Source organism: Anabaena sp. UHCC 0399 (assembly GCF_034931465.1).
Lineage (GTDB): Bacteria > Cyanobacteriota > Cyanobacteriia > Cyanobacteriales > Nostocaceae > Trichormus > Trichormus minutissimus.
This window is the reverse complement of sequence record NZ_JAYGGZ010000013.1, coordinates 76,412-122,113: the sequence shown is the minus strand read 5'-3', so window position 1 is coordinate 122,113 and position 45,702 is coordinate 76,412. Positions and strand designations below refer to the sequence as shown.

Sequence of the window (45,702 nt, the reverse complement as noted above, 5' to 3'; positions counted from 1 at the left end):
ATTAAATTTGATTGAAATTTTGTGGCGGTTTATTAAGTATCAATGGATTGAAATTGATTAATAAATAGTTATGTTTCGCAAACTCATTGGATAGGAGATCGTAGTGAACTACACTAAAGCTATCTTTGAGGAGAATTAATGAAAGCGATCGTATGTGCAGAGTATGGATCTCCTGATGTTATGCAGTTCAAGGAGGTAGAGAAACCTACTCCCAAAGAGAACGAGGTGCTAATTAAAATATATGCGACCACAGTAACGTCAGCAGATATACGTATCCGAAAGGCTGACCCATTCCCGATAAGATTTTTCTACGGTTTCACAAGACCTAAAAACAACACAATACTAGGGTCGGAGCTAGCCGGAGAAATTGAAGCAGTTGGCAAAAACGTAAAACAATTCAAAGTAGGCGACTCAGTATTTGCCGGTGCAGGAATCAGTCTTGGTGCCAATGCCGAGTACATTTGTCTTTCTGAAGAAGGGGCGGTTGCGATAAAGCCTACCAATATGAGCTATGAGGAAGCTGCTGCTATTCCTTTTGGGGCAACAACCTCACTGTTTTTCCTGAGAGACAAGGGAAAGATTCAGAGCGGACAGAAAGTTTTGATCTATGGGGCTTCTGGAGCATTAGGTATGGCTGCCGTACAGCTTGCCAAGTTCTTTGGGGCACAAGTGACTGGGGTATGTAGCACCGCGAAGTTGGAATTGGTCAAGTCTCTGGGAGCTGACAACGTTATTGACTACACCAAAGAGGATTTTACTCAAAGCGGTAAGACCTACGATATTATTTTTGACACAACTGGCAAAAGTCTATTTTCAGGTTGTCTAAGCTCACTGAAGAATAATGGATTCTATCTCAGAGCGGTTCATATAAATCCATCTCCGATACTCCGAGGGCTGTGGACTACAATTACAAGCAGCAAGAAAGTAAGAGGTGGGGTAGCAATTGAGCGTAAAGAGGATCTGATTTTTCTCAAAGAGTTAATTGAGATGGGGAGAATGAAGTCGGTCATAGATAGGTGTTATCCACTAGAACAGACTGCCGAGGCTCACAGGTACGTCGAACAAGGACACAAGAAAGGAAATGTAGTCATTACTGTGGAGCAAAGCAACACAACCTAACAACGCCTATGCACACCGCCGCCGAAAGTTAATCGGTTATGTTGCAGAGATTATCTGCGGCGGGTGATGGGCAACGTTAAACATCTTTGAGAAAAGCGATCGCTACCACCGAATACAACCTTGATAAATAAAAGTGTGTGTGATGAAAGGCGATCGCTTATGATTAGGACATGGAATTTGAGTGGGATGAGTCAAAAGCAGCTACTAACCTCAAGAAGTACAGTGTCAGCTTTGAAGAAGCCAAGACTGTCTTCGATAATGTGCTAGCAGTGATTTTTGATGATGAAGCTCACTCAGGGCAAACGCATCTAAATTACTCTTGATCACAACGAAGGTTAAAAACCAATGAAAAAATGAGGATTTCGCGTTTGATTATTTTTTAAGCCCCAAGTAATCGCCAAATATTTTCGCAATAAGCAAGGACTAATGACATTGTTTTTAAGTATATTCTCAATAGATGTTGCTTGTTGACATGATGCGGCCGCCCTGGAAGCTCACTCAGTGGGTGAGAAGCGAGAGATTATTATTGGGCATTCTCAAAACAATCGCTTGCTAATAATTTCTTTCACAGAACACCTTAACGCCATTCGTATTATCAGTGCCCGTTTCGCCACTCGAAGAGAGCGTGAAGATTATGAGCAAAACGCCTTTTGAAGAGTCACAAAATGCAAATGATGAGCTTCTAGGTGAGTACCACTTTGATTATAAAAAGGCAAAGCCAAATCGTTTTGCAACTCGTGATGGAAAGCAACTATTAAAAGTTGTGGTTTTAGATGAAGATGTTGCTCAAGTTTTTACAACGCCAGAATCTGTTAATAAGGTACTCAGGGCATTAATTAAGTCGATGCCAAAATCTGCAAATGGTGACGACACAGCCTGACGAACCATAACATACATCCCTCTCCCCATCCAAATATCCTCATCTAAAACTAAATCCGATCGCCTCCCTCAGTCGTCATATTATATAGACGGCTTTTTTTAGCAAACATATCTCTATGTACGTTGTGGAGCGAGGTGATGACAGAAAAAGTATGCAAAACTAGCGACTGTATTAGTTTAGATATGGGTTAAAAATCGCATGGAGCCTAAACAATCCCAGTCGAATTTAACAGGGCTTACCGATGTGACGGATGAAGCTTTATTTGTGGCTCTCAAAAATGGCGATTCGGCAGCATTAAGTATTTTGTTCAATCGTCATGGTCGCTTAGGATCATGGATTAAATAACCTGTAACTCTGGTTGAGCGGTGTAATTCCATTGCGGCAAGAATTCATCAAAAACAATCTTCATATTTGATTTGAAGTCAAGAGCCACTTTTCGGCCCGTTTGATAGGTTTTATCGAGAATCGTCGTAAACACTTTGAGTCCTGTACGAGTGGTTGCCGTTGCCATGAGGTCTTTTACAGTCTGGACACTCTCAAAAATCACCCCGTGACACACGCGAGAAATATGAGGAAACAAACGATGCTCAATCGGATTGTACTTGGAGGTATAGGGCGGATAATGAGCAATGCGAATTTCGATACCCAGTTCATTAACTAACGCCTGTAAGTCCTGTTTGAAGATGTAATAGCGAGAGCTATTGCTACCGCCCCCATCACATAAAATTACGAACAGCGATTTGAATTTGATCCAGTTAGTGGTACTGCGAAAAACTTTTGATGACGCTTTCAGGTATATCACCTTTTTCTTGAACAACTCACGGATCACTCCTTCTGCTATAAAAAATAAGATACTCTACTGCTTGTATCTTCTTATTTGCTGTACCTACCTTTTCTAGGGGGTCTTACCCCCTATTCGCCAGATGTATCCTAGAAACAGTCGGGTATCTTATTTTTAAATCCGCGAGTAACGTCCATTTAACCTTAGTAGTCTCAGCCAGCGTAACCACATCTGTGCAGGTTTTTCAAAAAAGGTAAAGATATCGCCAAAACCTAGATTTGTTTTTTGGTGATGTAACCAGTGTTTTTCAGGCGTGGTGATAAACAAAATTTGGCACAAAAAATTGATGGGTTTTGGAGTTTGCCAGCCTAAGACACTAATATGTCTCCACCACACATGAAATTGACCAAATAATAAGCCCAAAACAACGCCAATGGGAGAGAAAGACCATAAAATTACAGCTACTAATATATATGGTAAAGCTCCCAAAATTCCATCTAAAAGCACCTGAAGATTCAATGTCAAAATTGCATAGTGACGAAAGTCTTTCTTCCATGAATGGTGTGTTTTCAGATGGAGGCTACCAAAAACGTGTTCAGGTACATGGTAAACAAATGTCGATAAAAAATCACCAAGAAACAATAACAACCAGGTAATAGCGATAGCCTCAAGCATTTTTATTCCTCAATTTCAGTAAAAAAACACCACAAAAAAAGACCTTGCTCAATGCAGATACTGAGCTTCACAAATGATTCAGAATTGCCATAGCTTAATTTGGCTCAATGTAAAAGTAACGGAGAAGGTTGCAGTTTTATGAATCTACAATCCTCAATGCAGAGAATAGTAACTTTTGTGAGCCTGTGATTTTACTTTTAGCTTTGCTCTGATGAAATTTGTACATCTAAAGAGTGATAGATTTGCCGTAATATATTGTTGTTACTCCCCAATCTTCTGACGAAGCGATACACTATAAGCAAAGAATGAGTTAAAAATAGTACAAATTTAGGTTAAGATTTTCTATGATATTCTTGAAGCTAGTATCAGTAAGATTTTTCTGTTGATTAACTAGATTTGCAACTATAACATCTACAATATTCAGATTTATGATTGAATTTAATCAATACAAAGCCATAACTTTCGATTGCTATGGCACACTCATTGATTGGGAAATGGGAATATTAACGGCACTTAAACCACTTTTAACTAATCATAATCTCAATTTAAATGAGAATCTAATTCTAGAATATTTTGCTGCATTTGAATCAGAATTAGAGCAGGGAGAATATATTAACTATCGAGAAGTTTTGAAGCAAGTAGTCCAAAAATTTGGTAAAAAATTTGCTTTTATGCCCACAGATACTGAAATAGATTCACTGGCTGATTCCATTCAGTATTGGCAGCCTTTTGCTGATACAATCGCAGCGTTAAAATTGCTCAAACAGAGGTTTAAGTTAGTAATTATCTCAAATATAGATGATGATTTGTTTGCTTTCTCTGCCAAGAAATTAGAAGTTGAATTTGATCAAATTATCACAGCACAGCAGATAAAAACCTATAAACCGTCTTTGCATAACTTCAGACAGGCAATTGAGAGAATCAACTTACCAAAAGAGCAAATATTACACGTTGCGGCTAGTGTGTATCATGATATTATTCCAGCCAAATCTTTAGGGTTATCAACAGTCTGGGTGAATCGTAGAGCAGGTAAACAAGGTTCTGGTGCTACTATTGCATCTATAGGTGAACCTGATTTAGAAGTCCCAGATTTGCAGACTTTGGTTAATTGTTTGTCAAACTTTGAGTTTTGAATTGTTAACGTGGTTTCTGCAAAAAATAAAAAACTCCATCCTCTTGTGGGTGGAGTTTCCCGCCGCTTTCAATAAACAGATGATGGGTTGCACTACTATTTACCAACTTTCAGCAGAACCCTTTTTGTAAGGCTCACCCGTAAAAGGTTGTACGCCAGTATTAGGATAAGCATCATCGGTAGGGCCAAATATTCGCATTGCAGCTTCAGAAATATACTGAGTAATGCTAGCAATTATTCTGGAAATAGCCATAATATTTAGACTCCTTTTCGAGTCAATTTATCTTGGTTTTTCTACTCTAATGCTGATTATCTTATTTAGCTTGTGTTCTCAATATATTGATAAGATATGCAACACTTTGTCAGGTAGCTTTGCAATACTTCATCAGATCCAGAAGTTATTACTTTCTATGTCTATTCTAATCGGAAATTTCCAGTAAATACAAATGCTGTGATGGAAGTTAGTCCTCCGGATTGTTTGAGAAGTCAGGAATATTTGCTTTCACTTTATGTTTATATTTATTTACCTGAATATCAAGTTTTGATGAATTTAACCATTAAGAAAAGTTAATTAATAGTTTAAAATAGCATTGTAAGCCATGTAAACACGGCATTATCGTCATTAAAAACTTCTTACTTTTTATGCTTGACATTATTTATGGTAAATTCTACCATAATAAAAAGCACCATTCTTGTAAGGAAGCTCTGGTATGACACCTTTCCCTGTCTGGGATAGCCACCAGAAACCAAAATTAGATATCTCTGCGGCAGATTACAGCCTGCTGACTGACCTTTACCAGTTGACAATGACAGCTTGTTACACGGGTGAAGGTGTGGAACAACGGCGGGCTAGCTTTGAGTTATTCGTCAGGCGATCGCCAGAAGGTTTTGGCTATTTAATTGCGATGGGTTTGGCGCAAGCATTGGAATACTTAGAAAATCTGCGCTTTAGCTCTGAACAGATAGCGGCATTACAGGCAACAGGGATTTTTGCCCAAGCGAATCAACAATTTTGGTCATTACTGGCTGAGGGGCGATTTACTGGGGATGTGTGGGCAGTACCAGAAGGGACGGCTGTATTTGCCAACGAGCCATTTTTACGTGTAGAAGCCCCCCTATGGCAAGCGCAATTAGTCGAAACTTATCTATTAAATACACTCAATTACCAAACCCTGGTAGCTACTAAGGCGGCACGTCTGCGGGATGTCGCAGGTGAACAAGCTCGACTTTTGGAATTTGGCACAAGACGGGCATTTAGTCCCCAAGCCTCATTATGGGCAGCAAGGGCAGCTTTAGCAGGGGGTTTAGATGCTACCTCCAATGTGTTAGCCGCACTGCAACTGGGTGAACGGCCTAGTGGGACGATGGCTCACGCCTTGGTTATGGCATTGTCAGCAATGGAAGGCAGTGAAGAAGAAGCCTTTACAGCATTTCATCGTTATTTTCCCGGTGCGCCATTGTTGATTGATACTTACGATACCGTCGCGGCGGCACAAAACTTAGCAGAAAAAGTCAATGCCGGCAAGATGGAATTAACAGGGGTAAGGTTAGACTCTGGAGACTTGGTGACATTATCAAAACAAGTGCGATCGCTCCTACCAGGGGTGACAATTTTCGCTAGCGGTGACTTAGACGAGTGGGAAATTGCCAGACTTAAAGCCGCCGGCGCAGAAATTGATGGCTATGGACTAGGTACAAAATTAGTTACAGGTTCACCGGTAAACGGAGTTTATAAACTCGTAGAAATTGACGGTATCCCTGTGATGAAAAAGTCCAGTGGTAAAACTACCTATCCAGGACGCAAGCAAATTTTTCGGTCATTTACGGGAGATCAAGTCAAAGCCGACAGATTGGGATTAATGACAGACACTCCCCTGTCTACAGAAAAACCCTTATTGGAATTAGTAGTCAAAGAAGGTCAAAGACTGCAACTACCAGAAACCTTAGCCGCAATTCGCCAACGTACAGCCGCTTCGGTAGCAAGTCTACCAGAAAAAACTAGAGAACTAGAGCATCCTATTGCCTTACCCGTGGAAATTTCCCCCACGTTGGCAGAGTTGACGGAAAAAACAATTGAGGGTGTAAGGGTTTGACTGAGTGACTGTTGACTGATGACTCAATGACTAATAACTAAAACCATGCAAAAAATTGCTTTATTTGGTACTAGTGCCGATCCGCCAACAGCAGGACATCAAAAGATTCTGCGGTGGTTGTCTGAGCGTTATGATTGGGTAGCGGTGTGGGCTGCGGATAATCCTTTTAAATCTCATCAAACACAGTTAGCACATCGGGCGGCGATGTTGCGGTTGTTGATTACAGATATAGAAGCACCCAGGCAGAATATTGCTTTAGAACAGGAGTTAAGTAGCTTTAGAACCTTAGAAACATTAGATAAAGCGAAATCCCGTTGGGGTGAGGACACTGAATACACTTTAGTAATTGGTTCAGATTTATTGCATCAGCTACCGCGCTGGTATCGAGTTGAAGATTTATTACAGCAAGTGCAACTGTTGATTGTGCCACGACCGGGATATGAGATAGATGAGTCTAGCTTAGAAGCCGTGGAAGCAGTGGAAGGAAAAATTGCGATCGCCAGTTTAACTGGTTTAGATGTATCCTCTTCTGCGTATCGTGAACACGGAAACACCGAAGCCCTTATTCCCCCTATTGCTGCTTATATTAATCAACAGCATTTGTACAAATGCCCGGACGCAACAACAAAAAAATTTCAACTTCGTTAAATCAACAACCTTTGGCCGATTTCAAAGTTGGTGTTGATAATGTAATTTTTTCTGTAGATACTGTGCAGAATCGCCTCTTAGTTCTGTTGGTAATGCGACAGCAAGAGCCATTTTTAAATCATTGGAGTCTTCCCGGTACTTTGGTACGTCAAGGAGAATCTCTAGAAGATGCAGCTTATCGCATTATGGCAGAGAAAATCAGAGTCAATAATCTTTATTTAGAACAGTTGTATACCTTTGGCGGGCCAGAACGTGACCCCAGGGAAGCAACTGGTAGTTATGGCGTGCGTTATTTATCAGTTAGTTATTTTGCTCTTGTCAGATTTGAAGAAGCAGAATTAATTGCTGATGGTGTAACTGGTATTGCTTGGTATCCAGTTAAGCAAGTGCCAAAATTAGCTTTTGACCATAATGAAATTTTGGCCTATGGTCATAGAAGGTTACGCAATAAATTAGAGTATAGTCCGGTAGCGTTTGAAGTATTACCGGAAATGTTCACTTTGAATGATTTATATCAGTTATACACCACAGTTTTAGGGGATAATTTCGCTGATTATTCAAATTTTCGAGCGCGTTTACTCAAGCTAGGATTCTTATCTGATACACGCATCAAAGTATCACGCGGCGCAGGTCGTCCAGCCAGTTTATATAAATTTGATGCCGAAGCCTTTGCACCCTTCAAAGACAAACCTTTAGTGTTTATCTAATTCGTAATTATGAATTACTGCAACTAATAACTAAACTATGAAAATTGCGATCGCTCAACTTAATCCTATAATTGGTGACTTGTCTGGTAATGCCCAAAAAATTCTGGATATGGCACAGCAAGCTGTTAAACAAGGGACACGGCTGTTGTTAACCCCAGAACTGTCTTTATGTGGCTATCCACCGAGGGATTTATTATTAAATCCTAGTTTTGTGGAAGCAATGAGTATTAATTTACAGCAATTAGCTAGAGATTTACCTGCTAATTTAGCTGTATTAGTCGGGACTGTAGAACAAAATTATCAAGCCCATATCACAGGCGGTAAAACTTTATATAACAGCATCGCTTTATTAGAGAATGGCAAAGTCAAGCAATTTTTTCATAAGCGACTATTGCCAACTTATGACGTATTTGATGAAAATCGTTACTTTGAAGCAGGACTGCAAGCTAATTATTTCACCCTAGATAATATTGATATCGGCGTAACAATTTGCGAAGATTTATGGAACGATGAGGAATTTTGGGGGAAACGCAATTATGCAGCTAATCCCATTGCTGACTTATCAATTTTAGGTGTAGATTTAATTGTAAATTTGTCGGCTTCACCCTACACAGTGGGTAAGCAACGCAGTCGAGAGGAAATGCTCAAGCATAGTGCAGTGCGTTTCCAGCAACCGATAATTTATACTAACCAAGTTGGCGGTAATGACGACTTAATTTTTGATGGTTGTAGCTTTGCGTTGAATCGTCAAGGTGAAGTCATGTGTCGCGCCAGTGGTTTTACTAGCGATTTATTAACAGTAGAATTTGATACAGCCCAACGGGATTTAAAATTAGGTTCTATTGTCCCAGCATACACCTCAGAAGACGAAGAAATTTGGCAAGCTTTAGTTTTGGGAGTGCGAGATTATGCCCAAAAGTGCCGTTTTTCTAAAATCCTCTTGGGTTTAAGCGGCGGGATAGATTCCTCAATAGTCGCAGCGATCGCCACCGCAGCCCTAGGTAAAGAAAATGTCCTCGGTGTACTGATGCCCTCTCCCTACAGTTCCGCACACTCCATCAGCGATGCTTTAGCATTGGCTAAGAATTTGGGGATACAAACCCAAACTATACCCATAGGCGAATTGATGCACAGTTTTGACAACAGCTTGGCTGATTTGTTCGCAGGGACAGAGTTTGGTATCGCTGAGGAAAATATCCAATCCCGGATTCGGGGTAACTTATTAATGGCGATCGCTAATAAATTTGGCTATCTCTTATTATCTACCGGCAATAAGTCAGAAATGGCAGTGGGTTACTGCACCCTCTACGGTGATATGAATGGCGGGTTAGCAGTAATTGCAGACGTTCCTAAAACCCGCGTCTACTCACTGTGTAATTGGCTAAACTACAACGGTGAAATCATTCCCCAAAACGTTATTACCAAAGCACCAAGCGCAGAACTTAAACCTGGACAAGTTGACCAAGACTCCCTACCACCCTACGAAATTTTAGACGATATTCTACAACGTCTAATTAATGAACACCAATCAGTAGCGCAAATCGTCGCCGCCGGTCATGATTCTACAGTCGTAGACAGAATCATCCAAATGCTAGCAAGGGCAGAATTTAAACGCCGACAAGCACCCCCAGGACTCAAAATCACCGACCGCGCCTTTGGTACAGGCTGGCGAATGCCTATTGCTAGTGACTGGAGTGCGATTAAAAACAATTATCCAGCTAAAACAGTGTCTACTTCTACCGTTTAAACGCAAAGTATCGCGGAGGTTCACGCAGAGTAACACAGAGTTTTTTCTGCTCTTCTCTGCGCCTCTGCGTGAGCTTTAAAAATATTCTTCAACACTACCCAAATCTTTAAATATTTTTATCTTCTAACTCTGGCTGTTCCTCCTTTTTCTCCTGGACAACCTGAGTAGAATAAATCTCAACATCGCGCTGAATAATATCTTCTATCTGACCCGCAAAGACATTAAAAGCCTCATCATGATTGGTATAGTTCCGATAAACCCCTGTTAATTGCGAAAACTGCCAAGCTTGAGTTTTGAGAGATTCAGATGTCCGCCGATAGTGCCGCCAACGTTCTCCATAGTGAAAAAACTCTTCAATAGCGGCACTCATTGCTACTACTTGACTAATGCCGAAAGTTGACCAAAATATAACCTCTTTAACTTTGACATTACCACTATTGAAACTAATTAAAGCTGGAAGAATCACCCCGCCAATAATAGTTGTGAGCCTTAAAAAATAGTAGCGATCGCGTGAATGATTTGCCTTCCCTTCCATCCACAGTAATTGATCTAACCAGCGCGATCGCAAAAAATGTTTCTGTACTTCTCCTAGTTTTAGACTATCAAATAATTGATTAAAATCTTGCTTTAAAAATTCTTGATAATTATCCTTTTTCTTAGCCATTTTTCATTTTGAGGTAGAAAGCACACTCTTAATTATTTCGGCTAAACTCTCAAATCCTGCTTCTGAGTCAAATAAATTAATGTAGTGTAATATACCAGATTTAGCTAATTCTATAGCCCTTATATCTGTATCCTCTCCATGCAATGCACCTGCTAGTATATCTGCGGTTCTACCACTACCAGCCATCACAATCACTAACCTTTTAGCATTCACATTCTGTAAAGCATCCTCAAAAGTAATCTCACCACCATTTATAAGTATGGTTACGGAAGGTGAGCCATTAGCCAACATAGTTGCTAATTGAGCTAACCAAGGAGATTCATCACCCCAATTGCTACCCGGAACAAAAATAAAATGACTATGGTTCGGTTCTAGAGAAGTGGAATCAGCAGGCGGTTCTAAAGAATTAGGTAAAGCAACTTTACTTAGAGGTGCTACACCAATCAAAGCAAATTTAGCACCGATTTTAGTTCGCGCCTCACCCATCAAGCGCATCACTCCCGCATCAGTACCCCCATCCACAACATAAGCATCTAAATTTTCTGCTAGGGGAGCTAAAACTTCTATAAATAACCGTTGAATTTGCAGAAACTCTGCTTCAGACATCTTACTTGCTCCCCCCACAACTACTAAAGTAGGTCGTGCAACGTTTAACCCCATTTCCTTTAAAGCTTGGGGTAATTCCGTTAGTTGCTGCACCTGAGTAGCAGATGCTATTTGCCCATTATTAAAGCTAAGTTGCAGAAGTTTCTCCATCACTGTATTTTTGAGGGTTTGTAGTAAGGACTTTAGTCCTGATGTTTTTAAGCACTAAAGTGCTTACTACAAACTTTAATTGCTAACGAATCATTATTTTGGATGAGGTCGAGTTTTTATCTAAACTAAGACGCATTGGGATTGTGGATGCTGCTAAACTCATCTCTAGCTGCGTTCAGTTCACGGTGAAGGTTTAGCATTGAAGCAATTAGATATCAGCGCAGCCGGAGAAGATGGTGCGCGGCGTGGAAGTCTTGACTTTTCCCTTCTTTGGCAGAAATAAACAGTTATCTGAATCAACAGACAAGATAAAACGGGAATGATGGTGTGTTTTTCTAATTTAGAAGATATTTTTGTCAAAGTTACGGGACAACAATTAGATTAAATTTCATCCTCCTAACTGCTGCAACATCGCTTCTACTCTGGCTACCCCATCAGAGTCATTCCGCCGGCGATACAAGTCACGTGCTTTTTGCAATAAGTTGCTCGCTTGTTTGGTTTGGCGGCGTTGTTTATACATTGCAGCCATAAATTCATAGGTTTGAGCATTGTTCCTATCCAGCTTCATTGCTTCCTCAAATGCCCAGTTAGCTGCTGTGTAGTCTCCCATCCGTGATTGGGTGATACCTAATCCTATATAAGCGTTAATATTAGCTCTGTTGAGCTGTATGGCGCGGCGATACGCTTCTTTCGCGCCACGAGTATCGCCCATATTGCCTTTGATATAACCCACAGCATAGAGAAAATCACTATTGTTGGGGTCAATGGCGATCGCTCGACGGTATGATGCTAGTGCTGCCTGTAAATTTCCTTGTTGAGCATAGAGGTAGCCAATCCCAGAATGGATTTTAGCATTGCGATTGTCTAGTCCTGCAGCTCGTTGATAAATTGCGATCGCCCCATTATAATCACCAGCGTCTACTAGCCGCTTCCCTTCCTCCAACATTTGCTTTAATTCTGCTCTATTCGCTTGGGCTACCAAGGTCTGAGCCTGAGCCACAGAGGGAATACTCACAGCACCAGATCCCAATAACAAAATCCCAACTATAAGTGATATGCGTTTGTACACAGTAAATTCCCCTAAATTATAGTGAACTTTTTTCTTGTTCATTAAAACAAAAATTTTACTTTTTGAAAACTGTATTTGTCTACCTTCATAAAATATTAATAATCAGTATATTCCCTAGCCGTGCATAATGCCAAAAATCTGGGGTTTATACTGAGTCAAGCTATCATTGAAAAGCGACTAAATATACCATACTAATTAATTAGGCTGTTGGAATTTAGTTGTTTTTTAGAACCATTGTTTTATCTATTAAAAATTAAATTTTAAAAAGCTGTAAGTCTTGCTGAAACAGTCTTAAGCCTCAATCACCTGATATCATAACACTTGCTCATTCCCTCATGATGTATCGAATCTCTCTATTTATTACTTCCAAATTTCTCATGCTTTATGAGATATTTTTTAGATAAAATTCAGCCAAATAGTGGAAAGTGATTAAGGACACAGTATGCTACTCTAAAAACACTGTTAGTAAGAATACATAAGGATGAGCCAATCAGCCATCTATGAGGATAAGTTATGATTTTGACTACAACTGATGTAATTCAAGGCGGGGTAATTGACGCATATTTAGGTATTGTGACGGCGGAAGTTGTCTATGGTAGTAATTTCTTGCGGGATTTCTTAGCTGGCATTCGGGATGTAATTGGTGGACGTACAGGTAGCTACGAACGTCTATTTGAACAAGGACAAAAGAAAGCCATAGAAGAATTAGAACAACGCGCATTGCGTTTAGGTGCTAATGCTGTCATCGGTATCGAAATTGATACTGGTACTATTAATGTTGATCAGTCAGGGGTTTTGTTACTGATCACTGCCACAGGTACGGCGGTGAAATTACGTTAGTTAGCAGATGTAGAGACGTAGCATTACTACTGTCTCTACTGGCAATTTTCACAAATTGAAGAGAATTCCTCTATCTCTTTGGTTATAGTTTGGGAATAATTTATGAGCAGAAGGTTTTAGTTTGTATGATTAATTACTGGTATTTTAACCTTTATATTTTTGATTAAAAAGGCATAATGGCAAATTCTTGAAAAGCTGGATAATCTTAGAGAAAATAAATTTATAACATTCAACAAAAATATTTTAAAATAAAGATGAAAAGCAAAATTCAAGAATAAGTCACAAAATCAAAGTTTCTAAATATACATATTCCATATGACTCACGATAGAGAGAATAACTCTTTCTGCTGATAGATATTAAAATCTAAGATTCGCCATTTAATTTTAACGTAAGCATAAATATAACTAACCTAAGAGAACTTTGCTGAATAAATATAGCAAGGGAGAAAGTAGATTATGTCATACATAAATCGAGTAGGTGACGATGTTGTTCAGCCTGAACCTGCGGTGGTGGCTGGTAGACTAGGTGAGTATCATGACCGTGTGCGCTGGGGGCCAATAATTTCTGGTGTGTTAGTTGCTTTAGCTACACAGTTAATTTTGAGTTCCTTCTTTGCCGCTATTGGAGCAGGCACAATTGCCGGCTCAGGTGCGCCTAGAAGTATTACACCTGATGTTGCAGGTAATGTAGGGATTTGGTCAACTATTGCTTTGTTAATTTCCCTATTTGTTGGAGGTTGGGTGACAAGTCGCGCTTGTGGCCCCATGAACCGTAATACGGCTCTCCTCAACGGCGCAATTCTCTGGGCAACCACTTTAGCACTGAGTTCTTGGCTATTAGCAAGCGGTGTCTCCGGTGCTTTTGGCGTTGCTGCTTACAATGCTGGGGCGGTTATCAACCAAGTACAACAACCAGGAGGCGTTGTTATACCGCAGAACATACCTCAGTTAACTCCTGAACAAGCTCGTGATGTTGCTGCTGCTACTTCTAGGGCTTTATGGTGGTTTGTACTTGGTTCTTTGTTAGGTTTAGCTGCTGCTTTGATAGGTGCAACTGTTGGAGTTCGTAGCCCTCGAACCAGCGGCTACCATAATACTTAACAACTACAAACATCCAAAAAAATAAAAATATCATACTCGTTACTGGTTTGAACCTGGTAGCGAGTTTTTCTTAGATCAAAACTAGTACATGGTACTGCCAAATTTAAAATCATTTACCACTTCAAATAAGCAGTTTCTATTCCTTCCTCTCTGCGAATTTTACCGTCTTTTTCAAACCAATCGATTAATTGTTGTGTTGTTAAATCTTCCATAGCAACACTATACTCTTGAGCGATATGTTTTAAAAGTTTCAGTGAGGAAATTGTTAATCTTGCCAGAAATTTTTCGGGTGAAGATAAAAGGGCTGCATCTACTTTTGCTGATTCTTCTAACGTGAGGAATTGAGTTGATGATTGCTGTGGTGGGAAATCCATAACTTAAAATTAAATGTATATCAAAAGTTAGTTTTGGGTAATATTAGCCTCTAATTTGGTAAAACCCTTTACCAATTGGCTATAATTCATGACCTAAACTGAATATGATAAGCAATTTACCTGATTTTTATTTGCGGGCTTGGACTAGATAGCCGCAACGATGTTCGCCGTTGATTAGCCAATGGGTACGCTCAACTGTACAGTCTGGGAGAACAGCCGCAAACATTTCTAGTTCATGTCCGCAAACGCTAGGGAATGACTCAGCGACGTTAGAGATTGCACAATTATGTTCTATGAAGATAAACCGTTCCTCCTCTGTTGAATCAGGGGAATCTACAGGGTGATATTCCGCCATGAAACCTTCAGCTTTTCGTAGTGCGACTAAATTCGCTACCCGTTCTTGGAGTGAACCGTTACCGACGCGATCGCAATATTCTTGGGCTTTACGTTCCCACTGTTTTTGTAAAATTGACTTGAATTGCTCGTGTCCCATCGTTTCGGCTAAGGTGTCGAGGAGGGAAACGGCAAAATCACCGTGGCGATCGCTGGCTGATTTGTGTAGGCGATCGCGTCCTTGACGACTTAATTGATAAATGTGCTGTGGTCGCCCCATCCCAGCTTGTACAGTGGTTGAGTAGACAATTAACTCTTCCGCCTCCAAATCTTTGAGATGACGACGAATCGCTTGGGGGCTGACATCTAACATTTCTGCGAGATCAAAGGCCGTCGCCTGGGAGTTTTTTAGGAGATACTCTAGGATCTCTTGCTTAGTTGAGGACTGCTGAGTAGTCGCCATCTTAGTCCAAAAAATTTTTTGAGAAAATTTGACTTTGACAACATTGTTGTTGTTAATCTAGCGTACAATGTAAATACGTTAAACAACAACCATGTTGTTTTAGTCTATATTCTTATTGTAACAACCGTCTAACCACACGGTTAGACAAGATGGGAAGCGAGCCAACCCTAAGCCGTCTCCCATCCTTAAAGAGAACAAATTCCTGAACATAAGAGACCACTAGCGATGAGTGCTACTGTCAAAACCTTAGTCAACCAACCTTACAAGTACGGCTTTGTCACTGATATAGAAGCCGACACAATTCCGCGTGGACTAAACGAGGATGTTGTCCGCATAATCTCCGCCAAGAAGAATGAACCGGAGTTCATGCTGGAGTTTCGTCTCAGAGCTTACCGCCAGTGGCTAAAAATGACCGAGCCAACTTGGCCGAGCGTCACCTATCCACCTATCGACTATCAGAATATTATCTATTATTCTGCGCCAAAAAAGCAGAAAGCAAAACTCAACAGCTTAGATGAGGTAGATCCTACCCTCTTAGAAACCTTCGAGAAGTTAGGCATTTCTCTATCTGAGCAGAAACGTCTTGCCAACGTTGCGGTAGACGCGATTTTCGATAGCGTTTCCGTCGCCACCACCTTCAAGGAAAAACTCGCCGAAGATGGCGTAATCTTCTGCTCAATTTCCGAAGCACTGCAAGAACACCCAGAACTAATCAAAAAATATCTGGGTAGTGTTGTCCCCATTGCTGATAATTACTTCGCTGCCCTCAATGCGGCAGTTTTTAGTGATGGTTCTTTTGTCTATATTCCTAAAGGCGTAAAATGCCCAATGGAATTATCTACCTACTTCCGCATCAACTCCGGTGACACGGGACAATTTGAACGGACTTTGATTGTGGCTGAAGAAGGTAGCTACGTTTCCTACTTGGAAGGTTGCACCGCACCGATGTACGACAGCAACCAACTGCACGCGGCTGTAGTGGAACTCGTCGCCCTCGACAACGCCGAGATTAAATACTCCACCGTTCAAAACTGGTACGCCGGTGATGTTAACGGGAAAGGCGGGATTTACAACTTTGTCACCAAGCGCGGTTTGTGTCAAGGTGTGAATTCTAAAATTTCTTGGACACAAGTGGAAACTGGTTCAGCCATAACTTGGAAATATCCCAGCTGCGTATTAGTGGGTGATAACTCCGTTGGTGAATTCTACTCGGTGGCGTTGACAAACAATATGCAGCAAGCCGACACCGGTACGAAAATGATTCACATCGGGAAGAACACCCGCAGCACAATTATCTCTAAAGGAATCTCCGCAGGTAATTCTAGTAATAGTTACCGGGGTTTGGTGAAAGTTAATCCTAAAGCTGACGGGGCGCGTAACTATTCTCAGTGTGATTCGATGCTAATTGGGGATAATGCTCATGCTAATACTTTCCCTTATATTCAGGTACAGAATAACACTGGGAAGGTAGAACATGAAGCTTCTACTTCCAAAATTGGGGAAGATCAGCTATTTTACTTCGCTCAACGGGGCATTTCACCCGAAGATGCGATTTCTATGATGATTAGCGGCTTCTGTAAGGATGTCTTTAATCAGCTACCTATGGAATTTGCGGTGGAAGCCGATAAATTATTGAGCATGAAATTAGAAGGTAGTGTGGGTTAGTACCTTTGAATTTAAACGCAAAGGTACGCCAAGGTAAACGCAAAGGTACGCGGAGAGAGAAGAGAGAGAACATGATTGTTGAAAATAGTGCAGTTATTTTGTCGGTGAAGGATTTGACGGCTGAGGTTGATGGTACGCCAATTCTCAAGGGTGTGAATTTGGAAGTTCGGGCTGGTGAGGTTCACGCCATTATGGGGCCGAATGGTTCTGGGAAGAGTACCTTTTCTAAGGTGTTGTCGGGACATCCGGCTTATGCTGTGACTGGCGGGGAGATAATTTTTCAAGGGCAAAATTTGCTGGAACTAGAACCGGAGGAACGGGCTAGGGCTGGGGTATTTCTGGCGTTTCAATATCCTTTGGAAATTCCCGGTGTGAGTAATTTGGATTTCTTGCGGGTGGCTTATAATTCTCGTCGCAAGGCTCAAGGTTTGGAAGAGTTAGATGCTTTCGATTTTGATGACTTGATTGAGGAAAAGTTAGATGTGGTGAAGATGAATCCCTCTTTCCTGAATCGCAGTCTGAATGAAGGGTTTTCTGGCGGGGAGAAAAAGCGCAACGAAATTTTGCAGATGGCTCTACTAGAACCGAAGTTGGCAATTTTGGATGAGACGGATTCTGGCTTAGATATTGATGCACTCAAAATTGTGGCTAATGGGGTAAATCAACTGGCTAACCCAGAAAATGCCACGATTCTGATTACTCACTATCAACGGTTACTGGACTATATTATCCCCGACTTCGTACACGTCATGGCACGGGGACAAATTATCACTAGTGGTGGTAAAGAATTAGCACTGGAATTAGAATCTCGCGGTTATGACTGGCTGTTGGAAGAAACTGCGGTTGAGGTAGCTGTGTAATGTCTAGTAAAGTTTCTCCTAGTTCTATCCCTAACTCGGAAGTGGTGAGTTTGACATCTACTCTGTTAGATAGAGACGCTAATTTAGTGGCGTTGTTAAATCAGGTGACAGCACCAGCTACCACAGGGTGGTTACAGGAATTGCGCGATCGCGCGGCTAATTGGGTACGTCATGCAACTATTCCTACTACTCGTGAGGAAGAATGGCGGTTTACTGATTTGTCAGCGTTGCGTCAGGTGACGTTCAATCATGTAGAGCAAGCAACCTCTCCCGACATCACCGCGTTAACGTTACCGGAAGCAGGTAATAGTCGGTTGGTATTTGTCAATGGTGTTTACGCGCCGGAGTTATCAGCAGTTGCAGAGTTACCGACTGGTGTAGTTATAGGGAATTTATCTGCGTTACCTGTAACTGAGCAGGAGCGTGTACAACAACATTTAGCCCAAGCTGAGGGAGCATTAGAAGTATTTACAGCCCTCAACACGGCGGGAATATCTGATGTAGCAGTCGTATTGGTGGCAAAAAACGTAGTCGTTGATACACCCATTCATCTGTTATTTATTTCGGTTGCAGGTGAAACTGCGACTATTTCCCAACCCCGATGTTTGGTGGTGGCGGAAAGTGGTTCACAGGTAAATGTAATTGAAGAGTTTGTCGCGAACCCCCAAGGGGAAGAGCAAGTTTATCTCACCAATGCAGTTACGGAAATTGCGATCGCAGATAATGCCCATGTGAGTCACACTAGAATTGAGCAAGAAAGTAAACAGGCTTTTCATATTGGGAAAACTGCTATTACTCAAGCTCGTTATAGTCGCTATACTTGTCACGCCATCTCATTGGGTGGGAAAATATCACGGCATAACTTAGAGATTTTGCAAACTGGCGAACAAACCGAAACCACCCTCAACGGTTTGACAATGATTGCAGGCAACCAATTAGGAGATACTCACAGTGCGATCGCACTCAATCATCCCTATGGTACAAGCAAGCAACTACATAAATGTATTGTAGGCGATCGCGCTCACGCAGTCTTCAACGGTAAGGTTTTTGTACCCAAACCAGCCCAACTAACCGATGCAGCCCAGTTAAACCGCAACTTGCTGCTATCATCGAAAGCCAGAGTTGATACCAAACCCCAACTAGAAATCACCGCCGACAACGTAAAATGCGCTCACGGTGCAACAGTCAGCCAGTTAGAAGATGATGAAATATTCTATCTGCAAAGTCGGGGTATTGATGCCAACGACGCGCGGAAGTTATTAGTTAACGCCTTCGCCACCGAAATCATCAACCAAATCCCCGTCTCCTCATTGCGAGACAGATTGTTAAACACAGTCACTAGTTTTAAGTCATTAGCCAATGACTGAATAACTTGTAATTCGTAATTGATAAGTAGTAAAAAAATTACGAATTACAAATTACAACTTAGGAATTACGAATTACCAATGACTTATACTTCTACCAAAACCCTGGCTGATAAAGTTCGTGCTGATTTCCCACTATTGCATCAAGAAATCAACGATAAACCTTTGGTTTATTTAGATAATGCGGCGACATCACAAAAACCGTTGTTCGTCTTAAATGCACTCAGGGATTACTACGAACAATATAACGCCAACGTGCATCGTGGAGCGCATACCCTCAGTGCTAAAGCCACCGATGCTTATGAAGGCGCACGGGATAAAATTGCTAAATTTATTCATGCAGCCTCCCGCCAAGAAATCGTCTATACACGCAACGCCAGCGAAGCTATTAACCTCGTAGCTTATAGCTGGGGAATGAACAATTTAAAAGCTGGGGACGAAATTATTCTGTCGGTGATGGAACACCACAGTAATATTGTTCCTTGGCAATTTGTTGCTCAGAAAACAGGTGCAGTTCTCAGGTTTGTGGAATTAACACCAGAAGAAACCTTAGATTTGGAACAGTTTAAACAACTGATTTCCGAGAAAACTAAATTAGTTTCTATAGTTCATGTTTCTAATACACTGGGTTGTATTAATCCAGTGACAGAGATTGCAAAAATTGCTCACAGATACGGCGCGAAATTCTTAGTTGATGCTTGTCAAAGTGTTCCTCATATGCCTGTTGATGTCCAACAAATCGACTGTGATTGGTTGGTAGCATCTGGGCATAAAATGTGCGCGATGACTGGTATAGGTTTTTTGTATGGTAAGTTGGAATTACTAGAAGCAATGCCACCATTTTTTGGCGGTGGTGAGATGATTGCTGAAGTGTATTTAGACCATTCCACCTATGCAGAATTACCCCATAAATTTGAAGCGGGGACACCTGCAATTGGGGAAGCGATCGCCCTGGGTGCAGCCATAGATTATCTTACTAATATAGGTATGGATAAAATCCACGCCTACGAAGCAGAATTAACAGCTTATTTGTTCCAAGAATTAGCACAAATTCCTCAAATTAGAATCTACGGGCCAAAACCCGACGCAAACGGAGAAGGTAGAGCCGCCTTAGCAGCATTCACCGTTGAAGGTGTCCACGCTAACGACTTATCTACATTATTAGATCAAGAAGGTGTAGCCATCCGTTCTGGACACCACTGCACTCAACCTTTACACCGTCACATGGGTTTACCCGCCACCGCAAGAGTCAGTTTATCTTTCTACAACACCCGCGAGGAAATTGATGTATTCATCAAAGCACTCAAGGAAACCATTGACTTTTTTGCTGGTATTTTTGCTTAAAAATACCCTAATTGTAAATCACAGATACCCGACTTCTTGAAGCAGTCGGGTATTTTATTTCTCGCAACTAATTTACAGGAGTTGCTAAAATGTCATACAGTGACTTTACTTTAGACAAAGTTAGGAAAACTTTTGGTTTAACCATTGCCGATAAAGTAGATATCTTTGCATCTGTACCAGAAATAGATTGTCCCGAATTACTGGCAGAAGTATTAAAAGAAAATATACCATTAGCTCTTGCTAGTAATACAGAAAAATCTCGCTCTGAGATGATTATTGCACCAATTTTAATTGCGATTAGAAAATATTTAAATAATCAAATTAGCTTATTTTCTGGCATTGATTTTACTGTAGAATCAGCACAAGGGTTAAATGGAAATTGTGACTTTATTATTAGTCTTTCACCAGAATTATTAATTTTAAATGCACCAGTTGTCACGATTGTAGAAGCAAAAAAAGAAAATATCAATGCTGGCTTAGGTCAATGTGTAGCCGAGATGATAGCAGCAAAATTATTTAATGAACGTGAAGGTAATAATATTCAGACTATTTACGGTACTGTAACTACAGGTACTAACTGGAAATTTCTTAAACTTTATGAACAAGTGGTCGAAATTGACTTAAGTGAATATTATATTAATAATATAGGTAAAATCTTAGGAATTTTATCGCATATTTTGACAGAATAAGTATTTTCATATGCTCATACAGTCAACCCCTGCCGAACAAAGAACAGTCTTACATAACGTTAGCTGGGAAACCTTTGAAGCTTTGCTGAGAGACACAGGGGAGGATAGAGGCTCTAGGTTTGCCTATGACTGTGGCGTTTTAGAAATTATGACCCCACTTTTTGAACACGAAAACCCTAAAATTCAGTTTGATCGTTTAATATTTACTCTAGTTGAGGAATTAGACTTAGAAATAAAAAGTGCTGGCTCTACAACCTTAAAACTCCCATTAGCTAAACGAGGTATAGAACCAGATAACTGTTACTACATTCAAAATGAATTTAGAGTGAGAGGTAAAGAAAAATTAAATTTAGAAACAGATCCGCCGCCTGATTTAGCAATTGAAATTGATATTACTAGTAGTTCAGTGAATAAATTTAATATTTACTCAGCGTTAGGTATTGCTGAATTGTGGAGGTATGACGGGCAAGATTTAAAATTTTATCATTTGGTAGAAGGGCAATATATTGAGCATGAATTTAGTCTTGCCTTTCCTATAGTGTCTGTAAATGATATCAGCAGATTTATTCAGCAAAGCAAAAGCATGGGTGAAATTGCTTTGCTCAAATTATTTCGTGTTTGGGTAAGAAATAATATCCGAAAAAATTAGGTTTTTAATCATAGGTAATATTAATATTTAGAATTTTCTCTTACTTTTTTTGCTAGTATTTATAGCAATAACATATATGAGAAGTATAGCTGTTTGTTAACGTAACCTGAGTTCGGGTTAAGCCAGAAGCTAAAAAGCTTATTCTGTCAGGATTTAATAAAACTGGAAGTGATCAAAGCAGGGATTAAAGTGGAATCCTTTTGTCAATAAGGTTCACAAATGAAACTAATCTCAACAATATGTCTTATTGAGAATAGATGAAAACAGAGCTTCAGACCGAACAACGATAAGTCAAGGCTTTTGAGGATTTCTTATCCCGAACTCAGGTTAACGTATTACAATCTTTGAATCCTATGAGCAGTCACACTATGCAAGAAAAACACAACATAAGTGTGATTGCCTTACGGAATATCAAATTAAACTATCAGGATCTATTCCTAGTTTTCGCAATTCATCTGCTAATCTTTGAGCGCGTTGTTCAGAGGCGATCGCTCTTTCTTCAGGTGACAAATATCTCACACCTTGGGCATCATACCAATACAACCAATCTCTTATAATTCCTTGATAAGTTCCCTGTTCATAACCAATGGCTAAACCTATCTCTGCCAACCAAACAGGATTTCCCGGTTGCAATACATATTCATTATTGATTAACTTATAAACTTCTAAAGGTGGTTTTTTCCGCCGTTGGGGATTGTAAACAACATAATATAAAACCTCCATCTCAGAGTAAAGTTTCTTTTTGTAAGTATATTCTCCCCTGCGTCTGTGAGAAACAACTTCTAAAGTCATCATTGGCATGACTTTTTCTTCCCACAGTACGTAACTGAGGCGCAAATTCTCATCAAAAACGCGCTCAACTCCCAAGCTGAGAAAACCATCGGGGACAATTGGTGGCTGTTCAGGATCGTAATAAATTCCCATATCAACCCCGAAAAACCAATCCATCCGGCTTGACCATATCCAAGCTAGGATGGCTTTGAGCAAGCTGGGAATTAAATCTTGTAGTTCGTTATCCACAGGTTCATCGTCAGAATCTGGTAGATCCTCAGCGGAGGGCAAGCAGTGTAATGGGTTGTAATTTAGCATGGTAAGAGCGATCGCCAACTCATAATATTCATCATATCGATCCACCATTCGCGTTTTCTTGCGATAATTCCCAAGGGGGACTCTCTCCCACTGGTTCGACAAAGGGGGACAGATGACACTCAAACGAATATTTTTATTCTTTATACTGACACCGATCGCAGTTTTATTTGCCGCTTCATCTCTATTCGGTACTTTGCAAGAACCGCAGTTTCAAACTCGCTTGGAACTCTATCAAACTAATATTGCTCTGCAAGCGCAAGCTTGGCAAGCAGCAGATAGTCAAGATGATAGCTCCCAGGCGATTCGAGAAGCAATCCTGGGGGATCAACCCCTCGAAAGTGCTACGGAGAAATACCGAGAAACACGTCAATCTGTGCAGACTAATTTGGTAAAAGTTCAAAGCCAACTTGCACAACTGCGCTCTACAGATGCAATTCCTACACCACCTAAACCACTACCAGAAGTCCCTCCCACCATCGATACTTCTCGCTCAGATAAGGTAAAGCAGCTAGAACAGTCCCAACAAAAAATGCAAAAATTCCTAGCTGAATTAGACTTACAGTTGGGAATTTTACAAGCCAAACAAGGAAAGACAGATACAGCACTCAAAACCTGGAGTGAATTACAACAGCGATTAGAAACAGAATCCAGCACTCAAAACTCAGCACTCAGCACTCAAAACTCAGCACTCAGCACTCAGCACTCAGCACTCAGCACTAAAGAAACGGCTGCTGTATTAATTGGACTATGGAGTGATCCCCCACGTCTGTTACCTGATGCTCAACAACAGATTCAAAATAATTTAACAGGTTGGTTTAGTTCTACAGCTTTGGTTCAACTCTACCAACTCCAGCAACGCCAAGCAGCTTTATTAGAAGTGCAAGCAGTACAACAAGATGCGGCGACTCAGGCTGTGTTCAAGTTAGCATTTATTGGTACTGTCCCTGCGCTCACTGCCTTGGTGGGAGTAATCCTCTTGATTTCCTTAACTGCTCAACGCTTAATTAAAGGGAAAGAGGCTTTATTAGCGCAAAATGGTGACTTACCTTGGACAACACCTTGGGATGGGGAAACTATACTACAGGTTTTTGTTGTCGGCTTTTTCTTCATGGGACAGGTTTTTGTTCCCGCTTTGCTCTTAACACTCCCAATTCCGCGTCCCGTTGGGGATGTACGCCTGCAAGCCGTTTATGTGTTAATTAGTTACCTGTTAGTGGCTGTGGGTGCGCTATTGGTAATGTATTTCTCCATCAAGCGGTTTTTCCCTTTACCAAGACTCTGGTTTAAATTACAACTACGGGATAATTGGTTTTTGTGGGGATTGGGGGGATATTGCGCCGCTTTACCTATAGTTGTCATTGTTTCCTTGATTAATCAGCAACTATGGCAAGGACAGGGTGGTAGTAACCCTTTATTACAACTAGCACTGGAAAGCCAAGACTTTGTAGCACTGGGGATATTTTACGTCACAGCTGCGATCGCTGCTCCTCTGTTTGAAGAAGTCCTATTTCGCGGCTTTTTATTACCTTCTTTAACTAAGTACCTACCAGTCTGGGGATCAATTCTCGCCAGTGGTTTGTTATTTGCGATCGCGCACCTGAGTTTATCAGAAGTCCTACCATTGACAGCTTTGGGTATCGTCTTAGGAGTAGTTTACACGCGATCGCGCAACCTACTTGCACCCATACTACTGCACAGCCTCTGGAATAGCGGCACACTCATCAGTCTGTTTCTCTTGGGTAGCGGTAATTAATCAAACTGAAACTACACGGTTGCTAATCATAAAAATATTTAGTTTTCTCTGCCCATAACTAAATTTTTTGGCTATTATGATTAGCTAATATCAAATCATATACCAATTTCATGACAGACATAGAATTTATGAATATATAACCAGTAATACTGTTAAATAGATTACAAAATTTCCAAGTAGATTTTTATTATCATCTGGATAACTCAGTTCGTTCTTATAGTGTTGATTACCATCCTTAAGCACTCCAACCCGGAATTATGTATTGACTAGTCCCGGTGTGATTAATGGTCATAAACACAGGTGAATGAATACAATTTAAACTGCAACCATTCTCTTATACTGAAGGTAATCATAGGATTTTTTCGCCGGAGTAAACCCTCCCTCTGTATCTGACGCAGGTAATTTCCATTAAAGTTATCTTGAAGATTGTGACCATCTCCGATAAAAATCCGGAGATAATACGGGTATAAGAGTAGGGAGTGGTATGGTAAAGCTACTTTCACGTATTAATTTAAAATTAATTCTCGTGAAAGAGGACTATTTACTCAAAATCTGTAATAATACTGACCTAGTTTATTTCGTCAATATGGTTAATGTAGCCTTCCTAAATCTTTTTTGAGAGCCGAGAACCCTGTAAAGTCTCGCAATTCTTAAAAATAGAACAGGATTGCCATAGCCATAAATAAACAAGATAATTCCAGGCATAACTAGATGAACTACTCAATCTAATTCTTAGTAGCTTATCTATCCACGACTATTAGAGACTAGTTTCACCCACATTTCTATAAGTGTGGGCAAAACTTCTAATACCAACTCAGTCAAAATATATTTGCTTGATCTAATCACAGTAAGAACCTTAGTTTTACACATAGTTTCAAGGAGCAGAAACCAGATGGCAAATCTCAACCCAACTCAAACTCACAAACAATTATTAGCTAGCTATTGTGGAATTATTTTCGGTGGTTTTGGAGTGCATAAATTTATTTTAGGATATGCTCCAGAAGGCTTTATTATGTTGGTTATATCCGTCGTTGGGGGTACTTTTTCCTACGGCATGACTTTGTTAATTATGCAGCTTGTTGGTTTAGTTGAAGGCATGATCTACTTAAACAAAACTCCTGAACAATTTGTTGACACTTATATAGTAAATAAACAGGGTTGGTTTTAAAATCAGGCATTAGGCATCGACTAGCTTCTAACTCCTAGTACAGCATGGCATTTGATTTCCGCCTTGCGGTACTAGTGCCTTTTTAATACTTGTAATTAATTTAACCTGATATGTTTACCAGCAAACGTAAGTATCTAACCTGGGTAATATTTGTATTTGTGGGAATGGGCTATGTTAGTGCTATGTCTAACATCGAAGTCCACTATTTCTTGAAGAGTCTGATTATCTTCCTACCAATTCAGCTTGTAACTTTGATCTACGTGACTTCCCAACGTTGGAGTCGGAGTTAGAAGGGATTGGGGAGTTAAATCAGTGAATAGTGACTGATGACTGATAACTGATGATGCCCCATTCGTAAATTTAATATATTTACAATTGAGTCTTAGTTCCAGATTTCGCTACCCTCAAATTAGAGGTGCTTTTATGCAAACGCCAGAATTCTTATAGCGAATCTAAAAACCTGCCATGCAACTTGTCCCGAAAACTCAGCTTGACTTAGAACCGACCCCGACTAGAGAAAAAATTCTTTTAGATGTTGGGGGTATGAAGTGTGCTGGTTGTGTGAGTGCAGTAGAAAGACAACTCATCCAATATCCAGGAGTCAAGAGTGCTTGTGTGAATCTGGCTACAGAGGTAGCAGTTGTAGAATCGGAAACGGGTGCAGTAGACCCAGAACTATTAGCCCAGAAATTGACAGCAACCGGATTCCCTACTCAACTCCGGAAAGCTAATGACAAAGTAGCAGGCAAATCGACATCAAAAGACCCCACAGAACGACAACGCCAACAAATGCGTGCTGCGTGGCAACAGTTGGCGATCGCGGCGGTGCTATTGTTATTCTCAGGTATAGGACATTTGGGCAATCTCGGCAGCCAAATCTTACCTGCATTGGATAACATCTGGTTTCATTATGGTTTGGCAACCCTAGCACTATTAATTCCTGGTCGCCCCATTTTAATAGATGGGTGGCTAGGTTGGCGGCGGAATGCACCCAACATGAATACCTTAGTGGGATTAGGAACTCTCACAGCCTACACAGCCAGCGTCGTAGCATTATTTTTTCCTCAACTCGGTTGGGAGTGTTTCTTTGACGAACCAGTGATGATGCTGGGCTTTATCCTCTTAGGTAGGACATTAGAACAACAAGCCAGAGGTAAAGCCGCCGCCGCATTTAGGAAGCTGCTAGCACTTCAACCACAGACAGCGCGATTAATTCCTAACCCAGACACAGAAAAGATAGGACTGGGAACAAATACCATCGAAATTCCCGCCGAACAAGTCAAAGTTGGGGAATGGGTGCAAGTTTTGCCAGGAGATAAAATCCCTGTAGATGGCGAAGTCCGTTTTGGCCAGACAACAATAAATGAGTCCATGCTGACTGGGGAAGCAGTGCCGGTGATTAAACAACCGGGAGATACAGTCGCCGCAGGCACTATCAACCAATCAGGCGCGATCGCTATCCAAGCCACCCGTACAGGTGCTGACACTACCTTAGCCCACATCGTCGCCTTAGTAGAAGCTGCCCAAACCCGCAAAGCCCCAGTCCAAAAATTAGCCGACACCGTAGCCGGTTACTTTACCTACGGGGTATTAACAGCCTCAGCCTTGACATTTATCTTTTGGTACTGTTTCGGCACTCATATTTGGCCTGATGTCACTACTACCAGTGGCATAGAAATCATGAGCCACGCCGCACACACAACTCAGCACCCGGCACTCAGCACTCAGCACGCTCCACTCCTAATTAGTTTAAAACTAGCGATCGCTGTCATGGTTGTCGCCTGTCCCTGCGCTTTAGGACTCGCAACACCCACAGCCATTTTAGTTGGTACAGGCATCGGTGCAGAACAGGGTCTATTAATCAAAGGTGGCGACGTTTTAGAAAAAGTCCACAAACTCAACACCGTGGTCTTCGATAAAACAGGTACACTCACCACGGGTAATCCGCAAGTTACTGATTGTTTGGTGGTTGGAAACTGGGAAGCAGGAGAGCAGGGGAGAAATTTCATGCCCCATGCTCTAATAAAACTTGCCGCCGCCGTGGAAAGTGGCACTTACCATCCCCTCGCTAAAGCCATTCAGCAGGAAGCCAAGCGTCTACAGTTAGCGATTCCAGAGGCTGTAGACTTCCACACTGAACCGGGATTGGGTGTATCGGCGGTGGTGGATGGTGAAACGGTACTGTTAGGGAACTGGGAATGGTTGAGTTGGCATGGTGTTGTAATTGATGAGACAGCACAACAGTCAGCTAAAGAGCTAGCAAAAGAGGGGAAAACCATTGTCGGTGTTGCCGTTGCTGGAATTTTGGCGGGTGTGATTGGCGTGCAAGATACCCTCAGAGAAGATGCTCACACCACAGTAGAACAGTTACGCCAGATGGGTTTGCGGGTGATGCTTTTAAGTGGCGATCGCCCAGAAGCTGCTAGTGCGATCGCCCAAAAGTTGGGTATAGATCACACTGATGTGATTGCAGGCGTTCCTCCCAGCAAAAAAGCCGCCGTCATTCAAGAACTGCAAGCCGAATCTGCTCATCATGTTGCCATGATTGGCGATGGAATCAATGATGCACCTGCATTATCTCAAGCTGATGTCGGCATTGCTTTACACTCTGGCACAGATGTCGCAATGGAAACAGCCCAAATAGTCTTGATGCGCGATCGCTTGAGTGATGTTGTCCAAGCAATTCGCCTCAGTCGTGCCACCTTCAACAAAATTCGCCAAAATTTATTCTGGGCTTTTGCCTACAATACCATTGGTATTCCTCTGGCAGCAGGTGTTTTATTACCAAATTGGGGTTTTGTTCTCAGCCCCTCTGGTGCGGCGGCACTCATGGCCTTTAGCTCAGTCAGCGTAGTAACTAACTCCGTATTATTACGTCGTTTAGCTCATCATTAGGTAACATTACAACATCAATGTAGTTTCTTTCATCTCAGGTTAAACTAAATTCATAGTTACACGTTCAGCATCTCATTAAATCTGTTGTCACTCCTTGAAAAGTGACAGTAGTTACAGAGTAGAACAAATCGGTTCTACTCTGTGCCAGTAAATATAGCGGTTGTCATTGGCAGAAAATACACTCCTCCAGTACAACACGGTGGAAATAAACAACCGATTCCAAATCAACAAAATGCTTACAGTGTATTCATTTTGAATTTTGAATTTTAAATTCCGCCTTGCGGTACTAGCCTCTAGCAAAGTGTATTGCAGACAAGCGAGAAACCCTATTCTGTAGTGCTGCACAACATCAAACATCAGATTGTAGTGGGCAAGAATGGCAGGTAAAAATACTCAAGAACTGAGAATTAATCAAAATTCCAACAATTTTGGTAACGATTTATCAACAGCAGTAGAAACCAATGAAAGTCATCTACTAATTCTGGAAGATGATCAGGGTCGTAAAGAATTTACTTTGGAAAATCCTGTCTACTCACTTGGTAGAGACCGCGAATCTAATATCCGTTTAGTATCTCAATTCGTCTCTCGTCGCCATGCTACATTGGTGAGACTGCCGAGGCACAATAACACTCAAAGCTATTATTACCGCATCGTTGATGGTGATGGTCAAGGCAAACCTAGTGCTAATGGTTTCATCATTAACGGGCGCAAAATGCCAGCCCACGATTTAAAAAATGAAGATGAAATTGTCTTTGGCCCCAAAATACGTGCCATTTATTATCTGTTGAAAAATACTCAACGTTCTGGACAAACTGATGCTAGTGAGTATGACATTACACTCATCAATCCCAGTATGACTGATGACATAGAGGAGATTTGAAATAATTCGTAATTGATAATTCTTAATTCGTAATTGGATGAGTTGAGGATTTAGACCCCAACTCACTGTAGACCGTTAATTTTAAAAAATTAGCGTGGGACTCAATCCCTGTTAATTACGAACTACAAATTACGAATTAGTAATTATGTTGAATTGCCCCATTGCCCTTAATTTCAGGATTAACCCGCCAGGGTTTCGATTAAATGCCAACAGCGACTTCCCTCAATTTCTTGCCTAATAAAATCAAACATTTGTCGGCAGCGATTATTAATGCGGAGTGGTAATTCCTCATTTTTAATGACAATACTTATCCGGCTTTCTGTCTCTGTAGCCGTAGATTTATCAATCAGCACTTCCACTTTGACTAATTGGGAAACCGAAGCATTCCCCAGAATCTCCCGCGCCATAACGTAATCGGGTGTATAGTATTGAATTTCCAAATCACAGTTCTGTAACAGGTCTAGAACTAGTGGCTGTAGATCGTCAATATTAACAGCAATCATAAATGAACATGTATAGCGAGCCATAATAGCCCCACACCTTGTAACACTCCGTCCATCCTATAATACTGAAGTGACTAAACTACAAGTGGTTATGATTCCTTAAACTGCTTTTTAACTTTTGACTTCGCATAGCGGCACTAGCCCCTGACCCAAAGTGGACATTTACCTAAAATTTAAGCTAAAGTTGTAATGAGTTTGTTTTAGAGGAAAGTGTGGTGAGGCAAACATCAGAAAATTATCCCCACAATCACCTCAAACTGTAATTTCCGCAGCATTCCCCAGTAGCAGTACAGGTGTTAAGGCAAAATTGTAGTTCCCTGGTAGATACATAGCAGCCATCCACTCAAACTGGGAAAACTCTCCCGATAGTGAAGTAGACTTAAATATGCAGAAACAGGTAGTATCCACAAAACCCATTCGCTCTTTAGAAGATGCACTTGAACGGTGTCAAATACTAGGTATGCGGGTTAGCCGTCAACGTCGCTTTATTCTAGAATTACTATGGCAAGCTAATGAACACCTTTCTGCGAGGGAAATTTACGATCGCCTCAACCAACAAGGTAAAGAAATCGGTCATACATCTGTATATCAGAATTTAGAAGCATTATCAACTCAAGGGATTATTGAGTGCATTGAACGCTGTGATGGGCGTTTATATGGCAATATTAGCGATGCCCACAGTCATGTTAATTGTTTAGATACTAATCAAATTCTCGATGTTCATATTGAACTACCAGAAGAATTTATCCGTGAAGTTGAACAAAAAACAGGAGTAAAAATTACTGAATATACAATTAACTTCTACGGCTATCGCAGTCCTCAAGACAGTGAATAAAAAACTCCCTCCATATTCGCGCAGCGTCCCGCAGAAAGGGGATCAAGTTTTTGGGTATGGGGTCTTGGGAAGAAGCTACCAATAACCAAATCCCCAAGCGACGGGGTGACTATCCCTATCCACCCAGAAAGGGATGGGGTTTCCTATAACTTTCAATAAAAAACCGTTTCATCATCAGCATCATCATCATCTAAACTTGGAGGTAACATTAGTTCACCTTCTAAGCTTTCAATGATGCCGATATCGTCGGTATTATCCCAAATTTTTGTGCTATCGGTACTGCTCTGAATGTGAAACTGTGATTGCTCTGATAATAAAACTTTCAAAGATTGAAACTGTTCTAAGGAGAATAAAGCACCGTTGAATTTAGCAGTTTCTCGATTAGCTTCGCTAATGACAGTATCAGATAAACAAGCATTAGTGAAGTTAACATCATGAATATTGACAGCAGCCAGGTTAGCACCAGTTAAATTTGTATTAGTAAGATTTGCACCAGTCAGGTTAGCACCAGTCAGGTTAGCACCAGTGAGATTTGCCTGACTGAGATTCGCATCACAAAGATTTGCACCAGTGAGATTTGCTCCTATCAATACTGCATTGACTAAATTTGTCTGCTCAAAATTAGAGCCTGCTAGCATAATTTGAGATAAATACGCACCTGAGAGATTAATCCCCGCTAGAGATTCAGAATGGATGCGTTTAATAACATTAGTATCCAGTAATGCTGCTTTTGCTAACAACATGAGCATTGCTTCTGGATAAAATTCTGTGGTATTGCCAGGGTTGCCACAAGGAGAAAAAGCAACTTGAATTTTTTTGTGCATACCGCCTAGCAAGAAAAACACATTAATACCCACATAGGTATTTAGCTGTTCTATATTGACAGGATTTTGCAGTGTATGGAAATAAGATAAAGCAGTGTGGGCGATACCTTCATCTAACCAACGTCCTTGACAGTAACCACGCCAGAAAGATTCCAGACGTTGGATGAGAATTTCCCAAGAAAAATGATTTTTTGGCTGATGGTGTAAACTAGCGATCGCTAATTCTGTAATTCCTTGAGTCAGAATACCATAACCCAGTAAATTATACAGGTGCTGGGCAACACTACTAGGAGAATCAATCAGAAAATTTTGCGTGCCGTAAATATCTCCTTGGCACTGCGTCAACATTTGTAATTGACTAGCCACCGCCTCAGCGCAGAGATATGTTCCTAGGTTGGGGTGAGAGAATTCGATAGTTTGGGAATTAGGCAGGCAGTGCGTTGCGGAGGTCTCCTCCGTTGTAACAAATGCCGTCATTGGGGTGAAAACGTCTCTCCTGCGCCCCTGCATTTGAAAATAAAACGCAGGTAAGTTACTTGTTGGGGTTGATTCCAGGGTAATTTGATGGCGATCGCTGTGTAAAATTTGGAGAGAGATGGTTTGTATATGGTCGATTAAATTTTGGGGATGATGGCTAGCAAGTAAATTCGCGATCGCTTCTTGTGTACGATGTATATGAGCTAATCCTGAACGCTGTAGGCTGGTGTGGATATTGCTAGTTAAGGGATAGCCTAACAACCATTGTTGGAGGCGATGATAAATTTCCCACAACAAAGAGGAATCGGTATTTTGTTGGTTATAAGCTAACTGTAATATCGCATCATCTAGTAACCCATCCCGATGTAAAACGCCCAAAAGATACAGCATCAATGGTTGGTGTACCAAAGCTGAGAGTTCTGGTAACTTAGATTTACTTGTAAATAAACCTGCCTGTTTTAAAAACGTAAAAAAGTTTTGCGCAACAGGTAACGATTGAATTAATGTCCACTGTTGAAACCATAGCTTCAGTTCATTGGCAGTCAACTGCTGAATCTCAATGCGTCGCCATTGTGGGGGTATTTCTGGCGCAAATTCTTGTACGGTTGTTGAGCGACTAGTCAACACAATTTTATGGCGATGTTGAGCTTGAAATTGGATTAACTGCTGGATAAAAATTCTCTTTGTTCTTTTACTCTGACTAGCAGAAGGCAATTCATCTAGTCCATCTAGTAGCAACACACATCGAGGATGATCTTGTCCTAGCCAAGTGGCAAGATGAGTATGTTGATTGAATCTAAAACCAGAATTGAGAGTTTCGATTAAATTTTTGTCATATCGAATATCGCGCAACCGAATCACAATAGGCATCCAAGACGGGTAAAGTTCCCGTGCTATTTCCGCCGCCCACATCTGGCAGAAACTCGTTTTACCATAGCCCGGTGCTGATTCAATCACAGTTATAGTTTCTAAATCAGTTAACTGTTGCTGCATCCATGTTTTTAAATCAACTGGCAACTCATCATTGCCTGTCTGTGGTATTCCAGCTAAAGGAATATAAATATCTTTTAAAGCAAAAGATTCCATCAGTAACGGTGTACTGAGGCTTTGTAGTAAACTGGCACGGTAATTTTCTCGATGTAAGTCAATTTTATCCGTTACCATCGCACCCAATTCTGGGCTGTGGTTATCACCAGGTGTTCCCAATTGGAAAAATTTTTGTAGTTGAGCCAAAGCTAGGGCATTCTGGGCAATGACTGATAGTAAATATCCAGGAAGGGCGTGTGTCAACCGTTGAGTTAATAATTTCGCCTCTAACTCCTCTGTACCATTAGCGACGAACCAAGCAGCAGTAGCATAATTCATTTGTTGTACTAGTAATGAGTCTGCTACCAAAGACAAAGCTTGTTCAGCTTGGGTGTCTGTCAATTTGCCTGGAGAGAGGGTTTTTAATAATCCTTGGAGTGGCACATCCTGAAGGAATGGTGTGCAGAAGGGTATCTTGGCACGGTTTAGCCAAGGTCTTTGTAGAATAGTTTCTTGGTGTAAAACTTCTTTTAAAGCTCGCAAATATGCAATTTGAAAAGCTAGCCATGTACCTTCGTTGCGTTTTAAAGCTTTTTTTTGGCTGAGACTATGTAGCAGACTTTCGGTTAATAAAGTAATGACCGTGATTTCTTGTACAACCGTGTCTAAAGGCAGTGCCAAAATCTCAGCTAAAGTACAAATATCCAATGGTATTAGGCTTTTAACTTCCATATCCTGGACAATACGATAAGCAATACCTGATAATTGCCCGACTGCCAAATTTGAAGTGTAACTGATTGTCAGCTGGCGTTCTGCCAACCAATGCCTAATACTAAGGTTCATTTAATTACATAGTGAAGTGCTGCCTATGCCAATTATCATCCATTTATTAAAGGACGAAAACAGGTAACAATGGGGAAGACTATAACTTTTCACCAGTGATGACAATATAGTGCTAAATAATGCTGATGTCATGTAGGTAAACAAAGCTGTGCCACAGTTATTTTGCGTACAGCTATGTAGCCAGGATGATTGTAGATGCTGGGTTGTGAATTTTGAATCTTGTAGCTGGCTTTCCTTGCGGGACGCTACCACAAACTCCTAGAATATTTTAAATTGCTTATGAGCGATCGCCCTTTAAAAATTATCTTAGTTGATCCAGACCCTATCTTCCGCTTGGGACTACGGGTAGCGTTAGAAGCAATGCCTAACTTACAAGTAGTATCAGAAGCTGCCACAGATACAGCAGTTTTGCAAACTCTAACAGAACTAGCTCAACAAGACCCCAACCAAGTGAATTTGGTAATTTTGGAATTAGGTGATAATCGCTCAACAGATTCTCAGCAACAAGGTTTACAACTAATTCAGCAACTCAAAGCGTTATATCCGACACTACCGATTTTACTCTTCTCTTCTGTGCAAACACCAGGCATCATCATGGCAGCCAAGGCTTTTGGTGCAGATGGTTACTGTCCTAAAGGTACTCCTGTAGCGGAATTGGTGACGGCGATGGTAGAGGTCGCCAATGGTAAATCATATTGGTTAGAAACCAGAACAAGCATTCAATTAAATCCTCCGCCCCAAACTCCAGCACGACGCTTACCCTTGGCAAAGTGGCGAAATAGCTTACATTCATCAGGAATTGGTTACATTGAAGCGAGTTTAAAAGGAATTACAGCCCAATTACAAATTCCTGGTTTACCAATCCTAGATAGAGCAATTTTAGCTGGACAACGACGAGAACTTTTAGCAGCTCGTTGGCTACTTAATCAATTGTTATTAGCCCCTCAAGAAAGACAACAAGAACAGCAACCAAAATTCATTCCCTCAGTCCAACCACCACCGCCTGTATTACCTTCACCTAGTAGTAATATTGTCCCTTCAGGTGTACAAACTATATTAACTACACCCCCGTTATTAAGTCCTAGATTACTGCAATCTACTCTCTTTGCATCCTGTATCAATAAACTGCAATTTTCTTTAGAAAATGTTTCAGATACTCCCTTAGAAATTGACATATTTCGTGAAGAGAGAAAACGGGAATTACTGTATTTAATTCTTCAAAAATTATCTCAGCAATTAGATGATTTACGTGAAGCTCAAATTACGGTTAATCAATTATTAGAATTGCAGCCTATAATCTTAAAAGATTTATGGCAAGCTACAGTTACAGATTTTTTCGGCAAATTCTCTCGCATCAAACTAGGAAACCGCAATATAGAAATTGTCAATGTACTATTACAAAATTCAGTAGTAGTTCAAACCGCGATTCTCAATAAAATTCCGTTAGTTGGGGAATTGTTATCTTACTTATTATTTCAAACAGATTTATACATAGATAATACATCTTACTCAGCAGGTAGCTCAGAAGCCAACTTCCAAGCAGAAATCATGCTAGAGAATTTGTTAATTCAGGTAGCTAATGCTGTAGTGCAGCCTTTACTCAACTCTTTAGCAGATGTAGAACAAATCAAAAAAGACTTTTATGATCGCAAGTTAATATCCACGCGAGAAATTGAAAAGTTTAGAAATGATTTATCTTGGAAATACCGTCTAAATAATTATGTTAAAGAAGCCCAGGAAATTTTTGAAAGCCGTTACGAATTATTTTTATTTGCACCTCGTGGTATCGCAACAATTTCCGTTTATGCCCCCCGCAATGAAGAATTAGCCCAGCTTGCTGGTATTCCTCTACTAGTGACATTGACTCTAGAATTTCGAGATGCGATCGCTCCCCGGTTACAATCAGTATTATCTTTTTTAGGTAGTGGTATTGTCTTCGTACTCACCCAAATAATTGGTCGCGGTTTAGGTTTAATTGGTCGCGGTGTCATTCAAGGTATTGGTAGTGTCTCTTTCTCAGAAAAAAACTTCAAGCGCAACAATGAGAAGACTAAGTAATTCGTAATTAACTCGGTGTGCAACTTGATCTCCAAGGATGTTTGATAAGTAGGGCTTGCTAACATCAAAATTTTAAAAACTTAACCCCCCTTCCCTACAAGCCCTATATATTTTTCTTTTTTCGTATGAAACCACCCTGCTCACCAAAAGCGAGGAGGGGGTTAGGGGTGGGTTTCTTCTACTTCACTCAACCAAGAAACGCCATAACTTATACTTAGCTAGCTAAACAACAATTAACGAGCGTTTTGTGGTAAGGCTGAGGGATATATACCTTCAGCAATTAACACAGGTCTTTGACTATATTCTTTCTCTAGTTGTCCTCGCAAATTCGCATCCCAAACAGGACTGTATTCTTTCTCAATTTCAGTCACCACAAATGGACGTAGTGTACCAGTAGTCACAACCTTTTCACCTTCTTTAATAGGTGCTTTATCTTTCAATTGATTGGTCACTAGAACTAATAGTGGGTTAGTTCCCAATACTTGTCTATCTTCCACAACAAAAGCATTAGGCCCGTAAATTCGAGAAACATTTCCAGGTACGGAAATAACTTTATTGTAGTAGGTTTGAGGATTTTCGTTAATTACTCCTGGTGTTGGTGCTAAAGCAATTGATCGAGCAATAATTGCTGGTTTCCCAACATACTCTTGAAAAGCATCTTGACCTAAATCTACACCATATTCTTGTTTAATAGTATTAGGATCAAAATTAGCAACAGTGCCTGTAACTTGTAATCTTGTATCTTGAGGAACAGGTAAATCAACAGGTTTGCCAGTATTATTTACAACGGCAATTCTTTCTCCCCCAAAAGCTTCTCTGTCAGTAATTGTAAATACGTTGTCATTGACTCTGTTAATATCTTGGCTTCTGACAGTCACAAGTTTACCAATGAGTTCTTGTGTATTCTGACTAACTTCTGGAGCAGTTACATTATCTTTATCTTGTTCTGCTACAGGTGTAGAAACTCCAGGTGTTTGTGTCGTTGTATCAGGAGCAGTAACTTGTGGCTCATTAGTTGCACAAGCTGGAAGCAATAAAGCCGTTAAAGCAATGACTGTTGCACTGATGCGTTTATTCCAACTAGTTTTTTTATCTTGATGGGTAATGAACATTTTCTCTCCTTGTATATTGCCAAAATAATTTTTTTGGACACAATTATTTACCTAACTAAATTTAGATAAATAATTATTGCCTTTCAGCTATTCACACTTTCTAGAAACTCATATCAAAACCTCTCACATAAAATAAGAGAGGTTTTAAATGTTCTCTATTTTTTATCAGGTAATATGGCTTATTCCTTCATTGTTAATGTCTTTCGTGTTGAGCAAAATCATCATTAAACAGCATCAAATATAGAAATTTACAATACTATTATCGTCTGTCTAAAGAAGGAAATTTACAATGAGGAGTTTAAGACTATACCTTATACTTTAGGAATAAATTTTAAAATATTTTCTCTTTTTAGGTTATTTTTGAATGCAAAATCGGAGACAAAATTCATAACCCCGCTTCCTCTGAGAAAGCGGGGTTATAATCTCTGCACTAACTAATTGAAAATCGCTATATTTTCAACTTGACACCTCGAATAGAATAGTCTAATAGTTCCATTGGGTGCATCACAGAAATGTCCTGTTCCTGGGACTGTAAATGCTTGGCAATTTGTAATGAACAACCAGGATTAGCAGAAGCAATTAATTCAGCACCAGTGTTTAATAAATTTTGTACTTTTTGCTTACCTAATTCTTCCGCAATTTCGGGTTGCAACATATTATAAACACCAGCACTACCACAGCACAAAGCTGCATCTAAGGGTTCTTTTAAACTCACTCCTGGAATTTGTTTTAATAACTGCCGTGGTTGCACACTAATCTTTTGTCCATGTAATAAATGACAAGCATCTTGATAAACCAAATTTAAAGGTTTATTTGTCAGTGGTGAAAGTTTCACTGTTAAGCCAACAGTTGCTAAAAACTCTTGAGCATCTTTAACTTTAGCGGCAAAATCTTGGGCTTTTTCCCGATATTCTGGGTCATTTTCTAAGATATGACCATATTCTTTTAAAGTATGACCACAACCAGCAGCATTGATGATGACATAATCTACACCAGTCTCAATAAAGCTATCAATCATTTGTCTAGCTAATGCTTGCGCCTGTGCTGTTTGTCCTTGGTGTTCGGGTAATGCTGCACAACAACCTTGAGATTGAGGAATCACAACTTCACACCCATTCGCCGTTAAAACTCTCACCGTTGCTTCATTCACAGGAGAGAAAAACAAGCGTTGTACACATCCCAAAATCATCCCGACTCGATAGCGTTTCTTTCCCTGTGCAGGAATCACAGTAGGTAAATTATTTTGAAAAGATTTGACGGTAATTTTTGGCAGAATTGACTCCATTGCTGCCAAGCGAGGTGATATTTTGTTAAGTAACCCTGTAGCACGCACAAGTTTAGGAAAACCCAACTTTTGATAAACAAACAGGGGAATTAGAAAAATCCGTAAAACATCAGGGTTGGGAAATAAAGAAAATATTAGTTGACGAACTAACTTATCAGAGAAAGTGCGGGAATAATTGCGTTCGACTTGGTGACGAGTAGCAGAAATTAACTTGTCATACTGTACCCCAGAAGGACAAGTAGACACACAAGCTAGACACCCTAAACAAGAATCAAAATGTTCAACAGTAGCCGTATTTAAAGCAATTTCTCCCTCATTAATCGCATCCATTAAATAAATACGTCCCCTAGGGGAATCCATCTCCTTCCCAATCACCCGATAACTAGGACAAGTCGCCAGGCAAAATCCACAATGCACACAACTATCTATTAACTTCGGGTCAGGTGGATGATTCTCATCAAACCCGGTTAAATTCTTCAAACTAGCAATATTATTAGTAGAATTCTCTGAAACCTGCATATTTAACCTTCCCCTCTCTGTGTCTCTGTGACTCCGTGGTTAATTTCTTAAATTCCACCAACAAACCGACCAGGACTTAAAATATTTTTGCTATCAAACTGTTTCTTAATGCGGCGCATCAACGGCAAAGCATTACCCGTGTATCCCCACACATCTATTTGTAATTTCACCGCCACAGGTGCTTGAATCACCGTTAAAAAGCCATTCTGAGATTGACAAAGCGATCGCAATTTTAAAACCTGATTCTTATCCTTAACTTGCACTACACCCAAACCACTGCTGAGATGAACCAGTCCAATTTCCACTCTAGTCAACATCTCCACAGCCTTAGTAGGTAATATTCCTATTTTGCAGGTAATTGCAGCATCTGTGGCAGGATGATGTATTTGTTTTGACAATCTCTGCCATAGACTCTCTTCATCTGCACTAGAAAAAACTGCCCCTTTTAATCCTAACGTTTGCCCTAGTTCTAAAACTCGACGGGACTGTTCCTTCACACTCTCACTTAAACTTTGAAAACGGGCAATTAATCCCATCCCTGCGCCCAAACCCAAACTAGAAACTAATTGCACAGATAATAAATCTGCCTGAGTTGGTGTCAAAGCTGAACCGCGTAAAGTATTAGCAGCTTGCGAAATAGCCCCAGCATCACCAGTCAACACCACCGTTCCCGATGCTGACTGCAAAGGATACACACGAAAAGTTACTTGGCTAATAATTCCCAATGTACCGTATGACCCAGTAAACAACTTCATCAAATCGTAGCCAGCCACATTCTTGACTACCCTTCCGCCAGCTTTGGCGATTTCTCCATCAGCGCGGATAAATGTGATACCTAAAAGCTGGTCGCGCACACTACCATAACGTTGGCGCAGGGAATTTGTATCAGCAGTAGCCACAATCCCGCCAATGGTGGCTAACTCTGGATTTGAGGGGTCAAGGGCGAGAAATTGCCCCGCATCTGCCAAAATCTTTTGGAGATGGAAAAACTTCATCCCAGCTTCGACGGTGACAGTCAAATCACCCACAGCGTGTTCAATCAGTTGGTTGAGACGTTCTGTACTAACGACAACATCAATATTTTCAGCTAAACCACCCCAATTGAGTTTACTTCCACTACCACAAGGCAGGATACGCCAGTTATTACGGTCAGCTGTGGCGATAACTGCGGCTAACTGTGCTGGGGTTTGGGGATAGACAATACAACTGGGAGATTTTCCACCAGCGATATGTGGGATATTAAGATTGTCTTTTGGGTAAACGGTATTTTCTACGCCAACGATAGATGCAAGAGTAGAAGCAATGGCTGTCATCAGTTTATTTAACGATTCCCTACATCTCATTCTGCTATACAAATACTAGACAAGTCTAGACATTTATTTCTTACTGCAATGGGAGCATGGGAGTAGTTAAATAATTCATTGAGAGCTTTTGTCAAGCAATTTTGGTGTTTAATAGTAATCATTGGGTGAGTGCGATGGGCTACACCCCAACCTAGGCGATCGCTGTAATTATTGATAAAAAACCATATTCGGCATTTCCATAACAGGCAGTAGTCAATAGCTTCCTCTGGTATTATTTACATCCTCAAGATAGGAGCTATGACTATACGATGGCCAAGATAGGCAATACTTTTACATTCAATTGTAATATCTACCACTACCACGATTATATTTATTCTTATTCACAAAAAGGTTCAACTCCATTTGATTAGTTTAAATAAATTTAATTTCAGCCACCCTGTATAAATGCTTAAATAGGAAATAATTTAATCTTTAACTCAATACTTGTAAATCGCCACAAATAATAGTTTTTTTCGCAACTAACCCTGTTGTGGTATCAACATCAATTTCTAGTTCAGCTTCGGAAACAGCTGCAAATAAAAATTGCTCTCCTGGAAACACTATTTGCTCAAAATGTAAATTAACAATATTTGAGATGCGAGCTATTTGCAGTTGGCTAGTTGTATTTTTGTAAAAACAGAGAATTTCCTTACTCATCTCCTAAATTTAAAACTCGTAAATTTTAGGGTAACTGGCTAAAGACTCGTAGCCAGAATTGAATTTAAAAATTGCATTCTTAAATTCAAACCTAACAATACTACACAGATATGTAATCTTCGTGTAGAACTTGTGTAGAATTTGTGCAGATAAATGATTGAAGAAACAGGAGTTTAGGGGAAAACCTCTTTTATCTTCGACTGTAAAACAGATTTCATCGGAACTGGCTGCTACCTTCCGCCTTGTAAATAGTTACTTCAATCGATACCCCAATCCATGAACAGTTTCAATGAAATTTTCCGGCGCACCTAATACTTTCAGTTTTTGTCGCAAACACCTAATGTGTGATCTTACTGTTTCGTCTGTTGGGGAGTCGTCAACTGACCAAACTTGTTCAATAATGCTAGAGCGGCTTAATACTCGTCTGCCATTAGCCACCAATAATTCTAAAATTGCATATTCTTTTGGAGTTAATGATAGGAAGGAAGCATCGTAAGTAGCTTCATAGGTACTAGTATTTAGGTGCAATTTACTCCATGATAGACTCAATGTGCTGCTCGAACTACCTCGTCTGAGTAAAGCACGAATCCGAGCCATTAACTCTTCTAAATCAAATGGCTTTGCTACATAATCATCTGCACCTGCATCTAACCCAGCAATCTTGTCAGCTACCGTATCACGGGCTGTTAACATTAACACTGGTGTAGTCGAATTACGATGTGCAGGGTGATTTATGCTGGTAGTACGTAAACGATGACAGAACCTAATTCCATCTAGCTTTGGCAAGGTGATATCCAGCACTACCAAATCATACTTCATTGACTCTGTTGAGTTCCAAGCTACTTCCCCATCTTTGGCAATATCTACGACGTATTGCCTTCTGTTAAGTACCTCTGCTAGTACCTCTGCTAGTTGAGTATCATCTTCAACTACTAAAATTCGCATATTTTATCCTTTATATAGCAGCAGGCAAGCATACAGAAAATATTTTCAATTTATCATGATTTCTTACTTATAAAATAAGCAAGCACTATTATGTAACTTAATTTATGACTTGGCAATTAATACAATGGCCTTTCCAAAGAAAAAGGATTGTAGGAGGATTGGCTTTAACCCTGTTGCTAATGGGATTTGTCTGTTTCGCTTCATTGAAGAACACAGATGAAATTAGAGATGGAGCTAATAGGGTGCAGCAGACATATCGAACTCTCAATACTTTGACAAATTTCTATGGCGCAATGACTGCCGCAGAATCAGCTAGACGAGGATATATTTTTTTAGGTAGTAGTCAAGATTTGCAGCATTATCAAAATGCAGTAGCAAATGTGCAGTCCGAAGTTAAATTATTAGAACAGCAAATACATTCTAGTTTTAGTCAAAAACAGCGATTGGTGGATTTCAATTCATTAGTCAATCAAAGATTAACTCTTTTAGCACAATCTATAGAACTTTATCAAAAGGATAAAACAGCATTATCAGTACAGAATGATATTACCGATCGCAGCGTTCAGCTTCGTGAAAAAATATTGATGAACATTGCAGATATTAAAGCGGAAGAACAAAATTCTCTGCAAAGCTCACTAGAAAAATCAAAACAAAGTATTCATTTCAGAATTTCCCTAGAAATCTTAGGTACAATTCTAACTTTAATAGTAGTTCTGGGTTTATTTATACTCCTAGAACAACAAAGAATAAAGCGGGAGAAAATTAGAGAGTTAGAATCATCATTAGCTCAAGAAAAAAAGATAGGAGACTTAAAAGTGCAATTATTCTCAATGATTTCTCATGAATTTCGTACTCCTTTAAGTGTAATTTTACTATGTTCTCAATTATTAATAGAAAGTCTTGAAAGCTTGCTAGATGAAAAGCAATTTAAAAACTTGGGACGTATCCAATCTTCTGCTAAACTGATCAATCATATATTAACAGATATATTAACTTTAACTAGAGCAGAAGCAGGTAAACTGGATTTTAAACCACAATTAATTAATTTAGAAAATTTCTGTTTAAATTTGGTCGAAGATTTACAGTTATTTGGAATAAAAATACACATGATAAAGTTTATTAATGATAGCTTACATTTTCGAGCAAATCTCGATGAAAAGTTACTATATTCTATTCTCAGCAATTTGCTTCTAAATGCCATGAAATATTCAGCTAACCAAGAAAATATTTACTTGGTTTTAAGACATGAAGCAGCAGCTACAGTTTTTCAGGTGATCGATAAAGGTATTGGCATCCCACTAGTAGAACAACAAAAAATTTATGAGCCTTTTTATCGATGCCAAAATGTTGAGAATATTGCTGGTACAGGTCTAGGATTAGCCGTTGTGAAAAAATGCGTTGAGCAACACAAAGGAGAAATTTCTGTAGACAGCAAAGTTGGTGTGGGGACAACATTTACTGTTAGGCTTCCTCATAGCTGCTAACAAAATCTTCTGAATTATCGGCGGAGTGGGTTAATCTCGCGCTATAAAAAGAATAATGAAGAGTAAAAAGCAACGTCACCCCCTGCGTCAATCACTGGCTGTTTTCCGTTATAGCGGAAGGGCGATAAACTTGGTTTGGACTACTAGCCAGACTTTGACAATTATTCTGGCTAGTTTAACTTTATGTGCTGGTTTGTTTCCTGCTGCGATCGCTTATCTCGGTAAACTAATTGTAGATGGCGTAGTTTTGGCATCCCAAGGGAATGCAGAAGGGAATATTTACGCACCTTTATTGTATGTCGGCTTAGAGGCGATCGCAGTAGCTTTGTTGGCAGGTTCTCAACGGGGACTAATCATCTGTCAGTCACTATTACGGGTGTTACTCGGTCAGCGAGTCAATGTGTTAATCCTCAAAAAAGCCCTAAGTTTAGATTTGACTCACTTTGAAAACTCAGAATTTTACGACAAATTAACCAACGCCCGACGAGAAGCATCAGTACGTCCCCTCTCTTTAGTTAACCGTACCTTTGGCTTAGTCCAAAATGCCCTGTCTCTCATCACCTACGGCTTTTTGTTAGTTAAATTCTCAATTTGGGCTGTAATTGTCTTAATTGTCGCAGCAATGCCAGCCTTTATTGCTGAAACTCGCTTTGCTGGGGAAGCTTTCCGTCTCTTTAGTTGGCGTGCGCCAGAAACTCGTCAACAGCATTATATAGAAAATCTTTTAGCTAGAGAAGACTTTGCCACCGAAGTCAAACTCTACCAACTGGGAGATATGCTTTTAGGCCGTTACCGCAACGTATTTCGGCAACTCTACAACGAAGACCGCGATTTAACCATCCGTCGAGGAATGTGGGGATACCTTCTAGGTTTAGTTAGCACCGTAGCCTTTTACATCGCCTACGCTTGGATTGTAGTAGAAGCAGTAGTAGGAAGAATTTCGTTAGGTGATATGACTATGTATCTCACAGTCTTTCGCCAAGGACAATCTACCTTTGCCAATGCTCTGACTTCCATTGGTGGTATGTATGAAGATAACCTCTATCTCTCCAACCTCTACGATTTTTTAGAAGAAAAAGTTACTCAACCCTGGGGTAAAACCACCAAAGGGATTGATTCCCAAGATGGTATCCGCTTTGAGAATGTCTCCTTTACCTATCCAGGAAGTTCTAAACCCGCCTTAAGAAACATTTCCCTACATTTAAAACCAGGCGAAAAATTAGCAATTGTCGGTGAAAACGGTTCTGGGAAGACTACTCTAATTAAACTCCTCACCCGACTTTATACCCCAGACTCCGGCAGAATTTTATTAGATGGCGTAGATTTGCAATCATGGAATGTAGATGCACTGCGTCAACGCATCGGCGTAATATTCCAGAATTTTGTCCGCTATCAATTCACCGTCGGCGAAAATATTGGTGTTGGGGATGTAAACAGCCTTGATGATACAACCCGTTGGCAAATAGCCGCCCAAAAAGGTAACGCCCATAGTTTTATCGAACGCTTACCCCAACAATTTCAAACCCAGCTAGGAAAATGGTTCAAAAGCGGACAAGAATTATCTGGCGGACAATGGCAGAAAATCGCTCTAGCCCGTGCATTCATGCGGACTCAAGCAGACATTTTAGTCTTAGATGAACCCACCTCAGCCATAGATGCCCAAGCAGAATATGAGATTTTCAATCATTTTCGCGCCCTCACCCAAAATCAAATGGTATTTTTGATATCTCACCGCTTTTCAACAGTCAGGATGGCAGACAAAATCCTAGTAATTGAAAATGGGGAAGTGAGAGAACAAGGAACTCATGAAGAATTGTTAGCCCATGAGGGACTATATGCCAAATTGTTTTTATTACAGGCGGCTGGTTATCAGTAGAGTGAGGGAGTTGGGGAAGTTAAAGAGTGAACAAGCAGTATTTAAGTCAAGTAGTTGAAAAAATTTGTGATTTTTGAACTCTAAAGCCTGAATGTTGAACCTCAAAGCCTAAATGTTCAAGCTTAAAGCCTAAATGTTCAAGCTTAAAGCCTAAATGTTGAACCTTAAAGCCTAAAT

General features: G+C 40.4%; 42 protein-coding genes. 26 read left to right on the top strand and 16 right to left on the bottom strand.

The window, feature by feature from the left end:
* The first annotated feature begins 138 nt into the window (after nt 1-138).
* From VB693_RS09960 to VB693_RS09940, 5 genes are all read left to right on the top strand, one after another.
* On the top strand, nt 139-1,119 hold the full coding sequence (locus VB693_RS09960; RefSeq protein WP_323266115.1) for an NAD(P)-dependent alcohol dehydrogenase: 981 nt from the start codon (nt 139-141) through the stop codon (nt 1,117-1,119).
* A gap of 170 nt (nt 1,120-1,289) precedes the next feature.
* Entirely contained in the window at nt 1,290-1,442 is a 153-nt protein-coding gene (locus tag VB693_RS09955; protein WP_323266114.1) for a BrnT family toxin, read from the top strand.
* A 163-nt stretch (nt 1,443-1,605) separates the two neighbouring features.
* Nucleotides 1,606-1,773 (top strand): BrnT family toxin, encoded by a 168-nt coding sequence (locus tag VB693_RS09950; protein WP_323266121.1) that lies wholly within the window; start codon nt 1,606-1,608, stop codon nt 1,771-1,773.
* Nucleotides 1,754-1,999 carry a hypothetical protein gene (locus tag VB693_RS09945; RefSeq protein WP_193889014.1) on the top strand — a complete coding sequence of 82 codons (246 nt, stop codon included), beginning with the start codon at nt 1,754-1,756 and terminating at the stop codon, nt 1,997-1,999. The genes VB693_RS09950 and VB693_RS09945 overlap by 20 nt, the downstream gene beginning before the upstream one ends.
* Before the next feature lie 198 nt (nt 2,000-2,197).
* Complete coding sequence (locus VB693_RS09940) at nt 2,198-2,344, top strand: hypothetical protein (RefSeq protein WP_323266113.1); 147 nt, start codon at nt 2,198-2,200, stop codon at nt 2,342-2,344.
* Here the strand turns inward: VB693_RS09940 and VB693_RS09935 are convergent.
* Together VB693_RS09935 and VB693_RS09930 are read right to left on the bottom strand one after the other, a co-directional pair.
* Nucleotides 2,337-2,828, bottom strand: a complete 492-nt coding sequence (locus tag VB693_RS09935; RefSeq protein WP_323266112.1) for an ISAzo13-like element transposase-related protein — start codon at nt 2,826-2,828, stop codon at nt 2,337-2,339. The genes VB693_RS09940 and VB693_RS09935 overlap by 8 nt on opposite strands.
* A 126-nt stretch (nt 2,829-2,954) precedes the next feature.
* Nucleotides 2,955-3,455, bottom strand: coding sequence for a sterol desaturase family protein (locus VB693_RS09930; RefSeq protein WP_323266111.1), 501 nt, complete (start codon nt 3,453-3,455; stop codon nt 2,955-2,957).
* Nucleotides 3,456-3,883: 428 nt separating this feature from the next.
* Between VB693_RS09930 and VB693_RS09925 the strand changes: the two genes are divergently transcribed.
* A complete protein-coding gene (locus VB693_RS09925; protein ID WP_323266110.1) occupies nt 3,884-4,588 on the top strand; it encodes a haloacid dehalogenase type II in 705 nt (234 codons plus the stop codon).
* Between the two features lie 99 nt (nt 4,589-4,687).
* On the opposite strand, the gene VB693_RS09920 is transcribed toward VB693_RS09925, so the two are convergent.
* Entirely contained in the window at nt 4,688-4,840 is a 153-nt protein-coding gene (locus VB693_RS09920; protein ID WP_190708879.1) for a hypothetical protein, read from the bottom strand.
* Between the two features lie 457 nt (nt 4,841-5,297).
* On the opposite strand from VB693_RS09920, the gene VB693_RS09915 reads away from it, so the two are divergent.
* Genes VB693_RS09915 through VB693_RS09900 form a run of 4 tightly spaced genes read left to right on the top strand, consistent with a single transcriptional unit; the run spans nt 5,298 to nt 9,782 of the window.
* A complete protein-coding gene (locus VB693_RS09915; protein ID WP_323266109.1) occupies nt 5,298-6,680 on the top strand; it encodes a nicotinate phosphoribosyltransferase in 1,383 nt (460 codons plus the stop codon).
* A gap of 45 nt (nt 6,681-6,725) precedes the next feature.
* On the top strand, nt 6,726-7,328 hold the full coding sequence (locus VB693_RS09910) for a nicotinate-nucleotide adenylyltransferase (RefSeq protein WP_323266108.1): 603 nt from the start codon (nt 6,726-6,728) through the stop codon (nt 7,326-7,328).
* Nucleotides 7,289-8,035, top strand: coding sequence for an NUDIX hydrolase (locus tag VB693_RS09905; protein WP_190708885.1), 747 nt, complete (start codon nt 7,289-7,291; stop codon nt 8,033-8,035). The genes VB693_RS09910 and VB693_RS09905 overlap by 40 nt, the downstream gene beginning before the upstream one ends.
* 37 nt (nt 8,036-8,072) lie before the next feature.
* Entirely contained in the window at nt 8,073-9,782 is a 1,710-nt protein-coding gene (locus VB693_RS09900) for an NAD+ synthase (protein WP_323266107.1), read from the top strand.
* Nucleotides 9,783-9,888: 106 nt separating this feature from the next.
* On the opposite strand, the gene VB693_RS09895 is transcribed toward VB693_RS09900, so the two are convergent.
* From VB693_RS09895 to VB693_RS09880, 3 genes are all read right to left on the bottom strand, one after another.
* Nucleotides 9,889-10,446 (bottom strand): DUF4231 domain-containing protein, encoded by a 558-nt coding sequence (locus VB693_RS09895; RefSeq protein ID WP_323266106.1) that lies wholly within the window; start codon nt 10,444-10,446, stop codon nt 9,889-9,891.
* Nucleotides 10,447-10,449: 3 nt separating this feature from the next.
* The gene (locus VB693_RS09890; protein ID WP_323266105.1) at nt 10,450-11,202 is read right to left on the bottom strand and encodes a hypothetical protein; all 753 of its coding nucleotides are present in this window, start codon (nt 11,200-11,202) and stop codon (nt 10,450-10,452) included.
* A 388-nt stretch (nt 11,203-11,590) separates the two neighbouring features.
* A complete protein-coding gene (locus VB693_RS09880; RefSeq protein ID WP_323266104.1) occupies nt 11,591-12,271 on the bottom strand; it encodes a tetratricopeptide repeat protein in 681 nt (226 codons plus the stop codon).
* Between the two features lie 513 nt (nt 12,272-12,784).
* On the opposite strand from VB693_RS09880, the gene VB693_RS09875 reads away from it, so the two are divergent.
* Both VB693_RS09875 and VB693_RS09870 read left to right on the top strand, forming a co-directional pair.
* Nucleotides 12,785-13,111 carry a YbjQ family protein gene (locus tag VB693_RS09875; RefSeq protein WP_323266103.1) on the top strand — a complete coding sequence of 109 codons (327 nt, stop codon included), beginning with the start codon at nt 12,785-12,787 and terminating at the stop codon, nt 13,109-13,111.
* A gap of 456 nt (nt 13,112-13,567) precedes the next feature.
* Nucleotides 13,568-14,212, top strand: coding sequence for a hypothetical protein (locus tag VB693_RS09870; protein ID WP_323266102.1), 645 nt, complete (start codon nt 13,568-13,570; stop codon nt 14,210-14,212).
* Nucleotides 14,213-14,325: 113 nt separating this feature from the next.
* On the opposite strand, the gene VB693_RS09865 is transcribed toward VB693_RS09870, so the two are convergent.
* Both VB693_RS09865 and sufR read right to left on the bottom strand, forming a co-directional pair.
* Nucleotides 14,326-14,586: a hypothetical protein gene (locus tag VB693_RS09865; RefSeq protein WP_323266101.1), complete on the bottom strand. Its 261-nt coding sequence runs from the start codon at nt 14,584-14,586 to the stop codon at nt 14,326-14,328.
* A gap of 127 nt (nt 14,587-14,713) precedes the next feature.
* Complete coding sequence (gene sufR / locus VB693_RS09860; protein WP_323266100.1) at nt 14,714-15,382, bottom strand: iron-sulfur cluster biosynthesis transcriptional regulator SufR; 669 nt, start codon at nt 15,380-15,382, stop codon at nt 14,714-14,716.
* 225 nt (nt 15,383-15,607) lie between these two features.
* Between sufR and sufB the strand changes: the two genes are divergently transcribed.
* The 6 genes from sufB (at nt 15,608) to VB693_RS09830 (ending at nt 21,953) form a co-directional block, all read left to right on the top strand.
* Entirely contained in the window at nt 15,608-17,047 is a 1,440-nt protein-coding gene (gene sufB, locus VB693_RS09855; RefSeq protein ID WP_323266099.1) for a Fe-S cluster assembly protein SufB, read from the top strand.
* A 71-nt stretch (nt 17,048-17,118) separates the two neighbouring features.
* Entirely contained in the window at nt 17,119-17,907 is a 789-nt protein-coding gene (sufC, locus tag VB693_RS09850; protein ID WP_323266098.1) for a Fe-S cluster assembly ATPase SufC, read from the top strand.
* Entirely contained in the window at nt 17,907-19,274 is a 1,368-nt protein-coding gene (gene sufD, locus VB693_RS09845; RefSeq protein ID WP_323266097.1) for a Fe-S cluster assembly protein SufD, read from the top strand. Before sufC ends, sufD begins: the two co-directional genes overlap by 1 nt.
* A 78-nt stretch (nt 19,275-19,352) precedes the next feature.
* Nucleotides 19,353-20,615 (top strand): cysteine desulfurase, encoded by a 1,263-nt coding sequence (locus tag VB693_RS09840; RefSeq protein WP_323266096.1) that lies wholly within the window; start codon nt 19,353-19,355, stop codon nt 20,613-20,615.
* Between the two features lie 89 nt (nt 20,616-20,704).
* A complete protein-coding gene (locus VB693_RS09835) occupies nt 20,705-21,304 on the top strand; it encodes a hypothetical protein (protein ID WP_190708911.1) in 600 nt (199 codons plus the stop codon).
* Between the two features lie 10 nt (nt 21,305-21,314).
* Nucleotides 21,315-21,953 carry a Uma2 family endonuclease gene (locus VB693_RS09830; RefSeq protein ID WP_323266095.1) on the top strand — a complete coding sequence of 213 codons (639 nt, stop codon included), beginning with the start codon at nt 21,315-21,317 and terminating at the stop codon, nt 21,951-21,953.
* A 411-nt stretch (nt 21,954-22,364) separates the two neighbouring features.
* Here the strand turns inward: VB693_RS09830 and VB693_RS09825 are convergent, their stop codons facing one another.
* Complete coding sequence (locus tag VB693_RS09825; RefSeq protein WP_323266120.1) at nt 22,365-23,042, bottom strand: Uma2 family endonuclease; 678 nt, start codon at nt 23,040-23,042, stop codon at nt 22,365-22,367.
* A gap of 112 nt (nt 23,043-23,154) precedes the next feature.
* Here VB693_RS09825 and VB693_RS09820 point away from each other — a divergent pair, with 112 nt between their 5' ends.
* The 4 genes from VB693_RS09820 to VB693_RS09805 all read left to right on the top strand — a co-directional run bounded on the left by VB693_RS09820 (nt 23,155) and on the right by VB693_RS09805 (nt 29,738).
* Complete coding sequence (locus VB693_RS09820; protein ID WP_323266094.1) at nt 23,155-24,795, top strand: type II CAAX prenyl endopeptidase Rce1 family protein; 1,641 nt, start codon at nt 23,155-23,157, stop codon at nt 24,793-24,795.
* Between the two features lie 892 nt (nt 24,796-25,687).
* Complete coding sequence (locus VB693_RS09815) at nt 25,688-25,963, top strand: TM2 domain-containing protein (RefSeq protein WP_190708919.1); 276 nt, start codon at nt 25,688-25,690, stop codon at nt 25,961-25,963.
* 465 nt (nt 25,964-26,428) lie between these two features.
* Complete coding sequence (locus VB693_RS09810) at nt 26,429-28,858, top strand: heavy metal translocating P-type ATPase (RefSeq protein ID WP_323266093.1); 2,430 nt, start codon at nt 26,429-26,431, stop codon at nt 28,856-28,858.
* Between the two features lie 376 nt (nt 28,859-29,234).
* Complete coding sequence (locus tag VB693_RS09805) at nt 29,235-29,738, top strand: FHA domain-containing protein (RefSeq protein ID WP_190708923.1); 504 nt, start codon at nt 29,235-29,237, stop codon at nt 29,736-29,738.
* Nucleotides 29,739-29,917: 179 nt separating this feature from the next.
* Here the strand turns inward: VB693_RS09805 and VB693_RS09800 are convergent, their stop codons facing one another.
* Entirely contained in the window at nt 29,918-30,265 is a 348-nt protein-coding gene (locus VB693_RS09800) for a hypothetical protein (RefSeq protein WP_323266092.1), read from the bottom strand.
* Nucleotides 30,266-30,626: 361 nt separating this feature from the next.
* Between VB693_RS09800 and VB693_RS09795 the strand changes: the two genes are divergently transcribed.
* Nucleotides 30,627-31,076: a Fur family transcriptional regulator gene (locus VB693_RS09795; RefSeq protein ID WP_323266091.1), complete on the top strand. Its 450-nt coding sequence runs from the start codon at nt 30,627-30,629 to the stop codon at nt 31,074-31,076.
* A 152-nt stretch (nt 31,077-31,228) separates the two neighbouring features.
* Here VB693_RS09795 and VB693_RS09790 read toward each other — a convergent pair whose 3' ends face one another.
* Nucleotides 31,229-34,246, bottom strand: coding sequence for a pentapeptide repeat-containing protein (locus VB693_RS09790; RefSeq protein WP_323266090.1), 3,018 nt, complete (start codon nt 34,244-34,246; stop codon nt 31,229-31,231).
* Nucleotides 34,247-34,525: 279 nt separating this feature from the next.
* On the opposite strand from VB693_RS09790, the gene VB693_RS09785 reads away from it, so the two are divergent.
* On the top strand, nt 34,526-36,304 hold the full coding sequence (locus VB693_RS09785) for a DUF3685 domain-containing protein (protein WP_323266089.1): 1,779 nt from the start codon (nt 34,526-34,528) through the stop codon (nt 36,302-36,304).
* Between the two features lie 233 nt (nt 36,305-36,537).
* On the opposite strand, the gene VB693_RS09780 is transcribed toward VB693_RS09785, so the two are convergent.
* The 5 genes from VB693_RS09780 to VB693_RS09760 all read right to left on the bottom strand — a co-directional run bounded on the left by VB693_RS09780 (nt 36,538) and on the right by VB693_RS09760 (nt 42,165).
* Entirely contained in the window at nt 36,538-37,416 is an 879-nt protein-coding gene (locus tag VB693_RS09780) for a hypothetical protein (RefSeq protein ID WP_323266088.1), read from the bottom strand.
* A 448-nt stretch (nt 37,417-37,864) separates the two neighbouring features.
* Entirely contained in the window at nt 37,865-39,220 is a 1,356-nt protein-coding gene (locus VB693_RS09775) for a (Fe-S)-binding protein (RefSeq protein WP_323266087.1), read from the bottom strand.
* 47 nt (nt 39,221-39,267) lie between these two features.
* The gene (locus tag VB693_RS09770; protein ID WP_323266086.1) at nt 39,268-40,533 is read right to left on the bottom strand and encodes an FAD-binding oxidoreductase; all 1,266 of its coding nucleotides are present in this window, start codon (nt 40,531-40,533) and stop codon (nt 39,268-39,270) included.
* A 462-nt stretch (nt 40,534-40,995) separates the two neighbouring features.
* Nucleotides 40,996-41,220 (bottom strand): DUF1830 domain-containing protein, encoded by a 225-nt coding sequence (locus VB693_RS09765; RefSeq protein ID WP_190708940.1) that lies wholly within the window; start codon nt 41,218-41,220, stop codon nt 40,996-40,998.
* Nucleotides 41,221-41,472: 252 nt separating this feature from the next.
* Nucleotides 41,473-42,165 carry a response regulator transcription factor gene (locus VB693_RS09760; protein WP_323266085.1) on the bottom strand — a complete coding sequence of 231 codons (693 nt, stop codon included), beginning with the start codon at nt 42,163-42,165 and terminating at the stop codon, nt 41,473-41,475.
* Nucleotides 42,166-42,269: 104 nt separating this feature from the next.
* Between VB693_RS09760 and VB693_RS09755 the strand changes: the two genes are divergently transcribed.
* Nucleotides 42,270-43,649 (top strand): ATP-binding protein, encoded by a 1,380-nt coding sequence (locus VB693_RS09755; RefSeq protein ID WP_323266084.1) that lies wholly within the window; start codon nt 42,270-42,272, stop codon nt 43,647-43,649.
* Nucleotides 43,650-43,704: 55 nt separating this feature from the next.
* Nucleotides 43,705-45,525, top strand: a complete 1,821-nt coding sequence (locus tag VB693_RS09750) for an ABC transporter ATP-binding protein (RefSeq protein ID WP_323266083.1) — start codon at nt 43,705-43,707, stop codon at nt 45,523-45,525.
* Nucleotides 45,526-45,702 lie beyond the last annotated feature (177 nt).

Coding starts and splice junctions, on each gene's coding strand:
- VB693_RS09960 (WP_323266115.1), top strand. CDS start 139: ATGAAAGCGATCGTATGTGCAGAGTATGGATCTCCTGATGTTATGCAG.
- VB693_RS09955 (WP_323266114.1), top strand. CDS start 1,290: ATGGAATTTGAGTGGGATGAGTCAAAAGCAGCTACTAACCTCAAGAAG.
- VB693_RS09945 (WP_193889014.1), top strand. CDS start 1,754: ATGAGCAAAACGCCTTTTGAAGAGTCACAAAATGCAAATGATGAGCTT.
- VB693_RS09940 (WP_323266113.1), top strand. CDS start 2,198: ATGGAGCCTAAACAATCCCAGTCGAATTTAACAGGGCTTACCGATGTG.
- VB693_RS09930 (WP_323266111.1), bottom strand. CDS start 3,455: ATGCTTGAGGCTATCGCTATTACCTGGTTGTTATTGTTTCTTGGTGAT.
- VB693_RS09925 (WP_323266110.1), top strand. CDS start 3,884: ATGATTGAATTTAATCAATACAAAGCCATAACTTTCGATTGCTATGGC.
- VB693_RS09920 (WP_190708879.1), bottom strand. CDS start 4,840: ATGGCTATTTCCAGAATAATTGCTAGCATTACTCAGTATATTTCTGAA.
- VB693_RS09915 (WP_323266109.1), top strand. CDS start 5,298: ATGACACCTTTCCCTGTCTGGGATAGCCACCAGAAACCAAAATTAGAT.
- VB693_RS09910 (WP_323266108.1), top strand. CDS start 6,726: ATGCAAAAAATTGCTTTATTTGGTACTAGTGCCGATCCGCCAACAGCA.
- VB693_RS09905 (WP_190708885.1), top strand. CDS start 7,289: ATGCCCGGACGCAACAACAAAAAAATTTCAACTTCGTTAAATCAACAA.
- VB693_RS09900 (WP_323266107.1), top strand. CDS start 8,073: ATGAAAATTGCGATCGCTCAACTTAATCCTATAATTGGTGACTTGTCT.
- VB693_RS09895 (WP_323266106.1), bottom strand. CDS start 10,446: ATGGCTAAGAAAAAGGATAATTATCAAGAATTTTTAAAGCAAGATTTT.
- VB693_RS09890 (WP_323266105.1), bottom strand. CDS start 11,202: ATGGAGAAACTTCTGCAACTTAGCTTTAATAATGGGCAAATAGCATCT.
- VB693_RS09875 (WP_323266103.1), top strand. CDS start 12,785: ATGATTTTGACTACAACTGATGTAATTCAAGGCGGGGTAATTGACGCA.
- VB693_RS09870 (WP_323266102.1), top strand. CDS start 13,568: ATGTCATACATAAATCGAGTAGGTGACGATGTTGTTCAGCCTGAACCT.
- VB693_RS09865 (WP_323266101.1), bottom strand. CDS start 14,586: ATGGATTTCCCACCACAGCAATCATCAACTCAATTCCTCACGTTAGAA.
- sufR (WP_323266100.1), bottom strand. CDS start 15,382: ATGGCGACTACTCAGCAGTCCTCAACTAAGCAAGAGATCCTAGAGTAT.
- sufB (WP_323266099.1), top strand. CDS start 15,608: ATGAGTGCTACTGTCAAAACCTTAGTCAACCAACCTTACAAGTACGGC.
- sufC (WP_323266098.1), top strand. CDS start 17,119: ATGATTGTTGAAAATAGTGCAGTTATTTTGTCGGTGAAGGATTTGACG.
- sufD (WP_323266097.1), top strand. CDS start 17,907: ATGTCTAGTAAAGTTTCTCCTAGTTCTATCCCTAACTCGGAAGTGGTG.
- VB693_RS09840 (WP_323266096.1), top strand. CDS start 19,353: ATGACTTATACTTCTACCAAAACCCTGGCTGATAAAGTTCGTGCTGAT.
- VB693_RS09835 (WP_190708911.1), top strand. CDS start 20,705: ATGTCATACAGTGACTTTACTTTAGACAAAGTTAGGAAAACTTTTGGT.
- VB693_RS09830 (WP_323266095.1), top strand. CDS start 21,315: ATGCTCATACAGTCAACCCCTGCCGAACAAAGAACAGTCTTACATAAC.
- VB693_RS09825 (WP_323266120.1), bottom strand. CDS start 23,042: ATGCTAAATTACAACCCATTACACTGCTTGCCCTCCGCTGAGGATCTA.
- VB693_RS09820 (WP_323266094.1), top strand. CDS start 23,155: ATGACACTCAAACGAATATTTTTATTCTTTATACTGACACCGATCGCA.
- VB693_RS09815 (WP_190708919.1), top strand. CDS start 25,688: ATGGCAAATCTCAACCCAACTCAAACTCACAAACAATTATTAGCTAGC.
- VB693_RS09810 (WP_323266093.1), top strand. CDS start 26,429: ATGCAACTTGTCCCGAAAACTCAGCTTGACTTAGAACCGACCCCGACT.
- VB693_RS09805 (WP_190708923.1), top strand. CDS start 29,235: ATGGCAGGTAAAAATACTCAAGAACTGAGAATTAATCAAAATTCCAAC.
- VB693_RS09800 (WP_323266092.1), bottom strand. CDS start 30,265: ATGGCTCGCTATACATGTTCATTTATGATTGCTGTTAATATTGACGAT.
- VB693_RS09795 (WP_323266091.1), top strand. CDS start 30,627: ATGCAGAAACAGGTAGTATCCACAAAACCCATTCGCTCTTTAGAAGAT.
- VB693_RS09790 (WP_323266090.1), bottom strand. CDS start 34,246: ATGAACCTTAGTATTAGGCATTGGTTGGCAGAACGCCAGCTGACAATC.
- VB693_RS09785 (WP_323266089.1), top strand. CDS start 34,526: ATGAGCGATCGCCCTTTAAAAATTATCTTAGTTGATCCAGACCCTATC.
- VB693_RS09780 (WP_323266088.1), bottom strand. CDS start 37,416: ATGTTCATTACCCATCAAGATAAAAAAACTAGTTGGAATAAACGCATC.
- VB693_RS09775 (WP_323266087.1), bottom strand. CDS start 39,220: ATGCAGGTTTCAGAGAATTCTACTAATAATATTGCTAGTTTGAAGAAT.
- VB693_RS09770 (WP_323266086.1), bottom strand. CDS start 40,533: ATGACAGCCATTGCTTCTACTCTTGCATCTATCGTTGGCGTAGAAAAT.
- VB693_RS09765 (WP_190708940.1), bottom strand. CDS start 41,220: ATGAGTAAGGAAATTCTCTGTTTTTACAAAAATACAACTAGCCAACTG.
- VB693_RS09760 (WP_323266085.1), bottom strand. CDS start 42,165: ATGCGAATTTTAGTAGTTGAAGATGATACTCAACTAGCAGAGGTACTA.
- VB693_RS09755 (WP_323266084.1), top strand. CDS start 42,270: ATGACTTGGCAATTAATACAATGGCCTTTCCAAAGAAAAAGGATTGTA.
- VB693_RS09750 (WP_323266083.1), top strand. CDS start 43,705: ATGAAGAGTAAAAAGCAACGTCACCCCCTGCGTCAATCACTGGCTGTT.